Origin of the sequence: Stenotrophomonas sp. MMGLT7 (assembly GCF_021168555.1) — a bacterium.
GTDB lineage: Bacteria > Pseudomonadota > Gammaproteobacteria > Xanthomonadales > Xanthomonadaceae > MMGLT7.
Genome location: NZ_JAJOZS010000011.1, coordinates 57,139 through 113,410, shown reverse-complemented (window position 1 = coordinate 113,410; position 56,272 = coordinate 57,139). Strand labels below are relative to the sequence as shown.

At 70.2% G+C, this 56,272-nt stretch carries 51 protein-coding genes, 4 tRNA genes and 1 pseudogene (2 of these 56 running past the window's edge); 37 read left to right on the top strand and 19 right to left on the bottom strand.

The features are described from left to right. Positions 1–3,805 carry the 3' portion of a hypothetical protein gene (locus LRX76_RS13965; protein WP_231806224.1) on the top strand. It extends 1,820 nt beyond the left edge of the window, so 3,805 of the gene's 5,625 nt are visible here — the last part of the coding sequence; its start codon lies beyond the left edge, outside the window; the stop codon is at positions 3,803–3,805. A gap of 161 nt (positions 3,806–3,966) precedes the next feature. Here the strand turns inward: LRX76_RS13965 and LRX76_RS13960 are convergent. Then, positions 3,967–4,040: transfer RNA gene (locus LRX76_RS13960), tRNA-Cys, on the bottom strand. An 80-nt stretch (positions 4,041–4,120) separates the two neighbouring features. Further along, positions 4,121–4,196: transfer RNA gene (locus tag LRX76_RS13955), tRNA-Gly, on the bottom strand. Positions 4,197–4,432: 236 nt separating this feature from the next. Here LRX76_RS13955 and LRX76_RS13950 point away from each other — a divergent pair. Further along, entirely contained in the window at positions 4,433–5,416 is a 984-nt protein-coding gene (locus tag LRX76_RS13950; RefSeq protein ID WP_231806222.1) for a hypothetical protein, read from the top strand. 212 nt (positions 5,417–5,628) lie between these two features. On the opposite strand, the gene LRX76_RS13945 is transcribed toward LRX76_RS13950, so the two are convergent. Then, positions 5,629–6,342: an LrgB family protein gene (locus LRX76_RS13945; protein ID WP_231806220.1), complete on the bottom strand. Its 714-nt coding sequence runs from the start codon at positions 6,340–6,342 to the stop codon at positions 5,629–5,631. Continuing rightward, a complete protein-coding gene (locus LRX76_RS13940; protein ID WP_231806218.1) occupies positions 6,332–6,754 on the bottom strand; it encodes a CidA/LrgA family protein in 423 nt (140 codons plus the stop codon). The genes LRX76_RS13945 and LRX76_RS13940 overlap by 11 nt, the downstream gene beginning before the upstream one ends. A gap of 71 nt (positions 6,755–6,825) precedes the next feature. Here LRX76_RS13940 and LRX76_RS13935 point away from each other — a divergent pair, with 71 nt between their 5' ends. Then, complete coding sequence (locus LRX76_RS13935; protein ID WP_231806216.1) at positions 6,826–7,704, top strand: LysR family transcriptional regulator; 879 nt, start codon at positions 6,826–6,828, stop codon at positions 7,702–7,704. Between the two features lie 93 nt (positions 7,705–7,797). Here the strand turns inward: LRX76_RS13935 and LRX76_RS13930 are convergent, their stop codons facing one another. Further along, positions 7,798–9,141 (bottom strand): Nramp family divalent metal transporter, encoded by a 1,344-nt coding sequence (locus tag LRX76_RS13930; RefSeq protein WP_269450891.1) that lies wholly within the window; start codon positions 9,139–9,141, stop codon positions 7,798–7,800. A gap of 130 nt (positions 9,142–9,271) precedes the next feature. Between LRX76_RS13930 and mntR the strand changes: the two genes are divergently transcribed. From mntR to orn, 3 genes are all read left to right on the top strand, one after another. Then, entirely contained in the window at positions 9,272–9,730 is a 459-nt protein-coding gene (mntR, locus tag LRX76_RS13925; protein ID WP_231806214.1) for a manganese-binding transcriptional regulator MntR, read from the top strand. Beyond that, entirely contained in the window at positions 9,727–10,242 is a 516-nt protein-coding gene (gene tadA / locus LRX76_RS13920; RefSeq protein WP_269450890.1) for a tRNA adenosine(34) deaminase TadA, read from the top strand. The genes mntR and tadA overlap by 4 nt, the downstream gene beginning before the upstream one ends. Positions 10,243–10,599: 357 nt before the next feature. After that, positions 10,600–11,157, top strand: a complete 558-nt coding sequence (orn, locus tag LRX76_RS13915; protein WP_331716784.1) for an oligoribonuclease — start codon at positions 10,600–10,602, stop codon at positions 11,155–11,157. Positions 11,158–11,599: 442 nt separating this feature from the next. On the opposite strand, the gene LRX76_RS13910 is transcribed toward orn, so the two are convergent. Together LRX76_RS13910 and ppsA are read right to left on the bottom strand one after the other, a co-directional pair. Beyond that, positions 11,600–12,499: a mechanosensitive ion channel domain-containing protein gene (locus tag LRX76_RS13910; RefSeq protein WP_231806212.1), complete on the bottom strand. Its 900-nt coding sequence runs from the start codon at positions 12,497–12,499 to the stop codon at positions 11,600–11,602. Then, a complete protein-coding gene (gene ppsA / locus LRX76_RS13905) occupies positions 12,499–14,877 on the bottom strand; it encodes a phosphoenolpyruvate synthase (RefSeq protein WP_231806210.1) in 2,379 nt (792 codons plus the stop codon). Before ppsA ends, LRX76_RS13910 begins: the two co-directional genes overlap by 1 nt. Before the next feature lie 142 nt (positions 14,878–15,019). Between ppsA and LRX76_RS13900 the strand changes: the two genes are divergently transcribed. From LRX76_RS13900 to LRX76_RS13860, 9 genes and pseudogenes are all read left to right on the top strand, one after another. Next, positions 15,020–15,841, top strand: a complete 822-nt coding sequence (locus LRX76_RS13900; RefSeq protein ID WP_231806208.1) for a pyruvate, water dikinase regulatory protein — start codon at positions 15,020–15,022, stop codon at positions 15,839–15,841. A gap of 194 nt (positions 15,842–16,035) precedes the next feature. Next, positions 16,036–16,584 (top strand): DUF1249 domain-containing protein, encoded by a 549-nt coding sequence (locus tag LRX76_RS13895; protein WP_231806206.1) that lies wholly within the window; start codon positions 16,036–16,038, stop codon positions 16,582–16,584. A gap of 302 nt (positions 16,585–16,886) precedes the next feature. Next, on the top strand, positions 16,887–17,375 hold the full coding sequence (locus LRX76_RS13890; RefSeq protein WP_231806205.1) for an 8-oxo-dGTP diphosphatase: 489 nt from the start codon (positions 16,887–16,889) through the stop codon (positions 17,373–17,375). Between the two features lie 368 nt (positions 17,376–17,743). Continuing rightward, a complete protein-coding gene (locus tag LRX76_RS13885) occupies positions 17,744–18,358 on the top strand; it encodes a phosphatidylcholine/phosphatidylserine synthase (RefSeq protein WP_231806204.1) in 615 nt (204 codons plus the stop codon). A 49-nt stretch (positions 18,359–18,407) separates the two neighbouring features. Then, positions 18,408–19,295, top strand: a pseudogene (phaE, locus tag LRX76_RS13880) (class III poly(R)-hydroxyalkanoic acid synthase subunit PhaE); the annotation flags it as partial. A 179-nt stretch (positions 19,296–19,474) separates the two neighbouring features. Continuing rightward, positions 19,475–20,542 (top strand): class III poly(R)-hydroxyalkanoic acid synthase subunit PhaC, encoded by a 1,068-nt coding sequence (locus tag LRX76_RS13875; RefSeq protein WP_231806203.1) that lies wholly within the window; start codon positions 19,475–19,477, stop codon positions 20,540–20,542. A gap of 64 nt (positions 20,543–20,606) precedes the next feature. Further along, positions 20,607–20,957 carry a DUF5329 domain-containing protein gene (locus LRX76_RS13870; protein WP_231806240.1) on the top strand — a complete coding sequence of 117 codons (351 nt, stop codon included), beginning with the start codon at positions 20,607–20,609 and terminating at the stop codon, positions 20,955–20,957. Positions 20,958–21,006: 49 nt separating this feature from the next. After that, a complete protein-coding gene (locus LRX76_RS13865) occupies positions 21,007–21,210 on the top strand; it encodes a PspC domain-containing protein (RefSeq protein WP_231806202.1) in 204 nt (67 codons plus the stop codon). A gap of 17 nt (positions 21,211–21,227) precedes the next feature. Next, positions 21,228–21,665, top strand: a complete 438-nt coding sequence (locus LRX76_RS13860; RefSeq protein ID WP_231806239.1) for a hypothetical protein — start codon at positions 21,228–21,230, stop codon at positions 21,663–21,665. Positions 21,666–21,976: 311 nt separating this feature from the next. Here LRX76_RS13860 and LRX76_RS13855 read toward each other — a convergent pair whose 3' ends face one another. Continuing rightward, entirely contained in the window at positions 21,977–23,188 is a 1,212-nt protein-coding gene (locus LRX76_RS13855) for an FAD-dependent oxidoreductase (protein WP_231806200.1), read from the bottom strand. 176 nt (positions 23,189–23,364) lie between these two features. Between LRX76_RS13855 and LRX76_RS13850 the strand changes: the two genes are divergently transcribed. After that, positions 23,365–23,583 (top strand): hypothetical protein, encoded by a 219-nt coding sequence (locus LRX76_RS13850; RefSeq protein ID WP_231806198.1) that lies wholly within the window; start codon positions 23,365–23,367, stop codon positions 23,581–23,583. Between the two features lie 122 nt (positions 23,584–23,705). Next, positions 23,706–26,057: a Tex family protein gene (locus LRX76_RS13845; RefSeq protein ID WP_231806196.1), complete on the top strand. Its 2,352-nt coding sequence runs from the start codon at positions 23,706–23,708 to the stop codon at positions 26,055–26,057. Between the two features lie 199 nt (positions 26,058–26,256). Here LRX76_RS13845 and LRX76_RS13840 read toward each other — a convergent pair. Then, positions 26,257–26,333: transfer RNA gene (locus tag LRX76_RS13840), tRNA-Arg, on the bottom strand. Between the two features lie 82 nt (positions 26,334–26,415). Next, positions 26,416–26,502 (bottom strand) — tRNA-Leu (locus tag LRX76_RS13835). 134 nt (positions 26,503–26,636) lie between these two features. Here LRX76_RS13835 and LRX76_RS13830 point away from each other — a divergent pair. The 4 genes from LRX76_RS13830 (at position 26,637) to thrC (ending at position 32,480) form a co-directional block, all read left to right on the top strand. Beyond that, positions 26,637–27,005, top strand: a complete 369-nt coding sequence (locus tag LRX76_RS13830; protein WP_231806194.1) for a response regulator — start codon at positions 26,637–26,639, stop codon at positions 27,003–27,005. Positions 27,006–27,558: 553 nt separating this feature from the next. Further along, positions 27,559–30,060: a bifunctional aspartate kinase/homoserine dehydrogenase I gene (gene thrA, locus LRX76_RS13825; RefSeq protein ID WP_231806192.1), complete on the top strand. Its 2,502-nt coding sequence runs from the start codon at positions 27,559–27,561 to the stop codon at positions 30,058–30,060. Positions 30,061–30,068: 8 nt separating this feature from the next. Next, positions 30,069–31,028, top strand: a complete 960-nt coding sequence (locus LRX76_RS13820) for a homoserine kinase (RefSeq protein ID WP_231806238.1) — start codon at positions 30,069–30,071, stop codon at positions 31,026–31,028. Between the two features lie 159 nt (positions 31,029–31,187). After that, entirely contained in the window at positions 31,188–32,480 is a 1,293-nt protein-coding gene (gene thrC / locus LRX76_RS13815; protein WP_231806190.1) for a threonine synthase, read from the top strand. Between the two features lie 64 nt (positions 32,481–32,544). Here the strand turns inward: thrC and LRX76_RS13810 are convergent, their stop codons facing one another. Beyond that, on the bottom strand, positions 32,545–33,303 hold the full coding sequence (locus LRX76_RS13810) for a helix-turn-helix domain-containing protein (RefSeq protein WP_331716783.1): 759 nt from the start codon (positions 33,301–33,303) through the stop codon (positions 32,545–32,547). A 106-nt stretch (positions 33,304–33,409) separates the two neighbouring features. On the opposite strand from LRX76_RS13810, the gene hisS reads away from it, so the two are divergent. Further along, on the top strand, positions 33,410–34,831 hold the full coding sequence (hisS, locus tag LRX76_RS13805) for a histidine--tRNA ligase (RefSeq protein WP_231806186.1): 1,422 nt from the start codon (positions 33,410–33,412) through the stop codon (positions 34,829–34,831). A 183-nt stretch (positions 34,832–35,014) separates the two neighbouring features. Here hisS and LRX76_RS13800 read toward each other — a convergent pair whose 3' ends face one another. Continuing rightward, positions 35,015–36,238 (bottom strand): hypothetical protein, encoded by a 1,224-nt coding sequence (locus LRX76_RS13800; RefSeq protein WP_231806184.1) that lies wholly within the window; start codon positions 36,236–36,238, stop codon positions 35,015–35,017. A gap of 119 nt (positions 36,239–36,357) precedes the next feature. Here LRX76_RS13800 and LRX76_RS13795 point away from each other — a divergent pair, with 119 nt between their 5' ends. Genes LRX76_RS13795 through hisIE form a run of 9 tightly spaced genes read left to right on the top strand, consistent with a single transcriptional unit; the run spans position 36,358 to position 43,898 of the window. Beyond that, on the top strand, positions 36,358–36,681 hold the full coding sequence (locus LRX76_RS13795; RefSeq protein WP_231806182.1) for a YerC/YecD family TrpR-related protein: 324 nt from the start codon (positions 36,358–36,360) through the stop codon (positions 36,679–36,681). A 9-nt stretch (positions 36,682–36,690) separates the two neighbouring features. Beyond that, the gene (gene hisG / locus LRX76_RS13790; protein WP_231806180.1) at positions 36,691–37,605 is read left to right on the top strand and encodes an ATP phosphoribosyltransferase; all 915 of its coding nucleotides are present in this window, start codon (positions 36,691–36,693) and stop codon (positions 37,603–37,605) included. Then, positions 37,602–38,897, top strand: coding sequence for a histidinol dehydrogenase (hisD, locus tag LRX76_RS13785; protein ID WP_231806178.1), 1,296 nt, complete (start codon positions 37,602–37,604; stop codon positions 38,895–38,897). The genes hisG and hisD overlap by 4 nt, the downstream gene beginning before the upstream one ends. Beyond that, positions 38,894–40,039, top strand: coding sequence for a histidinol-phosphate transaminase (hisC, locus tag LRX76_RS13780; protein ID WP_231806176.1), 1,146 nt, complete (start codon positions 38,894–38,896; stop codon positions 40,037–40,039). Before hisD ends, hisC begins: the two co-directional genes overlap by 4 nt. Continuing rightward, positions 40,036–41,109, top strand: coding sequence for a bifunctional histidinol-phosphatase/imidazoleglycerol-phosphate dehydratase HisB (gene hisB, locus LRX76_RS13775; RefSeq protein ID WP_231806174.1), 1,074 nt, complete (start codon positions 40,036–40,038; stop codon positions 41,107–41,109). The genes hisC and hisB overlap by 4 nt, the downstream gene beginning before the upstream one ends. Beyond that, positions 41,106–41,705, top strand: a complete 600-nt coding sequence (hisH, locus tag LRX76_RS13770; RefSeq protein WP_231806172.1) for an imidazole glycerol phosphate synthase subunit HisH — start codon at positions 41,106–41,108, stop codon at positions 41,703–41,705. The genes hisB and hisH overlap by 4 nt, the downstream gene beginning before the upstream one ends. 12 nt (positions 41,706–41,717) lie before the next feature. Beyond that, positions 41,718–42,455, top strand: coding sequence for a 1-(5-phosphoribosyl)-5-[(5-phosphoribosylamino)methylideneamino]imidazole-4-carboxamide isomerase (gene hisA, locus LRX76_RS13765; protein ID WP_231806170.1), 738 nt, complete (start codon positions 41,718–41,720; stop codon positions 42,453–42,455). Then, positions 42,449–43,222, top strand: a complete 774-nt coding sequence (gene hisF, locus LRX76_RS13760) for an imidazole glycerol phosphate synthase subunit HisF (RefSeq protein WP_231806168.1) — start codon at positions 42,449–42,451, stop codon at positions 43,220–43,222. Before hisA ends, hisF begins: the two co-directional genes overlap by 7 nt. Continuing rightward, complete coding sequence (hisIE, locus tag LRX76_RS13755; protein WP_231806166.1) at positions 43,215–43,898, top strand: bifunctional phosphoribosyl-AMP cyclohydrolase/phosphoribosyl-ATP diphosphatase HisIE; 684 nt, start codon at positions 43,215–43,217, stop codon at positions 43,896–43,898. The genes hisF and hisIE overlap by 8 nt, the downstream gene beginning before the upstream one ends. Positions 43,899–43,948: 50 nt before the next feature. Here the strand turns inward: hisIE and LRX76_RS18780 are convergent, their stop codons facing one another. The 6 genes from LRX76_RS18780 to LRX76_RS13730 form a co-directional block, all read right to left on the bottom strand. Next, a complete protein-coding gene (locus LRX76_RS18780) occupies positions 43,949–44,083 on the bottom strand; it encodes a hypothetical protein (RefSeq protein ID WP_269450889.1) in 135 nt (44 codons plus the stop codon). Between the two features lie 604 nt (positions 44,084–44,687). Further along, complete coding sequence (gene mtnC / locus LRX76_RS13750) at positions 44,688–45,386, bottom strand: acireductone synthase (RefSeq protein WP_231806164.1); 699 nt, start codon at positions 45,384–45,386, stop codon at positions 44,688–44,690. 211 nt (positions 45,387–45,597) lie between these two features. Further along, on the bottom strand, positions 45,598–46,164 hold the full coding sequence (locus LRX76_RS13745; RefSeq protein WP_231806162.1) for an acireductone dioxygenase: 567 nt from the start codon (positions 46,162–46,164) through the stop codon (positions 45,598–45,600). A 248-nt stretch (positions 46,165–46,412) separates the two neighbouring features. Then, positions 46,413–47,066: a methylthioribulose 1-phosphate dehydratase gene (locus tag LRX76_RS13740; RefSeq protein ID WP_231806160.1), complete on the bottom strand. Its 654-nt coding sequence runs from the start codon at positions 47,064–47,066 to the stop codon at positions 46,413–46,415. A 172-nt stretch (positions 47,067–47,238) separates the two neighbouring features. Then, positions 47,239–48,663, bottom strand: coding sequence for an amino acid permease (locus LRX76_RS13735; RefSeq protein ID WP_231806159.1), 1,425 nt, complete (start codon positions 48,661–48,663; stop codon positions 47,239–47,241). Positions 48,664–48,785: 122 nt separating this feature from the next. Further along, the gene (locus tag LRX76_RS13730; RefSeq protein ID WP_231806157.1) at positions 48,786–50,261 is read right to left on the bottom strand and encodes an amino acid permease; all 1,476 of its coding nucleotides are present in this window, start codon (positions 50,259–50,261) and stop codon (positions 48,786–48,788) included. 186 nt (positions 50,262–50,447) lie between these two features. Here LRX76_RS13730 and LRX76_RS13725 point away from each other — a divergent pair, with 186 nt between their 5' ends. The 5 genes from LRX76_RS13725 (at position 50,448) to ggt (ending at position 54,807) form a co-directional block, all read left to right on the top strand. Continuing rightward, positions 50,448–51,005: an NUDIX hydrolase gene (locus LRX76_RS13725; protein WP_231806156.1), complete on the top strand. Its 558-nt coding sequence runs from the start codon at positions 50,448–50,450 to the stop codon at positions 51,003–51,005. A 337-nt stretch (positions 51,006–51,342) separates the two neighbouring features. After that, positions 51,343–51,852 (top strand): pantetheine-phosphate adenylyltransferase, encoded by a 510-nt coding sequence (gene coaD, locus LRX76_RS13720; RefSeq protein WP_231806237.1) that lies wholly within the window; start codon positions 51,343–51,345, stop codon positions 51,850–51,852. Between the two features lie 46 nt (positions 51,853–51,898). Next, entirely contained in the window at positions 51,899–52,396 is a 498-nt protein-coding gene (locus tag LRX76_RS13715; protein WP_231806154.1) for a hypothetical protein, read from the top strand. A gap of 384 nt (positions 52,397–52,780) precedes the next feature. Further along, a complete protein-coding gene (locus LRX76_RS13710) occupies positions 52,781–53,065 on the top strand; it encodes a YfhL family 4Fe-4S dicluster ferredoxin (RefSeq protein WP_231806152.1) in 285 nt (94 codons plus the stop codon). Further along, positions 53,062–54,807: a gamma-glutamyltransferase gene (ggt, locus tag LRX76_RS13705; RefSeq protein ID WP_231806150.1), complete on the top strand. Its 1,746-nt coding sequence runs from the start codon at positions 53,062–53,064 to the stop codon at positions 54,805–54,807. Before LRX76_RS13710 ends, ggt begins: the two co-directional genes overlap by 4 nt. A gap of 199 nt (positions 54,808–55,006) precedes the next feature. On the opposite strand, the gene upp is transcribed toward ggt, so the two are convergent. Beyond that, the gene (gene upp, locus LRX76_RS13700) at positions 55,007–55,639 is read right to left on the bottom strand and encodes a uracil phosphoribosyltransferase (RefSeq protein ID WP_231806148.1); all 633 of its coding nucleotides are present in this window, start codon (positions 55,637–55,639) and stop codon (positions 55,007–55,009) included. 149 nt (positions 55,640–55,788) lie between these two features. Between upp and LRX76_RS13695 the strand changes: the two genes are divergently transcribed. Further along, positions 55,789–56,272 carry the 5' portion of a TonB-dependent receptor gene (locus LRX76_RS13695; RefSeq protein WP_231806146.1) on the top strand. It continues 2,054 nt past the right edge of the window, so 484 of the gene's 2,538 nt are visible here — the first part of the coding sequence; the start codon lies at positions 55,789–55,791; its stop codon lies off the right edge, out of view.

The following is a 56,272-nucleotide window of genomic DNA, read 5'->3' as shown; positions in this document are numbered from 1 at the left end:
GACCCTGCGGCGCCTGGTCCAGGCGGACCCGGAGAACGCCGAGCTGTACCTGCGCAGGCTGGCGCTGAGCACCCTGCGGCAGTCGCCGCGCAGCGCCGTCGACGAACCGGAGTCGGTGCAGGTGCAGCGGGTCGAGCAGCTGCTGGCCGGGCTGCAGCCCGGCGCCGGCCACGACAGTGTCGAGGACAACCGCTTCGCCGCCGGCGTCTACGCGATGGCCGGCCTCGACGACCAGGCCATCGCCGGCTATCGCCGCGCGCTGGCGCTGGCGCCGGACGACGCCGACAGCCTGCTGCAGGTCGCCGACCTGCTCGGCAGGCGCCAGCGCGGCGGCGAGGCCGCGACCATGCTCCAGTACGTCGCCGATTCCGCCGCCGAGCAGAAGACCTTCGCGCTGGCCATCGACGCGCTGGCCGGCGTGTTCGCCGCCGAGCCGGTCAACCCGCGGCGCGGCGACGACCGCGCGCAGTCGGCCGGCCGCGTGCTGGGCTGGGCGCAGCGCAGGGTGATGGAGCGGATCGTGAGCGGCGGCGACGACTATCCGCTGTACGCGCTGCTGGCCGACCTGGGCCAGCAGCAGGCCGATTTCGGGCTGCAGCTGCGCGCCTACGACAACTCGCTGGCACTGGCCGGTGAGCAGCGTCCCCTGATCCTGCGCCAGCTGGTCACCCTGGCCTCGGGCTCGACCGACGCCGGTGCCGGGCCGGCGATCGGCGACAACCGGCGCAAGCTCGTGTACGGGCGCCGGCTGATCGCGCTCAAGCGCCAGTTCCCGCCGGACTTCTACGCCGACCTGGGCCGCTCGCTGCTGGCCGAGGGCGATCAGCTGGGGGCCGAGCGCGCGTTCGCGGCCATGACCGACATCGGCGGCCTGGTCGACATCGCCCAGGTCAAGGGCGATGCCTACGCCGGCGAGGGCTATGTGGACCAGGCGCTGGTCAACTACAGCCAGGCCCTGGCCCGCGACCAGGACAACCTGGGGCTGGTGCTGAAGACATCGATCCTGCTCGAGCAGCGCGGCCAGCCTGCGCAGGCCAATCACTGGTACTGGCATGCGCTGCGCATGCTGGTCCTGCGCCAGCCGCTGCAGGACAACGGCCTGGTCATCGACGGCGGGCTGGATGCGCAGCGCTACTATCCGTCCCTGCTCGAAGGCCTGCTGCTGACCTGGCCGGATTCGGTCGCCGCGCAGCGGCAGGTCCTGGACCCGCTGCAGCAGATGTTCGACCAGGCCATGGCGCAGGCCGGCACCGATGGCGGCGAGCACGACCTGCCTTCGGATGCCGACGCGATATTGGCGCGGCACCTGCGGCTGCAGCTGATCCTGTCGATGAGCCGGCGCATCGCCGAGTACCGCCAGGACTTCGCCCAGGTCGATGCGTTCGAGGCGGCGGTGTCCGCCCGCTTCGGCAACGATCCGCAGCAGCGCGCCGATACCGCCTACTACCGCCAGCTCACCGGTCGCGCCGAGCCGGCGCCAGCGGCCTCGACCGACTGGGTGACGCAGGGGCTGGCGGCGCAGGCCGGCATCGGCGGCCAGGCCAGCAACGTCGGCCTGGCGCTGGCGGTGGCGGCCGCCAGCGAGGACGGCGCCCAGGTCGGCGCCCTGATCGAGGCCGCGCTGGCAGCGGAGGCCGAGTGGAAAAACGCCCACGGCCGCGATCCGCAGGCGGCCGATCCCGGGCCGGACACGCTCTACCTGCTGATCGTGCAGGGCATGAACCGGTTGCCGCGCGGCATGTTCCTCGAACTGCTGTTCAAGCCGCTGGACGCCTCGCCGTTCCGCGACGAGGTGCTGTTCAATCTCTATCGCGGCGCGCCCGGCAGCTACCGGCAGCTGGAGCGCCTGGTCGGTGCGCCGCTGCTGCAGGACGACACCCTGATCCAGCTGCTGGTCGAGCGCGGCAACGACCCGCTGCCGTATCTGGCCGACCGGCACGCCCGCGGCGGTGCGGACGGCGGCGGCCCGGAGGAACTGACCGCGCGCTTCGGCGCCGATCGGCAGATCACCCTGTACGAGCGCTTCGGTGCCCGTGCCGCCGAAGGCAAGGGACGCTCGGCGTTGCAGCACACCCTGGTCCTGCAGCTGCTGAAGCAGCCGCTCGACGCGCGCCAGCAGGCACGGCTGGCGCAGGCCCTGGACCGCGACATGGATTCCCCGTCCGAAGGGCAGGACGGCAGCGCCGCCTTCTTCCTGGACAACCTGCTGGTCCTCGATTGCGACCCGGGGAACCGGCAACTGCTCGTCGCTGCGGCCCGGCGTCTGGGCCGGCGCTACCGCGACGCAGCGCACCTGGAGGACTTCCTCGCAGGCTACTTCGCCGGCGACCGCGAGGCCGCCTACCGGCAACTGCTGGCGCTGTACGCCGACACCGGCGACGCGGGCGGAAACTACGCCGCGCCGATCATCCGCCGCTTCTTCCCGGAGCAGCGCCAGCGCAGGGCCGAGCGCTTCCTCGCCGCCGCCGCGCCCAGCGATGCCGAGATCGCCGAATTCCACCGCGAGTTCGTCGTCGCCAGCGCCGAGGACCCGGGGAAGCCGGACCAGGCCACCCTGGTCCGCTACTACCAGAAGCTGGTCGAGGTCGCGCCGGACAACGCGGCATTCCAGGCCGGGCTGCTCGACCTGCGCCTGCGCCAGCGCGACTACCCGGCGTTCAACCGGCAGCTGCAGGCCTACGTCGCGCGCAACCCGGGAGATCGCGAGGCGGCGACGCTGCTGGCGCTCGGCTACCGCCTGCAGGGACAGCCGCAGCAGGCGCTGGAGGTGCAGCAGGCCAGTGGCGTGGACGTGGACGCGGCGGCGTGGATGGTGCAGATGCTCAACAAGGCCAACGCGCCGCGCCAGGGCGCCGAGCCGGATTTCGGCCGGCTGTTCCTGCAGGTCTATGGCGACTACGAAGCGGCCCGGCCCGATGCCGCGGTGGTGCAGGCGGTGGCCGCACAGCGCCGCATCGATCGCCAGCGCGCCGACGGCGGGATCGAACTGCAGCCGCTGGCCGAATCCTTCGCCGCTGCTCCCGACGGCGCGGCCGCCGTGCTGCGCGGGCTGTGGCGCAACGCCAGCGAGGAGGAACGCCGGAAGCTGCTCGATACCCGCTTCGACCTGCACGGAAGGCCGCAGGCGGATGACGACGGCGGACAGGTGCCACCGCGCGACGAGGCGCGGCCCGCCGGCGGCGAGGACCTGCTGGCGGCCATGGCCGCGTCGCCGGCGGTCGGGCGCGAGTACGAAGCCTACCTGCGCGGGTTGCCGCCGCAGCAGCGGCAACGTCAGCAGCGGCTGTACGCGCTGCTGGCGCAGAGCCTGCAGGACCAGGGCCAGGCCCAACCGCGGATGGCGCAGTTGCTGGGCGAACTGGCGGCCAGGACCATCGGCGGCCACGATCTGCAACTGCTGGCCACCCTCGCGGTACGGTCGCGCACGCCGCTCGATGGCGGCCAGCTGCAGGCACTGGTGGCGCGCCTGCGGCAGATGCCGATGCTGTCGCCGGACCAGCGTGCGCTGTACGCGCAGCTGTTCGCCGCGGCGGGGGACGACGGTACCGCCGCGCAGCTGCTGGACGCGGCGGTGCTGCAGGTGCTCTATCCGGATGCGTCGGGCAGCCCCGGCTACGACCCGGGACTGCGCCCGCAGGCGACCATCGCCGGCATCATCGACAGCCTCGGCCAATGGCGCGATCGCGCCGCCGCCCGCCGCGTCCATGCGCGCCTGCTTCGCCGCATCGACCAGGAGCGCGCAAGCTCGCGGGTGCGCCTGCCGGACCTGCCGGCACCGGCCTGGCTGGACGACAGGCACGGCTGATCGCCCGGCGAGGCCGCACGAGCGCCGTCCATGCCACTACATCGAGGTGGCAGGACCGCGCTTGCGCGCTGGCGGCGGCATCGCTTCGGCGGGCGATAGGTGGCCCTGGATCGCGAAAAAGCAGAAGGCCCGCACTTGGCGGGCCTTCTGTCTGGATCGTTTGGAGGCCTGGGTCGGAATTGAACCGGCGTACGCGGATTTGCAGTCCGCTGCATGACCACTCTGCCACCAGGCCATGGTGGGCAAGTCTATCGGAAAACCTGCCGAAGCGGCTCCGACATAACGAAGCCCCGCGAACGGGGCTTCGTCTGAATCTGGAGCGGGAAACGAGACTCGAACTCGCGACCTCAACCTTGGCAAGGTTGCGCTCTACCAACTGAGCTATTCCCGCATCGGAGGCCGGCATTCTACAGGGGCGTTTGCGTTTGCGCCAGCCTTGCGACGGCGATTGCCGCAGGCCTGTCCGTACAGGCCGCGAACGCAAGGGCGGGCGCTGCGGGAACGCCAAGCCGGACCCCGACTGAACGCCGCGGACCGGATGACACCGGACAACATATTCCCTCCACAGCGGCCGGCGATGATGGCCCATCCCCTGGATCCACCGCCGATCCGCCGAACCCGGTCCCCGTGCATCGAGTCACCTTCGCGCAAGCGCGTCCCCATATCGTCGCCGGCATCGCCACCTGCCTGATCCTGGCGGCGATGCTGCACGTATTGCTGAAGCTGCCGGCGATCCACCAGCCCGGGCGGACGGAGTCGAGGATGCGGCTGGTGCTGCTTGCGCGCGGCCTGCCACCGGAGCGGCCGCAGCTGCCGCGGCCCTCGTCGCCGAGGCCGTCGGCGAACGTCGCTCCAGCGGGCGGCACGAGCCACGCCGTATCGAAGTCGCCGCCGCGCATTCGCGCCGACACCGCCACGCGCGCCGACACGCCTGCCGAAGCACTCACCAACCGGCTTTACACCGCGGACGGCCGGGTGCGGATGGCGCAGGAGGACACCGCGCTGCCGTCCGCGGCGCCCGGGCGTCCGCCGGGATCGGCGGGCGAGGGCACTGCGGATAGTGGCAAGCGGCTGATGGAGCGGCCCAATCCCATCGACTACCGGCAGACGCGTTTCGACAAGGACTGGGCCAGCGACGGCAACCTGATGCAGGTGGCCGACCAGGCGCTGACCGATGCGATGAAGAAACTCCGGCCGAAGTCGGGCGCAGCGCCGGCCGTGGCCAGGCCACCTCCCGACGTCCGCTTCAACCCGGCGCTGCACGAAAGCTCGGCCGAACTCGGCAGCGAAGCCACCGGCGATGCCTACAAGGCCGCGCCGATCGCCTTCGAGAAGGCGCCCGATCTCAAGGGCGGCGCCAGTGGCCGCATCCGCCAGTCGCTGGCGGAGACGGAAAGCCGCTACGCGCGCTGCGGCGGCGAGCGGATCCGCACCCTGCTGGTGCCGGCGCTGGCGCATCTTCGCGCGCTGGAGAGCGTCGAGTACGCGATGGCCAACGGCGCCGACCCGATCCGCGCGGCCAACCTGCTGCCGCGCCAGGCCGACAGCGCCTACGACCTCGCGCGCCGGGCGGTGTGGTACGCGCAATCGAAGCTGGAAGCCTGCAAGTGAGGCCGGCAGTGGATCGCAAGTCCCGCCAGAGGCGGCACCTGCCATCGGAAGAAATCAGCAAACGGCAACCGAGGCTTCCGTCCGCCGTCGTGGCCGGGTCCGCCTTCGCGGGGCAGGAGATCCCTGTCGCGCAGACGTAGGGCAGCCCCAGGCCCGCCCTACGCACGGGACTGCAACCCTCGGTGCCTGGAGAACCTCGAAAAGCATGGCTCTCACAGCAGGCGGATCAGCAGCGGTGCCAGCAGCACGTTGAGCAGGCCGGCCATCACCATCACCAGGCCGGCGATGGCGCCTTCCTCGCTGCCGATCTCGCGGGCCTTGGCCACGCCCATGCCGTGCGCGCCCATGCCCAGCAGCGCGCCGCGCGCCATCGAACTGCGCACCGGCAGGTAGCGCAGCACGATCTGCCCGACCAGCGATCCGCAGATGCCGGTCAGGATCACGAACACCGCGGTCAGCTCGGCCACGCCGCCGACCTGGTCGGAGACCTCCATCGCCAGCGGGGTGGTGATCGAGCGCGGGGTCAGGCTCAGCCGCAGGTCGCTGGAGAGGTGCAGCAGGGTGGAGAGGTACCAGGCACTGAGGATGGCCACCGTGCTGCCGACGGCGACGCCCGCGCCCAGGACCTTCCAGTTGCGGCGGATCAGCTCGCGCTGCTGGTGGATGGGAATGGCGAAGGCGACCGTGACCGGCCCCAGCATGGCCATCAGCCAGTGCGTGCCGCGCATGTAGTCGTGGTAGTTGGCATGCAGCAGCAGCGCCAGCGCCAGCAGCACCAGCGGCGAGAAGATCAGCGGCGAAGTCCAGGCGTTGTGGCAGCGCCGGTACAACGCCTTGGCGAGGTAGTAGATGGCGATGGTCGCCAGGGCCCAGAACACCGGCCAGCCCAGGCCCTGGACGAAGCGCGGGAAGAACTCAGTTGTCATCGCTGCGGCTCCAGCGATAGCACAGGTCCACCGTCAGCGCGGTGCTGGCCATCACCAGCACGGTGCCGGCCAGCACCACCGCCACCAGCTTGATCCCGAGCCAGCCGAGCATCTGCCGGTTGTCGAGCAGGATCATCGCCGCGGGGACGAAGAACAGCAGCATCTCGGCCAGCAGCCAGTCGGCGCCGCGCGTCAGCGCACGCGGCGAAAGCCAGTTGCGCAGCAGCAACACCAGCAGCAGCGCCATGCCGAGGATGCCGGAGGGGATGGGGAGGTCGAATCGGCGCACCAGCCATTCGGCTGCGGCCCATACGGCGACGATCAGGACAATCTGGGCGATACGGCTGCCACGCAGCCGCCTGCGCGCGAGCGGCATCATCGGCCGCAGCACGGAACGATCGGGAATATTCATGAACGACTATATGCGACACTCTGTCGTATTAGTAAAATGAATTCTTTGAATTCACAGGATTCGATAAGGGAATGGATATCCGGCAGCTGAAGGCTCTGGTCGAGGTGGTGCGCCGCGGCGGTTTCTCCGCGGCGGCCGAAAGCCTCAACGCGACCCAGCCGACCGTCAGCAAGACCGTGAAGCTGCTCGAGGACGAGGTCGGCCTGCCGTTGCTGGAGCGCTCGCGGCAGGGCGTACGCCTCACCCAGGCCGGCGAGATCGTCTACCGGCGCGCGCTCACCCTGCTGGCCGAGCGCGACAGCCTGGAAGCCGAGCTGGACGACCTGCGCGGCCTGCGCCGCGGCGAACTGCACGTGGGCCTGCCGCTGCTCGGCAGCGACATCCTGTTCGCACCGTTGTTTGCCGCCTATCGCGAACGCTACCCGGGCGTGCAGCTGCGCTTGCTGGAACTCGGCAGCCAGGCGCTGGAGGACAGCCTGCGCAGCGGCGACGTCGAGCTGGCCGGCAGCCTGCTGCCGGCGGACGACGAATTCGAGTGGCAATCGGTGCGGCGCGAGCCGATGGTGGTGGTGATGCCGCCGGGGCATCCGCTCGCGGGCCGCGACAGCGTCGGCCTCGATGCCCTGAAGGACAGCGCCTTCATCCTGTTCGAGAAGGGGTTCGCACTGAACCGGCGCATCGTCGCCGCCTGCCAGCGCCATGGCTTCACCCCGCGCGAGGCCGCCCGCAGCGGCCAGATCTCCTTCATCGCCGCGCTGGTGGCCGCCGGGATCGGCGTGGCGGTGCTGCCGCGGATGATCGCGCAGCGGCACGTGCACGGCCTGCCGATGGCGTTGCTGGACGAACACGACCTGGTCTGGCACATGGCACTGATCTGGCGCCGCGGCAGCTTCCTCTCCCGGGCCGCGCAGGCATGGCTGCAACTGGCCTCCGAGCACCGGCGCGGATAGCCTGCGCAGCCCGGGCAGGCGCAGCGCATCCGGGAGCCTGGCGCGGCGCGGCCGTCCCCCCAGCGGCGATGCATTTGCCGGGGGCCACGGGCGCTACATGCGGATCGTGTCGATCAGCAGCTTGATGTTCAGCACCACGATGACGGCGGCGATGATCCAGGCCAGCGCCAGCAGCCAGCGCGGCGTCGCCAGCGCGCCCATGCGCTTCCTGTCGGCGACGAAGTGCACCAGCGGGATCACCGCGAACGGCAACTGCATCGACAGCAGTACCTGGCTGAACACCAGCAGCCGCGCCGTGCCGGACTCGCCGTAGATCGCCGTCACCACCACCACCGGCACGATCGCCAGCCCGCGGGTGATCAGGCGCCGCAGCCACGGCGGGATGCGCAGGTGCAGGAAGCCCTCCATCACGATCTGCCCGGCCAGCGTCGCGGTGACGGTGGAATTGACGCCCGAGGCCAGCAGCGCCACCGCGAACAGGGTCGAGGCGATGCCCGCGCCCAGCATCGGCGCCAGCAGTTCGTAGGCCTGCTCGATCTCGGCCACGTCGGTGCGCCCGTGCAGGTGGAACACCGAGGCCGCCAGGATCAGGATGGCCGCGTTGACGAACAGCGCCAGGCTCAGCGCGATGGTGCTGTCGGTGACCGCCCAGCGCAGCGCCGAGCGGCGGCCGGCGTCGGTGCGCGGATAGGCGCGCGTCTGCACGATCGATGAGTGCAGGTACAGGTTGTGCGGCATCACCGTGGCACCGACGATGCCGATCGCCAGGTACAGCGCCTGCGGGTGGGTGACGATCTCGGCGCGCGGGATGAAGCCGGCCAGCACGTCGCCCAGCACCGGCGAGGCCATCGCGATCTGGATCGCGAAGCACAGGAAGATCACCGTCAGCAGCGCGATGACGAACGCCTCCAGCCGGCGGAAGCCACGGTTCATCAGGTACAGCACCAGCAGCACGTCGACCATGGTGATGATCGCGCCGGTGAGCAGGGGGATGCCGAACAGCAGCTTCAGCGCGATCGCGGTGCCGATCACCTCGGCCAGGTCGCAGGCCACGATCGCCGATTCGCACAGCAGCCAAAGCACGATGTTGGTGCGCTTGCCATAGCGCTCGCGGCAGGCCTGGGCCAGGTCCATTCCGGTGGCGATGCCCAGGCGCGCGGCCAAGGACTGCAGCACCACCGCCATCAGGTTCGACAGCAGGATCACCGACAGCAGCAAGTAGCCGAACTGCGAACCGCCGGCCAGGTCGGTGGCCCAGTTGCCCGGGTCCATGTAGCCCACCGACACCATGTAGCCAGGGCCGACGAAGGCCAGCAGCTTGCGCCACCAGGGGCCGCCGGCGGCCGGTACGGCGACGCTGGCGTTCATCTCGCCCAGGCTGCGGTGGCTGTCGCCGGGCGTCGTGCGGCCGGGGGCGGGTGGCGAGGTTTCTGGCATTTCCAATGCGTCCGGATGATCCGGTCAGTATATAGCAATGGCTATTAGAGAAAGCATGAGCAATCAAAGCGCCCGAATGGACCTGCATCGGCCCGATGAACGATCATTCGCGCATGCAGTGAGGAGCGCGATGGTGGGCAAAGAAGAAAACACACAGATTCCGGGCCTGTTGGACGCGCAGCTCCACGTCGAGGGCTTCCGCCAGGTGCGCGAGGCGCACCGGCTGGAACTGGTGGAGGACTACGTCGAACTGATTTCCGACCTGCTGGCCGATGGCGGCGAGGCTCGCCAGGTGGACATTGCCGCGCGCCTGGGCGTGGCCCAGCCGACGGTGGCGAAGATGCTCAAGCGCCTGGCGCAGGGCGGGTGGGTGGTGCAGCGCCCGTACCGCGGCGTGTTCCTGACCGAGGAGGGCGAGGCGCTGGCCGAGGCCTGCCGTCAGCGCCATCGCCTGGTGGAGCAGTTCCTGCTGGCGCTGGGAGTGGACGCGGACACCGCGCGCCGCGACGCGGAGGGCATCGAGCACCATGTCAGCGATGCCACCCTGGCCGCCTTCGCCGAGTTCGTGGCAAGGACGCAGGAGCGTTGAGCGCGCAGCAGTCCAGCCTGGACCCGTCCGACACCGACACCGACGAGCGCTGGATGCGGCAGGCGCTGGCGCTGGCCGACCGCGCGCAGCACGAGTTCGACGAGATCCCGGTGGGCGCATTGGTGGTCGGGCCGGAAGGCCGATTGCTGGGCGAGGGCTGGAACCTCAACATCGCCAGCCACGATCCGAGCGCGCATGCCGAGATCGTGGCGATGCGCGAGGCGGGCAGGGCGCTGGGCAACCATCGCCTGGTCGGCTGCACGCTGTACGTCACCCTGGAACCGTGCGCGATGTGCGCCATGGCGATCGTGCACGCGCGGCTGGCGCGGCTGGTCTATGCCGCCGGCGATCCCAAGACCGGCGCCTGCGGCAGCGTGTTCGACTTGCTGGGCGATCCGCGCCACAACCACCGCGTGCAGGTGACGGCGGGCGTGCTGGCGACGGAGGCCAGTACGCGCCTGAGCAACTATTTCCGCGCCAAGCGCGGACGGCCGCCGATCGCCGGACCCTGAGTGTCGCGTCAAGGCCCAGGTGCCGGCCCGGCACGTGCCTCCGACTCGTAGCGCCGCGTTGCGGACATTGCCAGGAAGGCCAGACTCGGCGGGCGGCCGGCGCCTTGCGCTGCAAGCCGATGGCCGCGCGCAGAAGCGACATCCAAGTCTTGGCGCGACATCGGCAGGGAACTTCGATGGCTTCGCCGCGGTGATGCGCTTTACCGGTTCCACCGTGGTGGAACACGTTTGCCCGGAGTGTTTCTGCCGCCCACGCGCCTGGCGGTGCGCCGCGATCCTGTGGTGGCGGGTGGGCTGGGCTATCATTCGCCGTCATCAATGCTGCCGTGCGCAGCCCCGGAAACAAGGCAAGCAAGCGTGGAAAACCAAGCAGGCAACGACCGGCTGATCTGGATCGATCTGGAAATGACCGGCCTGGACACCGATCGCGATTCGATCATCGAGATCGCAACCGTCGTCACCGATGCCCAGCTCAACGTGCTGGCCGAAGGCCCCGAGTTCGCCATCTCGCATCCATTGCAAGCGCTGGAGGCGATGGACGAGTGGAACCGCAACCAGCACCGCCGCTCGGGCCTGTGGCAGCGGGTGCTGGACAGCCAGGTGAGCATCGAGCAGGCCGAGGCGCAGACCGTCGCGTTCCTGGCGCAGTGGGTGAAGGCTGGCGTATCGCCGATGTGCGGCAACTCGATCTGCCAGGACCGCCGCTTCATGCACCGGCTGATGCCGCGGCTGGAGCGCTATTTCCACTACCGCAACCTCGACGTCAGCACGCTCAAGGAACTGGCCAGGCGCTGGGCGCCGGAGATCGCCGCCGGGGTCGCCAAGCAGTCCTCGCACACCGCGCTCAGCGACGTGCACGACTCGATCGACGAGCTGCGCCACTACCGCAAGCACATGGCGGCGCTGGCGGGCTGAGCCGTCTTCCGCGCCGATCGATCCTGCCCGGCGGCTTCCCGTGGCCGGGCAGCGTCGCCCGGGTGGGCGCAACACCCCCGGGACGCGGATCGTCGGCACGTGACTGCAATCCCGGGCGCGCCATAGGCCTTGCCGGGGCCACGTGCTGGCGCAGCCGTCCACCGTGCGCTTTGTCGCGTGACTCCGTAGGAGCGACTTCAGTCGCGATCGGGCTTTCCCGGGAAAGCCCGATCGCGACTGAAGTCGCTCCTACGGCAGCAGGCGTGGCCGGATAAGTACAGTGCAGCCGTGACGCGCAGCGGATATCCGCCTGGGCACGAACGAAAAGGCCGGCTCCAGGAGCCGGCCTTTTCGTCAGTAGTGGAGCCTCTTCGAGGCCCCCGCAACAGTGCAGCCGAGGGGGCGGCCTTCGGCTTCGAGGCGGCAGGGCCTCGAGGCCGGATCAGCCCTGGCCGGCGTCGTTCTGTGCGGGGCGCTGCACGTCCAGCGCCAGCGGCTTGTTGGCCGCGTTCTGCAGGTGGACCTGCAGGCTGGCCACCGGAGTGGCGATGCCGGCGGCGGTGAGGCGGCTGCGCACGCCTTCCAGAAGCGCACTGCGGGCGTTGCCGTAGTCGGCCGTCGAACTCCACACGAACAAGTCCAGGCGGATGTTGGCCTCGCCGAGATTGCCCACCTGCACCAGTGGCGCCGGGTCCTTCAGCACCAGCGGCACTGACGCCGCCGCTTCCAGCAGCAGCTCGCGCGCCCGGCCCAGGTCGTCGCCCAGTCCCAGCGTGACCGAGACGTCGATGCGCCGCTGCGGCCGTGCGGTGATGTTGATGATCGGCGCGGTGGTGATCGAACTGTTGGGCAGCACGATCAGGCGGTTGTCGGCCGTGCGCAGGCGGGTCTGGAAGATGCGGATCTCCTCGACCGTGCCTTCCTGGCCGGCCACCTGCACGTAGTCGCCGTCGCGGAACGGACGCAGCACGATCAGCATCACCCCCGAGGCGATGTTGGACAGCGAGTCCTTCAGCGACAGGCCGATGGCCAGGCCGGCGGTGCCGAGCACCGCCAGCGCCGAGGTCATCGGCACGCCGATCTTCTCCAGCGCGGCGACGAACACCACCACCAGCAGCACCGCGTAGACCACGTTGGACAGGAACCCGGCCAGGGTCCCGTCCATCTTCGCGCGCTGGTTGACCCGGCGCAGGCCGTTGCTAACGCGCTTGGCCAGCCACATGCCGATCAGCACGATGGCCAGCGCCGCGCCCCAGTCCTGCGCCAGCTGGATCCAGTCGATCTTGCTCAGATCGGTGGGGATCACCGGGGCCGCCGCGGTGGTGGTTGCCGGCGTCGCCATCAGCCTTGCCTGGCCTTGCTCTTGGCCAGCCGCAGCCAGGTATCGACCACGGTGTCGGGATTGAGCGAGACCGACTCGATGCCTTCGTCCATCAGCCACTGCGCCAGGTCGGGATGGTCCGACGGGCCCTGGCCGCAGATGCCGACGTACTTGCCCTTGGCGCGCGCGGTCTTGATCGCCATCGACAGCAGCTTCTTCACCGCCGGATTGCGCTCGTCGAACAGGTGGGCGACGACCGACGAATCGCGGTCCAGGCCCAGGGTCAGCTGGGTCAGGTCGTTGGAGCCGATCGAGAAGCCGTCGAAGATGTCCAGGAACTCGTCGGCCAGCAGCGCGTTGGACGGCACCTCGCACATCATGATGATCTTCAGCCCGTTCTCGCCCTGCTTGAGGCCGTTGGCCTCAAGCACCTCGACGACCTTGCGGCCTTCCTCCAGCGTGCGCACGAACGGGATCATCACCCACAGGTTGGTCAGGCCCATCCCGTTGCGGACCTTGAGCACCGCCTGGCATTCCAGCGCGAAGGCATCGGTGAAGGAGGGATCGACGTAGCGGCTGGCGCCGCGGAAGCCGATCATCGGATTCTCCTCGTGCGGCTCGTACTTGCTGCCGCCGATCAGGTTGGCGTACTCGTTGGACTTGAAGTCCGACAGGCGCACGATCACCGGGTGCGGCGCCACCGAGGCGGTGAGGGTGGCGATGCCCTCGGCCAGGCGGTCGACGTAGAAGCTGACCGGATCGGCGTAGCCGGCGATCTTGGCGTCGATCTTCTGCTTGGTCTCGGCGTCCTGCTTGTCGTACTCCAGCAGCGCCTTCGGGTGCACGCCGATGTGGCTGGCGATGATCATCTCCAGCCGCGCCAGGCCGATGCCGGCATTGGGCAGCTGGCCGAAGTCGAACGCGCGCTCGGGATTGGCGACGTTCATCATGATCTTCAGCGGCGCTTCCGGCATGTGCGACAGGTCGGTGGTGGTGCGCTCGAACGCCAGCTTGCCGTCGTAGATGTAGCCGGTGTCGCCCTCGGCGCAGCTGACCGTGACTTCCTGCCCGTCCTTGATCGCCTGCAGCGCGTTGCCGGTGCCGACCACGGCCGGCACGCCCAGCTCGCGGGCGATGATCGCGGCATGGCAGGTGCGGCCGCCGCGGTTGGTGACGATGGCGCTGGCGCGCTTCATCACCGGCTCCCAGTCCGGGTCGGTCATGTCGGCCACCAGCACGTCGCCGGGCTGGACCTTGTTCATGTCGTCCAGCGAGCGCACCACGCGGGCGACGCCGGCGCCGATCTTCTGGCCGATGGCGCGGCCCTCGGCGACCACCTCGCCGCGCTTCTCCAGGGCGAAGCGCTCGATCTGGGTGGCGTGGCTGCGCGACCTCACCGTCTCCGGGCGCGCCTGCACGATGAACAGCTTGCCGCTGACCCCGTCCTTGGCCCACTCGATGTCCATCGGCCGCTCGTAGTGCTGCTCGATGACCAGCGCCTGCTTGGCCAGTTCCTGCACGTCCTCGTCGGCGATGGAGAAGGTGTTGCGCAGTTCGGCCGGGGTGTCCTCGATGCGCACGCGCTCGCCGGGGACGTCCGAGTACACCATGCGGATGGCCTTGCTGCCGAGCGAGCGGCGCAGGATCGCCGGCTTGCCGGCCTTGAGCGTGGGCTTGTAGACGTAGAACTCGTCCGGGTTGACCGCGCCCTGCACGACCATCTCGCCCAGGCCGAAGCTGGAGGTGATGAACACCACGTCGCGGAAGCCGGACTCGGTGTCCAGGGTGAACAGCACGCCGGAGGAGCCCACGTCCGAGCGCACCATCAGCTGTACGCCGGCGGACAGGAACACGTCCTCGTGCTTGAAGCCGTGGTGCACGCGGTAGGCGATGGCGCGGTCGTTGTAGAGGCTGGCGAAGACCTCCTTGACCTTGTGCACCACGTCGTCGGCGCCGGTCACGTTGAGGAAGGTCTCCTGCTGGCCGGCGAAGCTGGCGTCGGGCAGGTCCTCGGCGGTGGCCGAGGAGCGCACCGCGACCGCCACGTCGCCGCCGCCGTTCTCCTGGCTCAACCTGACGTAGGCCTCGCGGATGTCCTTGTCCAGGTCAGGCTGCAGCGGGGCATCGATGACCCAGGCGCGGATCTCCTTGCCGGCGGCGGTCAGCGCGTCTACGTCCTCGACGTCGAGCGAGGCCAGCCGGTCGAAGATGCGCTTGGACAGGTCGTTGTAGGCGATGAACGCCTTGAACGCCTCAGCGGTGGTGGCGTAGCCGCCCGGTACCGAGACGCCGAGATTGGCAAGGTTGCCGATCATCTCGCCCAGCGAGGAGTTCTTTCCGCCCACGCGGGCCAGATCGGCCAGACGCAGCTCATGCAACCAAAGGATGTTCTCGTTCAAGCGCGATGCTCCATTGGCCATCGCCCGAGGCGGGCTGAGTGGCCGCGTCCGTAGGAATAGGCCACTATGATGCAGCGCACCCCAAGGCCTGCACAAGCTTGTCGTGCCGCGCCTTCGGGAACGAGCAAGGAGAAACAGCACAATGTCGACGATCCGGCCGGTGTTCTATGTGTCCGATGGAACCGGTATCACCGCTGAAACCATTGGCCACAGCCTGCTGACCCAGTTCAACGGCGTCAGCTTCGTCACCGATAGGCTTTCGTTCATCGACGACGCCGAAAAGGCCCGCCAGGCCACCCAGCGCATCCGCGCCGCCGGCGAGCGCTACCAGGTGCGGCCGATCGTGGTCAATTCCTGCGTGAACCCGGAACTGAGCATCATCCTGGCCGAGAGCGGGGCGCTGATGCTGGACGTGTTCGCGCCGTTCATGGAGCCGCTGGAGCGCGAACTCAACGCGCCCCGGCACTCGCGGGTGGGGCAGGCGCACGGCATCGTCGACTTCGATACCTACCACCGCCGCATCAACGCCATGAACTTCGCGCTGACCCACGACGACGGCATCGCGCTGACCTACGACGAGGCCGACGTGGTGCTGGTGGCGGTGTCGCGTGCCGGCAAGACCCCGACCTGCATCTACCTGGCGCTGCATTACGGGGTGAAGGCGGCCAACTATCCGCTGACCGACGAGGACCTGGAGACCGACCGCCTGCCGGCGCGGCTGCGGCCCTATCGCAACAAGCTGTTCGGCCTGACCATCGATCCGGAGCGGCTGCACCAGATCCGCGAGGAGCGCCGGCCCAACTCGCGCTATGCCAACCTGGAAACCTGCCGCCGCGAGGTGGCCGCCGCCGAGACGATGTTCCGGATGGAGCGGATCCCGACGCTGAGCACCACCCACACCTCGATCGAGGAGATTTCCAGCAAGGTGCTGGCGACGCTGGGGCTGCAGCGCGAAATGTTCTAGCCGTGTCGCCGCGATCCGCTAGCCGGGCAAGGCCGGGGACTGCACCCGGGGCGACGATCGCGATGGGGCATCGCCGTCCCCGGTGCGCTGCTGTTGCCCGGACCATGGCGGCGTAGCCGCGACCTCCAAGGTAGGCGCAGTATCGGCGGTCGTCAATGCTGCCGCCGGCGCGGATCAACGTGTAGGATCGGACCATGACGTACGCCACCACGCGCACCGAACGCCTGCCCCGCCTGACCCGTTTCGGCTGGTTGATGGGCCTGTATGCCGAGAACTTCCTGCACCTGAACCGGCTGTTCGCGCCGGCCGACCTGCGGGTGGGCAGCTATGTGTCCGCGGTGGGCGATGGGCTGGACGTGCGCCTGGACGTGATCGAGCAGCACCCGTACACGGTCGAGCTGCGCCTGACCTACGACCTCAGCGATCCGGTGACCGGCGAGCCCGATCCCTCGGCCTACATCCGCCTGTACCGCGACGCCCGCCAGGCCGAGACCACCCACTGCTACGTGGGCCGGCGCTGGCAGGACGTGATGGGCCTGTACCCGCCGCCGGCCGAGCTGATCAGCCACCGCATGCGCATGAACACCTTCCTCGGCAAGTGGCTGGAATACCTGGCCGAGCGCGGCCACGGCGTCGCCACCCTCGGGCGTGTCGTCCAATCCCTAGCAGGTCGCGCCGTTCCTGCGCATGGCCGGGTCGAGGAAGAGGGGGAAAGTGGACGTACGTCCACGCCCGGGCGATGACGCGGCCCCGGCTGCGCGCAGGAGCGGCCGTTCGGGTCGGGCCTGCAGGGTCGCCAGCCGGCGCCGCGCGGCTTGACCCCCGCCTGCGCGGGGGCACGCTCTGACGGCCAGTCAGGCGCTGCGCACGCAGCACCCGGCTGACGGCCCTGCAGGCCCAGCACGGCGGCCTGCTCGGGAATGGATGGCAGGCCTGGTCGCGTACGAGCGCTCGCACGCGCTGCCCGTGGCCGGCCGAGACACGCTCGCGCGCCCCGGTGCGGTCTATCATTCGCCGCTTTCCGGTTTCGCAGGTCCGCTTCCCTATGCCCTACACCCCGATCGTCGCCACGCTCGGCTACGTGATCTCGCCCGATGGCCGCCAGGTGCTGATGATCCATCGCAACACGCGCCCGGAAGACCATCACCTGGGCAAGTACAACGGCCTGGGCGGCAAGGTGGAACCTGACGAGGACGTGCTGGAATGCATGCGCCGCGAGATCCGCGAGGAGGCCGGCATCGAGTGCGGGCCGATGCGCCTGCGCGGCACCATCAGCTGGCCGGGCTTCGGCAAGCACGGCGAGGACTGGCTGGGCTTCGTCTTCGTGATCGATGGCTACAGCGGCACGCCGCTGCGCTCCAATCCCGAGGGGACGCTGGAATGGGTGGAGCGCGAGCGCCTCGAACAGCTGCCGCTGTGGGAAGGCGACCGCCATTTCCTGCCGCTGGTGTTCGACGACGACCCGCGCCCGTTCCACGGCGTCATGCCCTACCGCGATGGCCACATGCTGTCGTGGAGCTATTCGCGCGTGTGAGTTCTCCACAAGCGGTGTGGACCAGCGAGGTACAAAGCTGTGGACAACCGCCGCAAGTGCTTGAAAGCGCTCGCACGCCTCGTTCGCTGGTGAAATAATCGCCACCGTGCCGCGGCGTTTTCCACAGCCCGTGTGGATGGTTCAGGGACAAGCCTGTGGATAGAATCGCGCGCTCCATGCGTGGCGGGCATTCGCGCCGGACTGGTGAAAAAATCGCCAGCCGGTTGCGGCCATCCCGGCGCCGGCGGGCCGGTGGGCGGGTGCCGGGATGGCAGCAACATGCGCCCGGAAGGGACGCGCAGCATGCCAGGGCCCGCTGCGGGGCGGCACGCGTTAACCTGTGCCGGTCAGGTCCCGACCGAGGTTTCATGAAACGCCACTTCTCGATGCTGCGCGATTTCCAGCTGGCCGACTGGTTCACCCTGGCCAACGCCTTCTGCGGCACCGGCGCGATCTTCGCCGCCATGCGCTTCCTGCAGGACGGCCATCGCGGCGACCTGCTGTTCGGCATGGCGCTGATCCCGCTTGCGTTCATCTTCGATGCGCTCGACGGCCGCGTGGCGCGCTGGCGCAAGTCGTCCTCGACGCTGGGACGGGAGCTGGATTCGCTGGCCGACATCATCTCCTTCGGCGTGGCCCCGGCCGCGCTGGCCTATGCCTGCGGCATGCAGGGCGGCTGGGACTGGCTGGTGCTGAGCTACTTCGTCTGCTGCGGCGTCAGCCGACTGGCGCGCTACAACGTCACCGCCGAGCAGATCGCCGGCGACGACGACAAGGTGCCGTACTTCGAGGGCACGCCGATCCCGACCAGCCTGGTGCTGGTGCTGCTGCTGGCGGTGGCGGCGGCCACCGGCAGCGTCGGCGACGCGATCTGGTGGGGGCGGTGGCAGCTGGGTCCATGGCAGCTGCATCCGCTGGTGCTGCTGTTCGCGCTGTCCGGTTCGCTGATGATCAGCAAGACGCTCAAGATCCCCAAGCCTTGAGCCGCAGACGGTTGCTATGATCGCGGCACAGCCGCCTGGGAGGGTGACGATGGCCAGCCAAGGGTCCGACGACCCCCTCGATTTCGAAGCCCTCGCGCGCCAGTACTGGGGGGCGTGGGGCAGCGTGCTGCGCGAAGGCGCCGCGCAGCCGCCCGGTGGGGAAGCGCAGGCCGGTGCCGGCGAGCAGTGGCGCCAGGCGATGGACTGGTGGAACACGCTGCTGCAGGACAAGGTGGACGATGGTGCGCGCGATGCGATGCACCGCTTCCGCGGCCCCGCCGGCGACTGGTTGGCGACCATGCAGAAGGTCGCTGCGCAGTTCGCCGGGCGCGACACCAGCAGTGCCGAGGTCGCCCGGGCCTGGCGCCGGGCGGTGGAGGCGCAGGAGGGCCACTGGCTGCAGTGGATGACCGGTGCGACGGAGCAGGCCGGCTCGCCCGGTTGGGATCCGGCGCTGGAGCAGGTCTCGCAGTGGCTGGAGCGCTGGCGCCGCGACAACGCGCCGTGGCTGGGCATGCCCGGCTTCGGGCTGGGGCGCAACCAGCACGAGCGCTGGCAGCGGCTGGCGCAGGCGCAGCAGCAGTACCAGGCGCAGGCGCAGGAATACGCCCGGCAGCTGCGTTCGGCCATCGAGCAGGCGTTCTCGCTGTTCGAGCAGAAGCTGTCCGAGCACGAAGCGCCGGGCGAGCAGCTCACCAGTGCGCGCGCCATGTTCGACCTGTGGATCGATGCGGCCGAGGAAGCCTATGCCGGCGTGGCGATGTCGGAGGAATTCCAGCGCATCTATGCCGGGTTCGCCGAGGCGCAGATGCGCTTGCGCGGCGCCATCCAGCAGGAGATCGAGCAGCTGAGCGAACGGCTGGGCATGCCCACGCGCTCGGAGATGGACGCGGCGCACCGGCGCATCGCCGAACTCGAACGGCTGTTGCGGCGCATGGCCGCGGCCCAGGATGCCGCAGCGAAGCAGGCGCCGGCAGGTCCGCGCAAGGCGGCGCCATCTGCGCGCAGGCCCGCGAAGAGGACAGCGCCGGCCACGGCCGGACGCAAGGCCGCGGCCGCCGCGCCCAGGACCTCGACGGAGAGGAAGAAGCCGGCAGGACGCGGCCGGAGCCGGCCGTGAAGGGGCCGCTGGGTTTCGGCAGCGAGGACCTGCTGCAGGAGACGCTTTCACTGCAGCGCAAGCTGCTGGAAGGGCTGAAGCTGCTGCCGCAGGTCGACGACGTGCAGTACGGGGCCACCGAGCGCCAGGAAGTCTGGCGCGACGGCAAGGTGGTGCTGTACCGCTTCGTCGGCGATGCGCCGCCCACCGCGAAGGTGCCGCTGCTGATCGTCTACGCACTGGTCAACCGGCCGTACATGGTCGACCTGCAGGCCGACCGCTCGCTGGTGCGGCGCCTGCTGGAACTGGGCGAGGACGTGTACGTGCTGGACTGGGGCTACCCGGACCGCTCCGAGCGCTACCTGACCCTGGAGGACTACCTGCTGCGCTACATCGACGGGGCGATCAACCACCTGCGCGCGGCCAACGCGCTGCCGGCGGTGGACGTGCTCGGCATCTGCCAGGGCGGCACGTTCTCGCTGTGCTATGCCTCGCTGCGGCGCGAGAAGATCCGCAACCTGATCACCATGGTCACGCCGGTGGACTTCCATACCCCGGACAACATGCTCTCGCACTGGGTGCGGCAGGTGGACGTGGACCTGCTGGTCGATACCCTGGGCAACGTCCCGGCCGAGCTGATGAATGCCAGCTACCTGATGCTCAAGCCGTTCCGGCTGAACCTGCAGAAGTACGTCGGGCTGCTCGACATCCTCGACGACAAGGAGGCGCTGGAGGATTTCCTGCGCATGGAGAAGTGGATATTCGACTCGCCCGACCTGGCCGGCGAGGCGTTCCGCGAGTTCGTCAAGCTGTTCTACCAGGACAACGGGCTGATGCAACGCAGCATCAGCATCGGCGGCTCGCCGGTGGACCTGGCCGGGCTGGACATGCCCATCCTCAACGTCTACGCCGAACAGGACCACATGGTGCCGCCGGACGCCTCGCGCGCGCTGGCCGGGCTGGTCGGCAGCGACGACTATTCCGAGCTGAGCTTCCGCGGCGGCCATATCGGCATCTACGTCTCCGGGCGCGCCCAGCGCGAGGTGCCCTCGGCCATCCACGAGTGGCTGCGGCGGCATGGCTGAGCCGGGTCGCCGCGCCGGCGGCCGGGTACGCCGGTTGTGGCCGCTGCCGTGGCTGGCGATGGCGATGGCGCCGCTGCAGGGCCTCGCCGCCGACGGACGGGCCAACACCCAGGCCCAGGTCGAGATCCATGCATTGCTGGACGGGCTGGCCACCTCGTCCTGCCGGTTCCAGCGCAACGGCACCTGGTACGACGGCGAGCGTGCCAGGGCGCACCTGCAACGCAAGTACGCCTACCTGCAGCGGCGCGGGTTGGCGGTCGACGCCGAGGCATTCATCGAGCAGGCGGCCAGCCGCAGCAGCGTCAGTGGACGCGTCTACCGCGTCGCCTGTCCCGGGCAGCCGGAACGCGATGCGTCGCCGTGGTTCCGCGAGCGGCTGCAGCAGCTGCGCGGTGCGCGCGGCGCTGCGCCGTGATCACGGCGTTGCGGCTATCCTCGGGCCATCGCCAATGGAGCCTGCGGCCATGAGCCAGCCCGTGCACACCCTGTCGCGTTCCCTGAACGACCGCATGATCGCCGGCGTGATCGGCGGCATCGCCCGCCGCTTCGGCTGGAACTCGACGATGCTGCGCATCGTCTTCGTCATCGTCTCGATCGCCTCTGCGGCGTTCCCCGGCATCCTGGTCTACCTCATCCTGTGGCTGCTGATTCCCAACGAGGCGGACTGACCGCATCGCGGCCATGGCTGCGCCGCGTGCTGCTGGCGGCCGGGGCAGTGTGGACCTCGCCCAACACCTTGCTGGGGCTGGTGGCCGGCCTCGCGGGCATGGCCGGCGGCTCGCGCCCGCGCTGGCGCGGCGGCGATTGCGCGCTGGTGTTCGAGGCCTGGCCGTGGGGCCCGGGCGGCGCGATGACGCTGGGCAACGTGATCCTGCTGAAGGGCGATTCGCTCGATGCCGCCTGCTGCACCTACGAACACCGGGCCGGGCGCTGCCTGCATCCGCCGGTACGGCTGGGCGACCACGAGCGTGCCCACGTCTACCAGTACGCGGTGCTGGGGCCGCTGTTCCTGCCGCTCTACTTCGCCTGCGGCGGCATCGGCGTGGACAATCGGTTCGAACGCGCCGCCGACCGCTACGCCATGAGCGGCCGCGGCTGGTGGCCGTGGGAGCACGGGCGGTAGAGATGTGTGCGGTGCGATGCCGGCAGGTCCGGGCCGCGGCCTGGACGTGCGTGGGTTTCGGGCGCGCGCGCCGGCCCTGTGGGGCCGGCCTGCCGGAGGCGTCTGACGGGTAGCCCGGGCAAGGCCGAAGGCCGCACCCGCGATCGCGGTCGGCCGCCGGATGCGTGTCCAAGGGGATGCTGCTCCGGCCCGCGCAACCCACTGCACCGGATCGCGGCAGGCCGAGGCTACGTCCTGACGCGCACTAGTCCCGGGCAACCCCGTGCGTCGGTCGCGCAGGGGGCTGGTACCCCCGCCGTTCCGCGGCGGCTTCAGTCGAGCCGGGAGAATCCGAACAGCCGCGCCAGCGGATGGCGCCGTCGCTCGATCGCCGCGCGCAGTATCCCGGCGCCGAGCATGCTGTAGGTGATGCCGTTGCCGCCGTAGGCCATGGCGAACAGCACCCGGCGGCCGTGCTCGGCGTGCGCGCCGAAGAACGGCAGCCCGTCCTCGGTCTCGGCGAAGGTGCCGGCCCAGGCGAATGCCGGCTGCGGCGAGAAGCCGGGCAGGGCGGCGGCGATCTTCTTCTGCAGGCGCCGTGCCTTGGAATCGACGCGGGCGTCGCGCCGCAGCGGGATGTCGATGTCGTCGTCCTCGCCGCCGGCGACGAGGCGGCCGTCGCCGGTGCTGCGCATGTACAGGTACGGACGCGCGGTCTCCCAGATCATGGTGTCGCCGAGCCGGCCCAGGTCCCGCGCGTGCATCGGGTCGGAGACGAAGGCATAGCTGCTGCGGTTGCGGGCCACCGGCCGCGACAGCCAGTGCTGGCTGGCATAGCCGGCGGCGATGACCACGTGGCCGGCGCGGATGCGCGCACCGGCCGCGGTCTCCAGCACCACGCGCCGCGGCCCGGTCTCGATTGCGGTGATGCGCGTGCGGTCGAACACGCCCGCGCCCTGGCGCCGGCAACGCGCCAGCAGGCGGTAGGTCATGCGGTAGGGATCGATGCGCGCCGCCTGCCGGCTGAGCAGCGCCGCGTGGGCCTCCAGCCCGTAGTCCGCCCGCAGCGCGGGGGCATCCAGCCATTCGACCTCCAGGCCGTGGCGTTGCCGCATCCGCAGTTCCTCGCGCAGGCCGCGCACGTGCCGGCGCCGGCTGGCGTAGTAGAGGCTGCGGTTCCAGCCGAAATCCACGCTGCGGACCCCGGCCGACAGCTCGTGCAGCATGTCCAGCGCCCGGCAGCAGGCCAGGTAGGCCTGCGCGGCGGCGTCCTCGCCGTAGCGCCTGGCCAGCTCGGTCATGTGGGTGTCGATCTCGTACTGCAGCAAGGCGGTACTGGCGCAGGTGCTGCCCCAGCCGATGTCGCGCTGCTCCAGCACCGCCACCTGGTGGCCGTGGCGCACCAGCTCGTCGGCGATCAGCGCGGCGGTGATGCCGCCGCCGACGATGGCGACGTCGCACGCCAGGTCCTGCTCCAGCGGCGGGAACGCGCTCATCAGGCCGTTGCTCACCGCCCAGAAGGGATAGCCGCTCTTGAGGTCCATGTCGGATGAATGGGGGAGGAGAGCGCCGATCTAGCACCGGGGCCCGGTGAAGCACGCGTGATCGGCTGAACCGTTCGCCGCGCGTGAACGGGATCTTTCACCTGCGTGCAGGAAAACGTAACAAGCCGGTCCGTATTCTGCGCGTCGCAGTTGAAGTGGCAACAGGAGAAATACGCATGTCGATCATGCTCTACGTTGGCGGCAGCAAGGATGGCGACAAGGGCGTGGTGCCCTACGGTTTCACCAAGTCGATGACACAGACCGATGCGGGCCCGGAGATCTACGTGGAACGCTGCCTGGCGTTGCGTACCGGTTCGCAGGTCCGGGTGATGGCGCTGGAGTCGCTGGACGACGACATCGTCATGCAGCACGTGCAACGGCACTACGCCGGCTGAGTTCGCGCCGGACGGGCCGGGATCAGGCCGGCGGCAGGCCGCCGGCCATCTGTCAACGGGTTACGGCCCGGGCCGGGCGCTGCCAGAATGCGGACTTTCCGCACGCAGTCCCGGCTCCAGCAATGCAAGACAGCAAGCTCGCCCAGAAGATCGCCCAGACCATCGCCGACGAGATCGGCGCCCAGACCGCCCAGGCCCGCGCGGCCATCGCCCTGCTCGACGAGGGCGCCAGCGTCCCGTTCATCGCGCGCTACCGCAAGGAAGTCACCGGCGGCCTGGACGACACCCAGCTTCGCAACCTCGAGACCCGCCTGACCTACCTGCGCGAGCTGGAGGACCGCCGCGCCGCGGTACTGGCCAGCATCGACGAGCAGGGCAAGCTGAGCGACGAACTGCGCGCCGAGATCGAGGCCGCCGACAGCAAGTCGCGCCTGGAGGACCTGTACCTGCCGTACAAGCCCAAGCGCCGCACCCGCGCGCAGATCGCGCGCGAGGCCGGGCTGGAACCGCTGGCCGATGGCCTGCTGGCGGATCCCACGCTGGCGCCGGAAGCGTTCGCCGCCGGCTTCGTCGATGCCGGGAAGGGCGTGGCCGACACCAAGGCCGCGCTGGAAGGCGCCCGCGCGATCCTGATGGAACGCTGGGGCGAGGATGCGGCACTGGTGGGCGAGCTGCGCGGCTGGCTGGCCGACAACGGCGTCATCCGCGCCAGGGTGGCCGAGGGCAAGGAGGAGGCCGGCGCCAAGTACCGCGACTACTTCGACCATGCCGAGCCGCTGGCGAAGATTCCCTCGCACCGGCTGCTGGCGCTGTTCCGCGCTCGCCGCGAGGAGGTGCTCTACCTGGAGCTGGAGCCCGGCAGCGACGCCGAGGCTGGCCATGTCTACGCCGAGGGCCGGGTGGCCCGGAGCGCCGGCGTCGCCGACCGCGGCCGCCCCGCCGATGCCTGGCTGCTGCAGGCCTGCCGCCTGACCTGGCGCGCCAAGCTGCACATGCACCTGCTGCTGGACCTGTTCAACCAGGCCCGCGAGAAGGCCGAGGCCGAGGCCATCGCGGTGTTCGGCGACAACCTCAAGGACCTGCTGCTGGCCGCGCCGGCCGGCCCGCGCGTGGTGCTCGGGCTGGACCCGGGCATCCGCACCGGCTGCAAGGTCGCCGTGGTCGATGCCACCGGCAAGCTGGTGGCCACCGACACCATCTACCCGCACGAGCCGCGGCGGCAGTGGGAGCAGTCGCTGCACGCGCTCAAGGCGCTGTGCCTGAAGCACGGGGTGGAACTGATCGCCATCGGCAACGGCACCGCCAGCCGCGAGACCGACCGGCTGGCGGCGGACGTCATCAAGGCCACCCCGGAGCTGAAGCTGCAGAAGGTGGTGGTCAGCGAGGCCGGCGCCTCGGTGTACTCGGCGTCCGAGTTCGCGGCCAAGGAGTTTCCGAACCTCGACGTGTCGCTGCGCGGCGCGGTGTCCATCGCCCGCCGCCTGCAGGATCCGCTGGCCGAACTGGTCAAGATCGAGCCCAAGGCGATCGGCGTGGGCCAGTACCAGCACGACGTGGACCAGTACCGCATGGCCAAGGCGCTGGACGCGCGGGTCGAGGACTGCGTCAACGCGGTGGGCGTCTACGTCAACACCGCCTCGGCGGCATTGCTCTCGCGCGTGTCCGGGCTGTCCTCCAGCGTGGCCGAGAACATCGTCCGCCATCGCGACGACAACGGCCCGTTCAAGCGCCGCAAGGACCTGCTGAAGGTGCCGCGGCTGGGCGAGAAGACCTTCGAGCAGTGCGCCGGCTTCCTGCGCATCGCCGACGGCGACGAGCCGCTGGACGCCTCGGCGGTGCACCCGGAGGCCTATCCGGTGGTCGAGCGCATCGTCCAGGCCTCGGGCAAGCCGATCAAGGCGCTGATCGGCGACGGCGGCTTCGTGCGCTCGCTCAAGCCGGAGCAGTTCACCGACGAGACGTTCGGCGTGCCGACCGTGCGCGACATCCTCAAGGAACTGGAGAAGCCCGGCCGCGACCCGCGCCCGGAGTTCAAGGCCGCGCGCTTCGCCGACGGCGTGGAGGACATCAAGGACCTGCGGCCCGGCATGGTGCTGGAGGGCGTGGTCAGCAACGTCGCCGCGTTCGGCGCCTTCGTCGACATCGGCGTGCACCAGGACGGACTGGTGCACATCTCGGCGCTGTCGGACAGCTACGTCAAGGACCCGCGCGACGTGGTCAAGGCCGGCGACATCGTCAAGGTCAAGGTGCTGGAGGTGGACGTGGCGCGCAAGCGCATCGCCCTGACCCGGCGGCTGGAGGACGCCCCGGCACCGGCCAGGAGCGGCGACGCGCGTGCCGATGCCGCGCGCGGACCGCGGCGCGACCGCGGCGATGCACGCGGGCAGGGACGCACGGGCGGACGGCCGGCGAATGCCGCTGCACCGGTCAACAGCGCACTGGCCGACGCCTTCGCACGCGCGCGCAAGGGGTGAGAGCCGCCAGGGGCGGCCGCGTCGAGATACCAAGCAGCCCCCTGTAGGAGCGACTTCAGTCGCGATCGGGCCTTGCAGGTGAAGCCCCTCGCGACTGAAGTCGCTCCTACAGGGGGTGGTGCTGCGCCAGGCGCACCGAGGCCGTTCGCATGGACGCGAACCCGGGCTGGTGGAGCGATTCGCTCGCCGGCAGGAACGGTGGTGACCCCGGCCCGATTCGAACGGGCGACCTTCCCCTTAGGAGGGGGACGCTCTATCCAGCTGAGCTACGGGGCCAGAGACTGCGGTTGGATCGCCATCCCGCGCGAAAGGCCGGATGCGCGTCGTGGCCGCCGCAAGGCCAGACCGATGGACCGCTTGGTGCCGAAGGTGGGACTCGAACCCACACGCTTTTAAGGGCGGCGGATTTTGAGTCCGCTGCGTCTACCGATTCCGCCACTTCGGCGCGGTCGCGAAGTATAGCCCACGATCCGGACGGAACAACATCGCTGAACGATTTAGGCGAGGCACTCCCGGCACGGAAGGGGCAATGGGTGCGCAGTTATAATTCGTGTGGTCCACAGCCTGGGAAAAAGCGGTATGCAATTGCAGGGAATGCACGTGCTGGTAGTGGAGAACGACGAGATGAACGCGACGCTGCTGGAGCTGCAGCTCGCCCAGGCCGGCGCGGTGATGCTGGGTCCCGCCGCTTCCGTCGCCGACGCGTTGCGCCTGATCGAGGAGAAGCCGGATCTGGCGATCCTGGACTATCGTCTCGGCGGCAACGAAACCAGCGAGGACGTGGCCCACACGCTTGCCGAACGCGGCGTCCCCTTCGTGCTGGCCACCGGCCTGAGTGCCGACGACCTGCCTCCGGTATTCGCACGCGGCGTGGTGCTGGAGAAGCCCTACGTCACCGAGGAACTGCTTGCCGCATTGGCCGAAGCACCGGGGAAGCTGACCGCATAGCCGTTGTGGCTCCGAGGGGATGGCAGGCGCTTCGGGCTTCCGGCCGATTCCCTTCTCGTCGCTTGCCGGACCCGGTGCGTACGGGCCTTGTCGCAGCCCAGGCGCGGGCGTCGACCTGGCCCCTCGATGCCCGGTTTCCGGCGCCGGTCAAGATCCTTGCGCTGTGTCGCCGGTTGCGGAAACAAGCCCCCGTCGCCGTCGCGAGCGTTTGGTTCGTGCTGAAACCGTCCTTTGGCGGCGCGGCCTGCGCGGGTTCGTGCGGTGCAGCACTTGACAGTTCCCCGGTCGCTGTTGTCTTGTTGGCCGCCATGCCAAGTCGCCACGCCCGCTGCAACGTCCTTGTCCTGTCGGCCATGCGCCCGCAGTCGCACCGCGTTGCCGGCATCGCGACCATCATTACCACCGTCACCACTTGCCCGGTGCGGCCCGTCGTCTTCGCGTAGTTTTCCGAAAACCACGGCCCCGCACCCGGATCAGGATGCGGGGGTACTCCCCGGCCTGAGACGAGCGGGGCCTCCCAGCCCGAGGTCTTGCCATGTCGTCAGCAGCATCGTTGGAATTCCCCGAAGCACAGCCCGAACCCGGCCCGCAGGCGGTGCCGGGGACCGTCGTGCACAAGTTCGGCGGCACCTCCGTGGCCGATGCCGAGCGCTATCGCCACGTCGCGCAGTTGCTGCTGGCGCGCGAGGAGTCGGTGCAGGTCACCGTGGTCTCGGCGATGAAGGGCGTGACCGATGCGCTGATCGCGATGGCCGAGGCCGCCGCCTCCGGCAGCGCCGACTGGCGCGAGCTGTGGCACGAACTGCGCGGCCGCCATCGCGGCGCGGCGGTGGCGCTGCTGGGCGAGGCGGCCGGTCCCACGCTGGAGTGGCTGGACCAGCGCTTCGATCACCTTGCGCAGATCCTGGCCGCGCTGGCGGTGATCGGCGAGCTGCCCAACGAGGTGCTCGAGCGCGTGCAGGGCCTGGGCGAGGTCTACTCGGCGCACCTGTTGGGCCACCACCTGCAGGCGCTGGGCGAGGACTGCGCGGTGCTGGACGCGCGCGACGTGCTGGTGGTCGAGCGCAACGAGCTGGGGGTGGCGGTGGACTGGGCGCTCAGCGCCGCCAGGCTGGCCGAGTGGCGCGGCGGGCACCCGCAGCCGCGGGTGGTGGCCACCGGCTTCGTGGCGCGCAACCACGGCGGCCACATCACCACGCTGGGACGCAACGGCAGCGACTACTCGGGCGCGATCTTCGCCGCGCTGTTCGGCGCCGACGAACTGCATATCTGGACCGACGTGGACGGCGTGCTGTCGGCCGATCCGCGGGTGGTGCCCGAGGCGGTGCAGCTGGAGACGCTCAGCTACGACGAGGCCTGCGAGCTGGCCTACTTCGGCGCCAAGGTGGTGCATCCGCAGACGATGTACCCGGCGATCGAGCGCGGACTGCCGATCATCATCCGCAACACCTTCCAGCCCGACCATCCGGGCACCCGCATCACCGCCAGCAGCGAGGTCAGCGGCCCGATCAAGGGCCTGACGCTCAGTCCCGACCTGGCGGTGCTGAACCTGGAAGGCACCGGCCTGATCGGCGTCCCGGGCACCGCCGAGCGGGTGTTCTCGGCGCTGCGCAACGCGCGCGTGTCGGTGGTGATGATCTCGCAAGGGTCTTCGGAGCACTCGATCTGCTGCGTGGTCAGGCAGGGCGAGTCCGAGCGCGCCCGCGATGCGCTGCTGAGCGCGTTCGCGCACGAACTGGGCCAGGGCCAGGTGCACCGGGTGCAGCTCACCACCGGCATCAGCGTGCTGGCGGCGGTGGGCGACGGCATGGCCGGGCAGCCCGGCGTGGCCGCGCGCCTGTTCGAGTCGCTGGGGCGGGCACAGGTCAACATCCTGGCCATCGCCCAGGGTTCGTCCGAGCGCAACATCTCGGTGGCGATCGACAGCCAGCACGCGGCCAAGGCATTGCGCGCCGCGCATGCCGGCTTCTGGCTGTCGCCGCAGACCTTCGCCGTCGGCGTGATCGGCCCGGGCAACGTCGGCGCCGCGTTCCTGGACCAGTTGCTGGAAGCCCGCCAGCAGCTGCTGGGCAAGGCCAACGTGGACCTGCGGCTGCGCGCCATCGCATCGTCGCGGCGCATGCTGCTGGGCGCGCGTGCGCTGTCCGGCGACTGGCGCGCGGCGCTCGCCGGCAGCCCCGAGGCGGTGGACCTGGAGCGTTTCACCGAGCACCTGCTGTCGGCGCACCTGCCGCACGTGGTGATCGTCGACTGCAGCGGCAGCGCCGCGGTGGCCGACCGCTACGAGGGCTGGCTGGCCGCGGGCATCCACGTGGTGACGCCGAACAAGCAGGCCGGTTCCGGCCCGCTGCCGCGCTTCCGCGCCATCCGCGCCGCCGCGGCCGCCAGCGGCGCGCGCTTCCGCTACGAGGCCACGGTCGGCGCCGGCCTGCCGGTGATCACCACGCTGCGCGACCTGGTCGATACCGGCGACAAGGTGACCTCGATCGAGGGCATCTTCTCCGGCACGCTGGCATGGCTGTTCAACAAGTACGACGGCAGCGTGCCGTTCTCGCAGCTGGTGGCGCAGGCGCGGTCGATGGGCTACACCGAGCCGGACCCGCGCGACGACCTGTCCGGCGTGGACGTGGCGCGCAAGCTGGTGATCCTGGCGCGCGAGGCCGGGCGCGAGATCGGCCTGGAGGACGTGGCGGTGGAAAGCCTGGTGCCCGCTTCCCTGGGCCAGGCCAGCGTCGAGGAGTTCATGGCGCGGCTGCACGAGGTCGACGCGGCGCTTGCCCTGCGCCTGCGCGATGCGCGCGCCCGCGGCTGCGTGCTGCGCTACGTGGCGCGGCTGTCGCGCGACCTGCAGCCCAGCGTCGGCCTGGTGGAGATGCCGGCCGACCATGCCTTCGCCAACCTGCGCCTGACCGACAACGTGGTGCAGTTCACCACCCGCCGCTACAGCGAGAACCCGCTGGTGGTGCAGGGGCCCGGCGCCGGACCGGAGGTGACCGCCGCCGGCGTGTTCTCCGACCTGCTGCGGGTCGCGGCGGGCGAGGGGGCGCGGCTGTGAACGCCGGCATGCAGGCGCCGGCGCGCGCCGATGCGGCCGCTGGCGGCACGCAGCTCGAGGCCAGGGCATGGTCGCCGGCCTCGGTGGCGAACGTGGCGGTGGGCTTCGACCTGCTCGGCTATCCGCTGGCCGGCGTCGGCGACACCGTCAGCGTGCGCCGCATCGACAGCCCGCAGGTGCGCATCGCCGCCATCCGCGGCGCAGAGGTGGCGCTGCCGGGCACGGCCGCCGACAACACCGCCGGCGCCGCGCTGATCTCGCTGCGGCAGGCGCTGCGGCTGCCGTTCGGGTTCGAGATCGAGATCGACAAGGGCATCCCGCTCAGTTCCGGCATGGGCGGCTCGGCCGCCTCGTGCGTGGCGGCGCTGGTGGCCGCCAACGAGCTGCTGCCCGAACCGCTGGAGCGCGAGCGGCTGTACCCGTACGCGCTCGACGGCGAGGCGGTGGCCAGCGGCAGCCGCCATGGCGACAACCTGGGCCCGATGCTCCTGGGCGGGCTGGTGCTGTCCACGCTGGAGCGGCTGGTGCGCATCCCGGTATCCGCGGCCTGGCACAGCCTGCTGGTGCACCCGGACGCGCAGCTGGAAACCCGGCGCGCGCGCGCCGCGCTGCAGGGCGCCTACCAGCTGAAGGAATTCGTCGCCCAGAGCGGCAACCTGGCGCTGTTGCTCGCCGGCTGCCATGCCGGCGATGCCGGCCTGGTGCGCGCGGGATTGCGCGACGTGTTGGTGGAACCGCGGCGGGCGCCCCTGATCGCCGGCTTCGACGCCGCCAAGCAGGCGGCCCTGGCCGCCGGCGCGATGGGCGCGAGCATCTCCGGCGCCGGTCCCAGCCTGTTCGCCTGGTTCGAGTCGCGGGCCGAGGCCGACGCCGCGGCGGCGGCCGTGCGCCAGGCCTTCGGCGACGCCGGCTTCGGCAGCCAAGCGTGGGTGTCGCCGATCGCCAGCCCTGGCGCGGTGGTGCTGTGAGGCGGGATGACCAGCCATTCGGCTGTGGAATGCCGGGAGTGGGGATTCGCAAAAGCGTTTCCTTCCCGCTCCGTGACCCCGCTCGATCTTGCCAATCCCCAATCCCCAATCCCGAATCCCGAATCCCGAATCCCGAATCCCGAATCCCAGACTCCCCCCATGACCTTCATCTCCACCCGTAACACCGCTCCTGCCGCCAGCCTCAGCCAGGCCATCGCCGCCGGGCTGGCACCCGATGGCGGGCTGTACGTTCCCGAACGCATGCCGGCGCCGCGCCGGCTGGCGCCCGGGGCGACCCTGGCCGACACCGCGGCGACGCTGCTGCAGCCGTTCTTCGCCGGCGACGGCCTGGCGCCCGAGTTGGCGACGATCTGCGGCGAGGCGTTCGACTTCCCGGCGCCGCTGCAGCCGTTGGCCACGCCCGGTGACCACGTGCTGGAGCTGTTCCATGGACCGACCGCGGCGTTCAAGGATTTCGGTGCGCGCTTCCTCGCCGCCTGCCTGGCGCGCCTGCGCAGGGGCGCGGAGCGTCCGTTGACCATCCTGGTGGCGACCTCCGGCGATACCGGCGCCGCGGTGGCGGCCGCCTTCCACCGCCAGCCTGGGCTGCGGGTGGTGGTGCTGTATCCGGACGGCAGGGTGTCGCCGCGGCAGGCGCACCAGCTGGGCTGTTTCGGCGACAACGTGAGCGCGCTGCGCGTAGCCGGCTCGTTCGACGACTGCCAGGCCATGGTCAAGCAGGCGCTGGGCGATGCCGGATTGCAGGCACAGGTGCCGCTCAGCTCGGCCAACAGCATCAGCCTGGGCCGGCTGCTGCCGCAGACGAGCTACTACGCCCACGCCGCGCTGGACCACCATGCGCGCCATGGCCGGCCGTTGGATTTCGTCATTCCCACCGGCAACCTCGGCAACGCGCTGGCGGCGATCATCGCCCGCGAACTGGGAGTGCCGATCGGCCGTATCGTGCTGGCGACCAACGCCAACCGGGTGCTGCCGGAATACTTCGACGGTGGCGACTACGCGCCGCGCGCCAGCGTCGCCACCATCGCCAATGCGATGGACGTGGGTGCGCCCAGCAACTTCGAGCGCCTGCGCTGGCTCTACGACGGCGACGACGCCAAGCTCAGGGCCGCATTCCGATCGCATGCGGTGGACGATACGGCCATCCGCCAGACCATTGCCGAGCGCTACCGGCGCTACGGCGAGGTGTTCTGCCCGCACACCGCCGCTGCGGTGCATGTGCTGGGGGATCTGCGCGAGCGTGGCGTGGAGGGCGACTGGTCGGTGGTCGCCACCGCGCATCCGGCCAAGTTCGAGAGCGTGGTCGAGCCGCTGATCGGGCGGGCGCTGGAGGTGCCGCCGGCACTGGCGGCGCTGCTGGCCAGGCCCGCGCACGCCGATCCGCTGCCGCCGGACTACCGGGCCCTGAAGGAGCGCTTGCTGCGGGACTGAATCGCCTGGGCTACTTCGGCGCCGGAGCGAGGGGGGATCGCCGTCTCGGCGGCGGTCGCGCGGGTCAGTCGGCTTCGTTGGATGCCAGCTTGTGCAGGCCGGCGAAGTCGCGGATCTCGACCACGTGCAGCTGCGGCAGGGAGATCAGGCCCTGCAGGCGCAGCTTGGTGAAGGTGCGGCTGACGGTTTCCATGGTCAGGCCGAGGTGGTCGGCGATGTCGCCGCGGCCCATCGGCAGCGCCACCAGGTTGCGGCCATCGCCGTCGCGCGCCAGGCGCGAGGCCAGGGTGAGCAGGAAGTCGGCCAGTTTCTCGGTGGGCTGCATGCGCGCCAGCGCCAGCGCGGCATCCTGGGCGGCGTCCAGCTCCAGGCAGGCGCGCTGCAGCAGCTTGCGCTCCAGCTTCGGGTACTGCGTGCGCAGCTGCTGCATGTCGGTGATCGCCACCCGGCAGACGTGGCTGTCGGTGATGGCCTCCACGTCGTAGCGGTACTTGAGCGACTCGGTCAGGCCGACGTAGTCGCCAGGAAGCACGAAGCCGGCGACCTGCCGCCGCCCGTCGGCCAGCGTGCGCACCAGCCGCAGCGCGCCATCGGTCAGCGTGTAGACGTGGCGGCGGGCATCGCCGGTGCGGGCCAGGGTGGCGCCTTCCTCCAGCGGCATGGTCGTGGTCACCGCCTCCAGCGCCTGCGCTTCCTCGCTACCGAGCGCCGAGCAGATGGACAGATGGCGGACCGCACAATGCATGCAATCCGGGGCGGCGGCCCCTTCATGGCAGACGGGATCCTTGTAGGGCAAGGCAAATCCTGGCAGCGGCCGATTCATAGGCTGACGACGGCGGGAGGTTCCCATGATAAAGCATGCGGCCATCCCTGCGCCCAGCCGCTAGAATTATCGGCGGTCCATACCCCCCGTTTCAGGAGTCTCGCTAGTGATAAAGCCCCGTACGCCGCCCGGCATCATGGAATTGCTGCCGCGCGAGCAGATCGCGTTCCAGCGCATGCTGGACGTCATCCGCCGCAACTACGAGCGCTTCGGCTTCCTGCCGGTCGAGACTCCGGTGTTCGAGCTTTCCGACGTGCTGCTGACCAAGTCCGGCGGCGAGACCGAGCGGCAGGTGTACTTCGTGCAGTCCACCGGCGCGCTGGCCAATGCCGCCGCCGCGGCCGACGAGCGCGACGAAGGCGGCCTGCCGGGGCAGGCCCTCCCGGAGATGGCGCTGCGCTTCGACCTGACCGTGCCGCTGGCGCGCTACGTGGCCGAGCACGAGCACGACCTGACCTTTCCCTTCCGTCGCTACCAGATGCAGCGCGTGTATCGCGGCGAGCGCGCCCAGCGCGGCCGCTTCCGCGAGTTCTACCAGTGCGACATCGACGTGATCGGCAAGGACGCGCTGAGCATCCGCTACGACGCCGAGGTGCTGGCGGTGATCCACGCGGTGTTCTCCGAGCTGGGCATCGGCGATTTCGCCGTGCAGCTCAACAACCGCAAGCTGATGCGCGGCTTCTTCGAGAGCCTGGGCGTGGCCGACGGCGAGCGCCAGATGGACGTGCTGCGCGAGGTGGACAAGCTCGACAAGCGTGGCGCCGACTACGTGCGGCAGACCCTCGCCGGCCCGGATTTCGGCATCGCCTCCGAACAGGTGGAGAAGATCCTGGCGTTCGTCGCGGTGCGCTCGCTGGGGCACGCCGATGCGCTGGCGCGGCTACAGGCGCTGGAGACCGGCGCCGGTGGCAACGACGTGCTGCGCGAGGGCGTGGCCGAGCTGCGCGAGGTGCTGGAGCTGGTCAAGGCACTGGGCGTGCCGGAGTCGGCCTACTGCCTGAACTTCTCCATCGCCCGCGGCCTGGACTACTACACCGGCACCGTCTACGAGACCGTGCTCAGCGGGCATCCGCAGATCGGCTCGATCTGCTCGGGCGGCCGCTACGAGAACCTGGCCAGCCACTACACCAAGTCGAGGCTGCCCGGCGTGGGCATCTCCATCGGCCTGACCCGGCTGTTCTGGCAGTTGCGCGAGGCCGGCCTGATCGAAGGCATCGCCGCCAGCAGCGTGCAGGCGATGGTGGCGCTGATGGACGAGGCCCGGCTCGGCGATGCGCTGGACATTGCCCGTCGCCTGCGCGCCGGCGGCATCAACACCGAAGTGCAGATGGAGCCGAAGAAGATCGGCAAGCAGTTCCAGTACGCCGCGCGCGCGGGCATCCGCTTCGTCGCGCTGGCCGGCGACGACGAGCTGGCCCGCGGCGTGGTGGCGGTGAAGGACCTGGTCCGCGAGCAGCAGTTCGAGGTGCCGCGCGAGGAACTGGCCAGCACCCTGCAGGTGGAACTGGAGCAGGCCAAGGTCATGTGACCGGCTGCGAGCCGGAGCGATGCAGGAGCGCCGTAGGAACGCCGTAGGGGCAATGTAGGAGCGATGTAGGGGCGACCTGTAGGAGCGACTTCAGTCGCGATTGGGCTTTACCGGTAAGGCCTCATCGCGACTGAAGTCGCTCCTACAGGTCGCTCCTACAGGACGCTCCTGCGACGAGCCAGCTCACCGCTGGTCCGCAAGCAGGCCGTTCTCGCGCAGCAGCTCCACCAGCCGCTGGCGGTCGCCGGCATCGCCGCTGCGCCAGCCGCTGCTGCTGGCGACGATCCGGCCCTGGCGCACGACGTGGAAGGTCGGCATCCGCCATTCGCCGAGCAGGCTCCAGGGCTGTCGCGCATGGATCGGCAGCATCGGCGCCTGCGGCTGGCGCAGGTTCCATTCCCTTACCGCCTGCAGGTCCTCGGCGCCCGGGGGCAGCGACAGCCAGCGCGCATGGCGGGCGAAGACCGGCCCCAGCAGCGGGTCGGCGGCGATGTCGCGCGCCGCGTCGGCGGAGAAATGGCAACCGGCGGCGACCACGATCTGCAGCGGCTGCAGGTCCACGGTCTCGCGCACCAGGGTGGTGCCGGCATCGTCCATCCGCCACACGCTCGGGGCCGCCGTCTCCGGCGGCAAGGGATCGAGGAAGCGGATGCGCGCCAGCAGCGGCGGCCCCGGCAGGGCGCGGGCCAGGCGTTGCGCGCCGGCGTAGTCGCGGGCCAGCAGTAGGGTGTCGGCGGTTTGCCGCAGGTCGTGCACGTGCGCCGTGCCGCGCTGCTGCAACAGTGCCATCGCCGCGGCCAGCGCCGGCAGCAGCGAGGCATCCTCGCCGGCCTCGGCGTATTCGATGCGGATGGCGCGGGCGAGCAGGGCGAGATCGGCGTCGGCCAGGCGCGGCAGTTCCGCCGGCTCGTGGATTTCCGGGAACCACTGAGCGAACGGACGCCGGGCCGCGGTCGCCGGCTGGCGCGCGCGGCGCACGCGGTTGTAGGCGTTGTAGCGCAGTTCCAGCTCGCTGGGCGCAGCGGTCGCGGGAGGCGAGGGCGTGGGCGACCAGTCGATGGCGAGCGTCCCGGCCAGCGACTCCGCGCCCAGCAGCGCGAGCAGTGCCCGCGCCTGTCCGGAGGTCAGCAGGTGCAGATCCTGCACGTCCAGACCGACGATACCGCGCTCGCCGAAGTCGATGCCCTCGATGAAGCGGGTGCGGGCAGCGGGCGCAAGCGCATCGAACGGCGTGCTGCCGGACGGGCGTTCGCGCAGGTAGGCCTGCAGCCGGTCGCTGGACGTCAGCGGCGGCCGGGCCCGGGCTTCGGAAGCATCGCTCTTCGATGCCGGTGCGGATGCAGGGGCAGCGGCACAACTGCCGGCTGCGGCCAGGAGCAGGACGAGCGGGAGGGCGTTGCGCGGCATCGGGCGGGCGTCCAGTGCGGTTGCGGATGCCGCCGCAGCGTAGCAGGGGGGGGGCGCACGTGGCTTGACCGGAGAGTCATGTCTGGATTAATGTAACAGCACGTTATTACATTGATGCAATGAAACAGCGCCCGACATCCGCCCAGGACCGCCAAGCCCGCACCTCGATCGAGGCACTGGCGCGTGCGCTTGCCGCACTGGACAAGCCACGCGACGTGGCTGCCTTCCTGCACGACCTGTGCACGCCTGCCGAGCTGGAGGCGATGGCCGACCGCTGGCGCGTCGTGCCGCTGCTGGTCAAGGGCGTGCCGTACCGCGAAATCCACGACCTGACCTCGGTCAGCGTCACCACCATCGGCCGCGTGGCGCGCACGCTGGAGCACGGGACCGGCGGCTATGCCGCGGGCCTGCGCCGGCAGGCGGCAGCGGCCGGAACCGACTGAGATACCGAAATGACTGCTCCCCTGGCGGCACCGGCACGCGACCGGCTGCGTATCGCCATCCAGAAAAGCGGCCGCCTGGCCGAACCTGCGCGCAGCCTGCTCACCGCCTGCGGGCTGAGCTGGCGGCAGAGCCGCGACAAGCTGTTCTGCTACGGCGAATCGCTGCCGGTGGACCTGCTGCTGGTGCGCGACGACGACATCCCCGGGCTGATCGCCGACGGCGTGGCCGACCTGGGCATCGTCGGCCGCAACGAGCTGGACGAGCAGGCCGCCGAGCGCCGCCGCAACGGCCTGCCGGAGGCGTATCGCGCACTGCGCGGGCTCAATTTCGGCCAGTGCCGGCTGATGCTGGCGGTGCCCGAGGAGTGGGACTGGCAGGGCGTGCAGCAACTGCAGGGCAAGCGCATCGCCACCAGCTATCCGGCGATCCTGGCCGGCTGGCTGGCCGAGCGCGGCATCGACGCGCAGGTGGTGGAACTGTCCGGCTCGGTGGAGATCGCGCCGCGGCTGGGCACGGCGGACCTGATCTGCGACCTGGTCTCCAGCGGCGCGACCCTGGCCGCCAACCAGCTCAAGCCGGTGGAACTGGTGATGGAGAGCGAGGCGGTGCTGGCCGGTTCGGTACGCACGCCCGACGATGCGCGTGCCGGGCTGATCGCCATGCTGCTGCGCCGGCTCGACGGCGTGGTGCGGCTGCGCGACAGCAAGCTGCTGATGTTCCGCGCCGCCCGCGACAGCATCGCCGGGCTGGCGCGGCTGTTGCCCGATGCCGATCCGCTGGTGGAACTGCCGAGCTTGGTGGACGGGCCGCTGCAATTGCAGACGATGTGCCACGGCGCGATCACCTGGCAGCGGCTGGAGGAACTGGAGCGCGCCGGTGCGCAGGGGCTGATGGTATTGACGGTGGAGCGATCGCTGGCATGAACACACTCGACTGGGATCGTATCGACGAGGCCGCGCGCGCGCAGGCGCTGACCCGGCCGGTGCAGGCCGTGGCGGTACGGACGCGCGAATCGGTGGCGCAGCTGATCGATGACGTGCGCAGCCGCGGCGACGCCGCGCTGCGCGAGATCACCCTGCGCTTCGACGGCGTGGCGCCGGAGTCGTTCGAGGTCGACGCGGCCGCGTTCGACGCCGCCGAGGCCGAAATCGCGCCGGAACTGCGCCAGGCGATGGAGCAGGCGATCGGCCGCATCGAGGCCTTCCACCGCGCCGGCATGGCCAGGCCCTACTCGGTGGAGACCGCGCCGGGCGTGGTCTGCGAGCGGGTGATCCGGCCGATCGGGCGGGTCGGGCTGTACGTGCCCGCCGGCAGTGCGCCGCTGCCGTCGACCGCGTTGATGCTGGGCGTGCCGGCGCGGCTGGCCGGCTGCCGCGAGGTGGTGCTGTGCACGCCGCCGCGCAAGGACGGCAGCGTCGATCCGACCGTACTGGTGGCAGCGCGGCTGATCGGGGTGACCCGGGTGTTCAAGCTCGGCGGTGCGCAGGCGATCGCGGCGATGGCCTACGGCACCGGTTCGGTGCCCTCGTGCGACAAGCTGTTCGGCCCCGGCAACAGCTTCGTGACCGAGGCCAAGCAGCAGGTGGCGCAGGCCGGTGCGGCGGCGATCGACATGCCGGCCGGGCCGTCGGAAGTGCTGGTGATCGCCGACGACGGCGCCGATCCGGCGTTCGTCGCCGCCGACCTGCTGTCGCAGGCCGAGCACGGGCCGGATTCGCAGGTGCTGCTGGTCTCCGACTCCGCGGCGCTGATAGAACGCGTGCGGGGCGAGATCGATTCGCAACTCGAGCGGCTGCCGCGCGCGCAGATCGCGCGCCAGGCGCTGGCGGCGTCGCGGCTGATCCTGGTGGGCGACCTGGCCGAGGCGTTCGCCATCAGCAACCGCTACGCGCCCGAGCACCTGATCCTGGCGCTGCGCGAGCCGCGCGCCTGGCTGGACCAGGTGGAGGCCGCCGGATCGGTGTTCCTGGGCAACTACACGCCCGAGGCGCTGGGCGACTACTGCAGCGGCACCAACCACGTGCTGCCGACCAGCGGCGCGGCACGCGCCTACAGCGGCGTCAGCGTCGCCAGCTTCCAGAACTTCGTCAGCGTGCAGGCGGCCAGCCGCGAGGGCATCGCCGGCATCGGCGACTGCGCGCTGGTGCTGGCGCGCGCCGAGGGCCTGGATGCGCACGCCAACGCGGTGGCACTGCGCATGGGGGCGGCGGCATGAACGCGGCGCAGGACGACCTGCTGGCGCTGGTGCGCCCGGACCTGCGCGGCTTCGCCGGCTATTCCTCGGCGCGCAGCAGCGCACTGCAGGGCGAGGTCTGGCTCAACGCCAACGAGTCGCCGTGGCCCAACCCGGCCGACGCCGACGCCGCCAGCCGCCGCTATCCCGACCCGCAGCCGCAGGCGCTGCGCGCGGCGCTGGCGCGGCTGTACGGCTGTGAGGCCTCGCAGTTGCTGATCGGCCGCGGCAGCGACGAGGCCATCGACCTGCTGGTGCGGGCGCTGTGCGAGCCGGGCCGCGACGCGGTGGTGACCACGCCGCCGGTGTTCGGCATGTACGCGGTGTCGGCGCGGCTGCAGGCGGCGCGGCTGATCGAGGTGCCGCTGCGCGACGGCGAGGACGGCTTCGCCCCGGACCTTCCGGCGGTGGTCGAGGCGGCGCTGGCGGGCGCGGCCAAGCTGGTGTTCCTGTGCTCGCCGTCCAATCCCACCGGCGGCGCGCTGTCGCCGGACGACATCGCCGGCGTGGCCGAGGCGCTGGCCGGCAGGGCGCTGGTGGTGGTGGACGAGGCCTACGGCGAGTTCTCCGGGCAACCCTCGGCGGTGGCGCTGATGGCGCGGCATCGCAACCTGGCGGTGCTGCGCACGCTGTCCAAGGCGCATGCGCTGGCCGCCGCGCGGATCGGCTGCCTGATCGCGCAGCCGCAACTGATCGCCGTGCTGAGGGCGTGCCAGGCGCCATACCCGGTGCCGACGCCGTGCGCGCAACTGGCACTGGCGGCGCTGGCCCCGGAGGCGCTGGCGATGACCCGCGAGCGCGTCGCCCAGCTGCAGCGCGAGCGCGAACGCATGCAGGCCGCCTTGCAGCGGTTGCCCGGCGTGCGCCGCGTCTACCCCTCGCAGGGCAACTACCTGCTGGTGCGCTTCGACGATGCCGATGCCGCCTTCCAGGCATTGCTCGGCACCGGCGTGGTGGTGCGCGATCAGCGCGCCGCACCGCAGCTGGACGATGCGCTGCGCATCTCGCTGGGCACGCCGCAGCAGAACGACCGCGTGCTGGCTGCGCTGCAAAAGTCCAGTCCCGGCAGCCTGGACGTGCCGCGTTCTTGCGAGGGACGCGCATCCAATGGGGCAGCGGCATGACTCCGATCCTGTTCGTCGATCGCGACGGCACCCTGATCGAGGAGCCGGCCGACTTCCAGATCGACAGCTACGCCAAGCTGCGCTTCGTGCCCGGCGTGATCCCGGCGATGCTGCGCCTGCGCGATGCCGGCTACCAGTTCGTCATCGTCAGCAACCAGGACGGGCTGGGCACGCCGGCCTATCCGCAGGCCAGCTTCGATGGCCCGCACCAGCTGATGCTGCAGGTGTTCGAGAGCCAGGGCATCGTGTTCCGCGACCAGCTGATCGACACCAGCTTCGCCGAGCAGAACCTGCCCACGCGCAAGCCGGGCATCGGCCTGGCGCTGCCGTACCTGCAGGACCGGTCGATCGACTGGGCGCGCTCGGCCATGGTCGGCGACCGCCCTACCGACATCGCCTTCGCCGACAACCTGCGCATCCGCGGCTTCCAGCTGAAGACGCCGCAGTTCGGCGGCGAGTGGGACTGGGACGGCATCGCCCACGAACTGGCCGACGCGCCGCGCCGCGCGCACGTGCAGCGCGACACCAAGGAAACGAGGATCTCGGTCGACATCGACCTGGACCGCGTGGCCGACCCGCGCATCGCCACCGGCCTGCCGTTCTTCGACCACATGCTCGAGCAGATCGGCAAGCACGGCGGCTTCGCGCTGGCCATCGAGGCGCAGGGCGACCTGCACATCGACGAGCACCACACCATCGAGGACACCGGCCTGGCACTGGGGCAGGCGCTGCGCGAAGCCCTGGGCGACAAGCGCGGCATCGGCCGCTACGGCTTCACCCTGCCGATGGACGAGACCCTCGCCAGCGCCGCGCTGGATTTCAGCGGACGCCCGTACCTGGTGTTCGAGGGCGAGTTCAGGCGCGAGCGCGTCGGCGACATGCCCACCGAGCTGGTGCCGCACTTCTTCCGCTCGCTGTGCGATGCTTCCGGCCTGAACCTGCACCTGAGCGTGCGCGGCGACAACGACCACCACAAGGTCGAGGCGTGCTTCAAGTCGCTGGCGCGCGCGCTGCGGCAGGCCGTCCGTCGCGAAGGCAATGCGCTGCCTTCGACCAAGGGAGCGTTATGACCGATGTTGCGTTGATCGATGCCGGCGGCGCCAACCTGGGCTCGGTGCGCTACGCGCTCGAACGCCTGGGCGTGGAGCCGCGGCTGGTGCGCGACGCCGAAGGCCTGCGCGGTGCCGAGCGGGTGATCCTGCCGGGCGTGGGCGCCGCGCCGTATGCGATGGCGCGCCTGCGCGAGCAGGGCCTGGTCGAGCCGCTCCGGCAGCTGCAGGTGCCGCTGCTGGGGGTGTGCCTGGGCATGCAGCTGCTGTTCGACGATTCGGAGGAGGGCGACGTCGCCTGCCTGGGCCTGATCCCGGGCACCGTGCGCCACCTGCACGCCGACCTCGGCATCCGCGTGCCGCACATGGGCTGGAACGAGCTGCTGCCGCTGCGCGAGTCGCCGCTGACCGCCGGCCTGCCGGCCAAGGCCTATGCCTACTTCGTGCACGGCTATGCCGCGCCGCTGTCGGCCGACACCGTGTCCGCCTGCGATCACGGCGGCCTGTTCGCTGCAGTGGTGCAGCATGGCCGCTACGGCGGCGCGCAATTCCATCCGGAGCGCTCGGGCGAGACCGGCGCGCGCATCCTGCGCAACTTCCTCGAGAGCGAATTCTGAGATGGGTGCCCCATGAGCTTCACCGTCTATCCCGCACTGGATATCCGCGACGGCCGCGTGGTGCGGCTGGCGCAGGGCGACTACGACCGCGAGACCCACTACGGCAGCGATCCGCTGCCGCGCGCGCAGGCCTTTGCCGAGGCCGGTGCGCAGTGGATGCACTTGGTGGACCTGGATGCGGCCAAGGCCGGCGGCTACACGCTGGCGCCGCTGCTGGACGCGATCGCCCGCGCCACCGGCCTTTCGGTGCAGACCGGCGGCGGCGTGCGCTCGCGCGAGGACGTGGCACGCATCCTCGACGCCGGCGCCGAGCGGGTGGTGATCGGTTCGCTGGCGGTGCGCCAGGCGGACCAGGTGCTGGGCTGGCTGGCGGAATTCGGCAGCGGCCGCCTCACCATCGCCCTGGACACGCGCCAAGACCCCGAGACCGGTCGCTGGACGCTGCCGGTGCACGGCTGGACCGAAACCGCCGAGCTGGACCTGGACACGCTGGCCACGCGCTATGCCGAGGCCGGCATGAAGCACCTGCTGTGCACCGACATCGAGCGCGACGGCATGCTCTCCGGTCCCAACCTGGAACTGTACGTGCACCTGCGCAAGCTGCTGCCCGGGGTGGAGGTGCAGGCCTCCGGCGGCGTGCGCGATCTGGCCGACGTGCGTGCCGCGCGCGCGGCCGGCTGCGGCGGCGTGGTGCTGGGGCGCTCGCTGCTGGAAGGGCGGCTGCAACTGAAGGACGCGCTGGCATGCTGACCCGCCGCATCATCCCGTGCCTGGACGTGCGCGACGGCCGCGTGGTCAAGGGCGTGCGCTTCCGCGACCACGTGGACATGGGCGACATCGTCGAGCTGGCGCTGCGCTACCGCGACCAGGGCGCCGACGAGCTGGTGTTCTACGACATCGGCGCCAGTCCCGAAGGGCGCGCGGTGGCCACCGCCTGGGTCGAGCGCGTGGCGCGGATGATCGACATCCCGTTCTGCGTGGCCGGCGGCATCCGCGACGTGGAGACCGCGCGCCAGGTGCTGCATGCCGGCGCCGACAAGATCTCGATCAACTCGCCGGCACTGGAGCGCCCGCAGCTGGTGGCCGAACTGGCCGAGGCATTCGGCGTGCAGTGCGTGGTGGTCGGCGTGGACTCGGTGCGCGAGAGCGACGGCCAGTGGCGCGTGCGCCGCTACTCCGGCGACCCCGACAAGACCCAGGCGTTGCGCGTGCGCACGCTGGACTGGATGGTCGAGGTGCAGCGCCTGGGCGCCGGCGAGATCGTGCTCAACTGCATGGACAGCGACGGCGTGCGCCGCGGCTACGACCTGGCCCAGCTGCGCGAGGCGCGCGCGGTGTGCAAGGTGCCGCTGGTCGCCTCCGGCGGCGCCGGCACGATGCAGGATTTCGCCGACGTGTTCGACAAGGTCGACGTCGACGGCGCCCTGGCGGCGAGCGTGTTCCACAGCGGCGCGATCGCCATTCCCGAACTCAAGCAATTCCTGCGCAGCAGGCAGATCGAGGTACGCGATGTCTGAACCAAGCTCCAGCGGGAAGGATCCCGCCTGGCCCGAAGCGAAGGACCTGGACTGGGCCAAGGGCGGCGGCCTGCTGCCGGTGGTGGTACAGGATGCGGCCACCCTGCGCGTGCTGATGCTCGGCTACATGGACGAGGCGGCGCTGGCCGCCACCCGCGACAGTGGCAAGGTCACCTTCTATAGCCGCAGCAAGCAGCGGTTGTGGACCAAGGGCGAAAGCTCGGGGCATTTCCTCGAGGTGGTGGCCGTGCGCGCCGACTGCGATGCCGACACGCTGCTGGTCACCGCGCATCCGCACGGCCCGACCTGCCATACCGGCCGCGACAGCTGCTTCCCGCAGGCGCCGGGCACGGATGCGAATCCGCCGCAACAGCAGCCCGCGCATCCACGTGCGGACATTTCCTTCCTGGGCACGCTCGACCAGCTGGTGGCCGAGCGCGAGCGGACCCGTCCATTCGGCAGCTACACCACCCAGTTGTTCGAACAGGGCGTGCGCCGGATCGCCCAGAAGGTCGGCGAGGAGGGCGTGGAGACCGCGCTGGCCGGCGTCGCCCAGGACGACCCGGAGCTGCTCGGCGAAGCCGCCGACCTGCTGTACCACCTGATCGTGCTGCTGCGTTCGCGCGAGCTGTCGCTGGGCGATGCGGTCGCGGTGCTGGCATCCCGGCATCGCTGATCAGCCAGCAGGTCCTGCCCCGGGGCACGGCTGGCAGGGCCGCGACCGGATCAGGACGCCATGTTGCAGTTGCCGGCCGGCGCGTCGTACAACAACACCGCCACGCTCTCGGCGGTGACCGCAAGGGCGGGCAGAAGCCAGCGCAGGTCCCTCGGCCTGTACAGCAGCGTGAGCACGAGCGTCACGACCAGGGCAGGAACATTTGCTGCACACATCGCCAGCAGGACCAGCGTGCGCTATAGCGGACCGAGGCAGCCCTGCCAGTCGCCGCCCAGGATGAGCGCCGACAAGAGCGGCAGGACGGTCCCGCTGGCGAGGCAGGTGCCCGCCGCGATGCGTCCGACCGTCGCGCGATTGCCGGACCGGTGCATCGGCGGGGACGGAACTGTGGGGGGTGGCGTCATGATGGTGCGCGGGCGGCCGCGGAAGCGCTGTAATTGAGTAGCGCGCAAGCGGGGACGACGGCGATCCTGCGAAGAAGAGGGGGATTCAGACACCCTGCCGATGGCTGTCCTCCGGGGGAGGAGCTAGCGACCATTTGTCGCAGAGATGCGACTGGTTCTTGTTTCTTCATCGCTTCGGCAAGACCCCTAGACTTGCTCCCGCAGCAAGCCAGCATCCGCAAGCCAGCCGCGCTGATCGAGCCCGCAAGCCCATCGCCTGCCAGCCAGATCGACCATCGACGCCTCCTGCAATGGAGGCGTTTGCATTTGTGCCATCCCGGCGATGGCCTGCGGATACCCGGCGTCACCGCGCAGGCTGCCGCGGGGAACGCGCCTGCGGCCGCTGTCAGTCCTGTAGCGCGACGATCTGCGCGAAGCTTTCCACGCGCAGGTGTCCCCTTGTGGCTTCGCACTGGCGAGGGGCCGGATAGTCCTCGCGGCGATCCACCAGCACCGTCTGCAGGCCGGCATCGCGCGCGGCATCGAGTTCCTCGACGACGTCGGACAGGAACAGGATGCCGGTCGCCGGCAGGCCGATACGCGCGGCGATGCCGGCATAGCTGGCACGCTCGCGCTTGCCGCCGACCTCGGTATCGAACCAGCCGGAGAACAGTCCGGTCAGGTCGCCGGCGTCGCTGTGGCCGAAGAACAGCTTCTGCGCCGGCACCGAGCCGGACGAGTACACGTACAGCGGCAGCCCGGCCTGGTGCCAGTGGCGCAGCGCCGCGGCGGCGTCCGGGTAGATGTGCGCGGTGAAGTCGGCGTCGCGGTAGCCGGCTTCCCAGATCATGCCCTGCAGCGCCTTGAGCGCGGTGTGCTTGCGGTCCTGGTCGATCCAGTCCTGCAGCGTCTCGATGGTCGTCTCGTCCTTCGCGTCGCCGGTCTCGGCGGCCACCGTGTCCAGCCAGTGGCGCACCTGCGGCTCGCCGCCGTGGGTGGCGACGAAACCGGGCAGGGCGCGGCGGGCGTAGGGGAACAGCACGTCCTTGACGAAGGAGATGCTGCTGGTGGTGCCTTCGATGTCGGTCAGGATGGCCTGGGGCATGGGAGCTTCGTTGGAGGTAGAGGTCACCGCCGCCATCCCTGGCGCAAGCATGCGGCTAGCGGAACGTCCGGCCCGGCCATCCATGGCCGGGCGTTCGCCGGCGCAGCAGATGCGCTTGTGGCATCTGCTGAACGTGCCGACTCACCCTTGACGAAGGAGATGCTGCTGGTGGTGCCTTCGATGTCGGTCGGGATCGCCTGCGGGGCGGGCATCAGGCGACCTTGTCCGAGGTTTCCGGCTCGTAGCGCGGGAATTTCTGCGCGATGTCGCTGCCGGTGAAGTGGCCGACCCAGCCGTCCGGCTCGGTGAAGAAGCGGATGGCGACGAAGTGCGGCTCGGCACCCATGTCGAACCAGTGCAGGGCGCCGTCCGGGACCGCGATCAGGTCGTCCTTGACGCACTCGATCTCGTAGACCTTGTCGTCCACGTGCAGGGTGAACAGGCCCGAGCCGGCGACGAAGAAGCGGACCTCGTCCTCCTTGTGGAAGTGCTCGTCCAGGAACTTGGCGCGCATTTCGTCGCGCTTGGGGTTGTCCGGGGCGATGCTGACCACGTCCACCGACTTGAAGCCGCGTTCGGCGACCAGGCGGTCGATGTCGGTGCGATAGGCCTGCAGTACCTGCTCGGGCGTGGCGCCCGGCTCGATCGGCTGGGCGGCCTGCCAGCGTTCGAAGACCACGCCGATCTTCTGCAGCTCGGCGGCGATCTGCGCGCCGTCGCGGCTGTCGAACTGCGGCGTGTCGGGGGCGTTTTCGGCGAAGATGCGGAGTCGGCTCATGGCGTTGGCTGCAAGGGTGGACAGGAGGGCAAGGGTAGCAAGCCGAAGGAGAACCCCGGCTTACGGCATCGGAACGCTGATGTTCCGTCCAGGGCGGCAATCGTGGCCGATTCGGTGCTGGCGAAGAGGCGAACGTCGTGGCGGGAGCCGCGCAGGCTGGGCGCGGTGGCCGCGCGAGGCCGGCCTGCGGCTCCGCCGCGACGGCGGTAGGCCGGGGCCACGCCGGAGGCATGGACCCGGACGGCCGCTCAACGGGCGACGCGCAGCTTGCGCAGTTCCAGGTCGCAGTGCAGCAGGAACTCGAACGCCTCCAGGTGCCGGCGCGCCTCGGCCATGTCGCGGCCCCAGGCATACAGCCCGTGGCCTTCGATCAGGTAGCCCCACAGCGGCTGCCGGTCGAGCAACGCATCGACCTGGGCGGCCAGCACGTCCATGTCCTGGGTGTTGGCGAACACCGGCACGTCCACCGCGGTCTCGTGGGTGCTGTTGCCGCGGAAGGCCTTGAGCAGTTCGTAGCCTTCCAGGTGGACCTTGCCGGCCCCGGCGTACAGGCGCGAGGCCACGGTCTGCACCGGCGAGTGCGTGTGCAGCACGCAGCCGACATCGGCGAAGCGGCGGTACAGCTGCGTGTGCAGCAGGGTCTCGGCCGAGGGCCGCAGGTCGGTGGCGACCGGCCTGCCGTCGAAATCCACCACCATGATGTCGGCCGGGACCAGCCGGCCCTTGTCGCGGCCGGAGACGGTGATCGCGGCATGGCGCGGGTCCAGGCGCATGGAGAAGTTGCTGCTGGTGGCCGGGGTCCAGCCGGCCTGGGCCAGTTCGCGGATGTTGTCGATCAGCAGCTGCGCCAGCTCGTCGAGGCGGCCGCTGTCGTAGGGAACGGGGGCGGGATTGGCGTTCATTTCCGTATTCTACTGTCCCGTCCCGGGTCTCATGCACTGGCCGTATGGGGGATGACCGTAGGAGCGAGTGCAGTCGCGATCGGGCTCTACCGGGTAAAGCCTCTCGCGACTGAAGTCGCTCCTACGGGCCGCTCCTACAGGTGGCGCCTGCAGTCGTCTTGCCGGAGGCGGGTCACCCGCGCAGCCGGCTGTGGCGGTAGCCGTAGCCGAAGTACAGCAGCAGGCCGCCGGCGGTCCACAGCCCCATCAGCATCCAGTTGTGCAGGGTCATCGCCGACAGCAGCGTCATGCAGCTGGCGACGCCGGCCAGGCAGACGAACCAGGCGCCGCGGATGCGGAACGGGCGCGGCAGGTCGGGCTGGGTGCGGCGCAGCACCAGCACCCCGGCGCAGACCGAGGCGAAGGCGATCAGGGTGCCCATCGAGGTCAGCTCGCCGAGCACGTCCAGCGGGAACAGCGCGGCCAGCAGGGCGATGCCGATGCCGGTGATGACGGTGTTGATGTGCGGGGTGCGGTACTTCGGATGGATCCGGGTGAACAGCGGCGGCAGCAGGCCGTCGTTGGCCATGATCATGAAGATGCGCGGCTGCCCGATGATCATCACCAGCACCACCGAGGAAAGGCCGATCAGCGCGCCGATCTCCACCACCACGCGCAGCCAGCCCAGCTGCGGATGCGCCGCCACCGCGGTCACCACCGGCTCGTCGGTGCCCAGCAGCGTGTACGGCACCAGGCCGGTCATCACCGCGGCCATGGCGATGTAGAGCACGGTGCAGATCAGCAGCGAGAACAGCATGCCGGTGGGCAGGTCGCGCTGCGGCCGGCGCGATTCCTGCGCCGCCACCGATACCGCCTCGAAGCCGATGTAGGCGAAGAACACCATCGACGCGCCGCGCAGCACGCCTTCCCAGCCGTACCTGCCGGGGCCCTCGTTGGCCGGGATGAACGGCTGCCAGTTGCCCGGATCGACGTACTTCCAGCCGGCGAAGATCACCAGCAGGATCAGCCCGGTCTTGAGCACCACCATCGCCATGTTCATCGCCGAGGATTTGCGGATGCCGACGTAGCACAGCCAGGTCAGCAGCAGCACGATCGCCGCCGCCGGCAGGTTGGCGATGGCGCCGGTGGGGCGCAGGCGGGCGTCCAGCGGCGCGTTGACCAGCGCCGCCGGCAGGTGGATGTCGAAATGATCGAGCAGGCTCAGGAAGTAGCCGGTCCAGCTCACCGCCACCGCCGATGCGGACACGCCGTACTCCAGCACCAGCATCCAGCCGATGTACCAGGCGGCCAGTTCGCCGAAGGTGGCGTAGGTGTAGGTGTAGGCGCTGCCGGAGACCGGCACCATCGAAGCGAACTCGGCGTAGGCCAGCGCGCAGAAGGCGCAGCAGACCGCGGCCAGCACGAACGACAGCATGATCGCCGGGCCGGCATGGTTGGCCGCGGCCTGGCCGGTGATGACGAAGATGCCGCCGCCGATCACCGCGCCGATGCCCAGCGCGGTCAGGCCCCATGGACCGAGCGTGCGGACCAGTTCCAGCCCCCCTGCGTCGCGATTGACGGCGTGGGGGTGCTTGGTGGCCCAGAGTTGTTTGAGCATGGGGCGGTTCCGGCGAGGGGAATTGGAAGGATCCCGGCACATGGACATGCCGTGATTTTGCTAGGCGCTGGCCCGTTGAGTCTGCGCGCACGGATGCGCGGATTCCTTGCAGGGACTCGCCATCAAGCCTTGCCGGCCAGGCGGCTGTGGCGGATGCCGTAGCCGAAGTAGATCAACAGGCCGAGCACGGTCCAGCCGACGAATACCTTCCAGTGCTCCTGGAAGGCTTGGAAGAACAGGAACATGCAGGTCAGCGCGCCGAGCGGGCAGATCAGCAGGAACGCCGGCACCCGGAACGGACGCGGCAGCTCCGGGCGGGTGAAGCGCAGCACCAGCACGCCGATGCAGACGGTGGCGAAGGCCAGCAGGGTGCCCATCGACACCAGCTCGCCGAGCACGTTCAGCGGCACCAGTCCGGCCAGCGCGGCGGCGAGCACGCCGACGATGACCGTACTGACGTAGGGGGTGCGGTGCTTGGGGTGGACCTTGCCCAGCAATGGCGGGATCAGGCCGTCGCGCGCCATGCTGTAGGACACGCGCGACTGCCCCATCAGCATCACCAGCACCACCGAGGACAGGCCGGCGATCGCGCCGATCTCCACCGCGGTCTTCAGCCAGGCCAGCGAGGGGTAGGATTCGAGCGCGGTGGCGACCGGCTTTGCGGTGCCGAGCAGCGTGTACGAGGTCATGCCGGTGAGCACGGCGCAGACGACGATGTAGACCAGGGTGCACAGGGCCAGCGAGCCGAGGATGCCGATCGGCATGTCGCGCTGCGGGTTCTTGGCCTCGCCGGCGGCGGTGGAGACCGCGTCGAAGCCGATGTAGGCGAAGAACACGATCGAGGCGGCGCGGAATACGCCGCTCCAGCCGAACTCGCCGACGGTGCCGTTGTTCTCCGGGATGAAGGGGGTCCAGTTGGCGACGTCGATGTGCATTGCGCCGAAGGCGATGAACAGGCAGATCACGGTGATCTTGATCGCCACCACGATCGCGTTGGCCAGCGCCGACTGGGTCACGCCGCGGTACAGCAGCGCGCTGACCGCGACGACGATCAGCACCGCCGGCAGGTCGATGATGCCGCCGGACGGGTGGAAGCCGCCGTCCCTCCAGGCCAGCGGCGCCTGCGCCAGCGCCGCCGGGAACGGCAGGTGCAAGGTGGTGGTGATGAAGCTGATCAGGTAGGCCGACCAGCCCACCGCCACGCTCGAGGAGGCGAACAGGTACTCCAGCACCAGGCACCAGCCGATGAACCAGGCCACGCCCTCGCCGAGGGTGGCATAGGAATAGGAGTAGGCGCTGCCGGAGACCGGCAGCATCGCCGCGAACTCGGCATAGCACAGCCCGGCCAGGGCGCAGGCGAAGCCGGCCAGCACGAACGACAGCATCACCGCCGGGCCGGCGTGGTTGGCCGCGGCCTGGCCGGTCAGCACGAAGATGCCGGCGCCGATCACCGCGCCGATGCCGAGCAGGATCAGATGCTTCGCCGTCAGGGTCCTTTTCAGCGAGGCTTCGCCCTCCAGGCTGCCCTCGACCGGTTCGCCGGCATCGACATGTGCGGCCGGTTCGACCGGTTTGACCCTCGACAGAGATTTCAGCATTCGGTATCCCCAAGTGGCATGGCGGTCCGGCGCGGCGGCGCTCCGGCGCTGATGGCACGCGGCGCCGGGAGCGGGCCGCGCAAGCGTCGTACCTTGCCAAACCCGGCCGGCCGCCACAAGCGCGGCCGTGGCGGCGGGCGATAATGGCGGCCGATTCCAGGAGGCCGGGACGGGTACATGCGGGACATGGGGCACGACACGACGGCGAGGCTGCGGCGGCAGTTGCTGGCCTATCGCCGGCACTGGCCGGCAGAGGCGGGCGTGGCCGGGCTGTTCCTGGAACTGCTGGACGATCCGGCCGATCCGTTCGTGCGCGAGCGCCTGGAGGGCCACTTCACCGGTTCGTCGTGGCTGGTCAGCGGCGACGGCGAGCGCGCCCTGTTGACCCACCACCGCAAGCTGCAGCGCTGGCTGCAACTGGGCGGGCATGCCGACGGCGACCGCGACCTGGGGCGGGTCGCGCTGCGCGAGGCGCAGGAGGAGTCGGGTCTGGAGGGGCTGGTGCTGGACGGTGCGGAGATCTTCGATCTCGACCGGCACTGGATTCCCGAACGCGGCGACGTGCCCGGGCACTGGCACTACGACGTGCGCCATGTGGTGCATGCCAAGGGCGGCGAGGACTACGTCGTCGGCGAGGAATCGCTGGACCTGGCGTGGCGGCCGGTCGCCGGGATCGCGACGGACCCGGCGGCGGACGAATCGCTGCGGCGCATGGCCGGCAAGTGGCTCGCCCGACACGGATGAATGGCCGCGGCAGCGTCCGGCAAGCCAGGGCTTCCGCCCGCCGGGCAGGCTGCGAGAGCCTTCGCCACGCAGGGTAGCGGCCCCCGGCCCGCCTTCCCGGGCGCGGCCGGGACACGCGCGATCACGCCTGCCGCCCATTCCCGGACACCTTCGCGTCCCGGTCCCGGCGGGATCGAGGCAGGCTGACTTTGCGGGAACCAGGACGGGTTCGGCCAGCCGGTCCGAGCCGGCTTGCGGCAGGTCAAGGGCAGGGGATGTCGGCTTGGATGGCATGGCCGCGGCCGCCTTCCGGCTTCCCCGCCGCTGTTACAATCCCGGCACTTCGACCAGAGCCGGCATCCGCAACGTGGCCAACAACCGTATCGCCGTCTACCCGGGCACCTTCGACCCGATCACCAACGGTCATATCGACCTGGTCAACCGCGCCGCGCCGCTGTTCGACAAGATCCTGATCGGCGTCGCGCAGAGCCCGTCGAAGGGGCCGACGCTGCCGCTGGAACTGCGCGTGTCGCTGGCGCGCAAGGCGCTGGCGCGGCACGCCAACGTGGAAGTGCACGGCTTCGACACGCTGCTGGCGCATTTCGTGCGCGATGCCGGCGCCGGCGTGCTGCTGCGCGGGCTGCGCGCGGTGTCCGACTTCGAGTACGAATTCCAGATGGCGAGCATGAATCGCCACCTGATCCCGGAGGTCGAGACCCTGTTCCTGACCCCGGCCGAACCCTACAGCTTCATTTCCTCCTCGCTGGTCCGCGAGATCGCGCGCCTGGGCGGCGACGTGTCCGGCTTCGTGCCGCCGCTGGTCGTCGAGGCGCTGCGCCAGGCCCGCGAGTCCAGGCAGCAGCAATGACCCGAGCCCCGTTCCGCATTCACCGCATCCACCAAAGAGAACTCCGATGAAGAACAGCATCCGTTTGATCCTGATCGCCTCGATGGCCGTCCTGTCGCTGGCCGCCTGCAAGAAGCAGGAAGCCGCCGCGCCCGCCGCCGACGCGCAGCCCGCGCTCACCGTTCCTGCCAAGGACGACGACGCCGGCTGGAAGCAGTACCTGCAGGCGGTGGTCGGCCAGAACATGGGCAGCATCACCAACAATCCGTTCCTGTACTACCTGCCGCCGGAATCGGATCCGGAGTTCCAGGCCAAGTACGACCGCCAGGTCGAGAGTGCCACCACCGCCGTCGGTCGCGGCGTCCAGCCGGGCAACCTGCTGGCGTTCGGCTCCTCGGCCTCGGCCAAGATGGCCGACATGATCACCGCGGTGTTCAAGGACGTGCAGCCGGACTCGATGAAGGGCGTGCGCGTGCTGTTCATCGGCGAAGCCGCCGACAACGCGCGCGCGCAGGCGGCGATCCAGCCCACCGGCGCCGAGTACGTGTTCGTCGAGGCCAAGTGACGCAATGGCGCGTGGCCGCACGGCGGTCACGCCTTTGCCATTGCGTCATCCCCGCGCAGGCGGGGATTCAGAGACTTTCCTGAATCCGGCAAGCCGCCGCGGCTGCGGTCACGCCTTCGCCGCCGTGTCATTCCCATCCCCTTCCCGAAGGGGGAGGGAAGGCGATCCGGGCGACCGGATCCGCGTCCCGGCATCGCCCCGCGCAGGCGGGGCGATGCGTTTTCGCGGTAAGCTCGACATACGCCAGTGCCCACGCGTGCGTGCGGACAGCCAGAGCAGGGACCGCATCGGCGATCGCGCCTGCGCGGGTGATCCGTTCCGCGCGAGCGCGGCAGCCGGCGATTCCGAACCCCGCATACCGGCCGAAGGGCCCGAATCACCCCCATGTCCCTGAAAATCAACGAGCTGTGCGTCAACTGCGATGTCTGCGAGCCGGCTTGCCCCAACCATGCCATCTCCATGGGCGAGACGATCTACCTGATCGACCCGGCCCGCTGCACCGAGTGCGTGGGGCACTTCGACGAGCCGCAGTGCGTGGTGGTATGCCCGGTGGAATGCATCGATCCGGATCCGGCCCATCCCGAGGACCAGGGCGCCTTGCTGGCAAAGCTGCGCCGGTTGCAGCACGATCATCCCGAACTGTACGAACAGGAGCCCGCGCTCAAATGAGAACCCCGTCGAGCAAGCCGCTTTCGCGGTTCTTCCTGCTGGCCGCACTGTTGCTGGCACCGCTGGCGCAGGCCGGCGGCGGCGCGCAGGCGCCCGCGGCGCACCCGCCCGGGGCGGCCATCGCCAGCGGGCACGCGCTCGCTACCGAGGCGGGGCTGGAGATCCTGCGCCAGGGCGGCAACGCGTTCGACGCGGCGGTGGCGGTTTCCTCGACGCTGTCGGTGGTCGAGCCGATCAGCTCGGGCCTGGGCGGCGGCGGCTTCTTCCTGCTGCACGACGTCAGCAGCGGCCAGGACCTGTTCCTGGATGCGCGCGAGTACGCGCCGCAGTCGGCCACGCCCGACAAGTTCCTGGACAAGAACGGCGACCTGGACCGCGAGCGTTCGGTGAACGGGCCGTGGTCGGCGGCGATTCCGGGGCTGCCCGCCGCGCTGGTGGAACTGGCGGGCAAGCATGGCCGCCTGCCGCTGAAGGCGTCGCTGGCGCCGGCCATCCGCATCGCCGGCGAAGGGTTCCCGGTGTACGCGCGCATGGCGCGCGGCTACCAGTCGCGGCGCGAGGTGATGGAGCGCTACCCCGGCACCCGCGAGGTCTACCTGCGCAACGGCAAGCCGATCGCCGAGGGCGACATCTTCCGCCAGCCGGAGCTGGCGAACACCCTGAAACTGCTGGCCGACAAGGGCTTCGACGGCTTCTACCGCGGCGAGACCGCGAGGAAGCTGCTGGCCGGGGTGAAGCAGGCCGGCGGCAGCTGGACCGCCCAGGAGCTGGCGAACTACCGGGTCAAGCTGCGCACGCCGATCGCGTTCGACTATCGCGGCTGGAAGATCACCACCGCGCCGCCGACCTCCTCCGGCGGCATCGCCCTGGCCGAGATGCTGCAGATCCTGGAAGGCTACCAGCTGAAGGGCATGGACCCGGTGCAGCGCACCCACCTGGTGGTGGAAGCCATGCGCCGCGCCTATCGCGACCGCACCTTCTTCCTGGGCGATCCGGACTTCACCCAGGTGCCGCAGCGGGTGTTGCTGAGCAAGGACTACGCGCTGGGCCTGCGCTCGACCATCAATCCGGACAAGGCCACCCCCAGCGACCTGCTGTCGGGCAACCCGACGCCGCTGGAGGACGACGAGACCACGCACTTCTCGATCATCGACCGCGAAGGCAACCGGGTGGCGGCCACCCAGACCGTCAACCTGCTGTATGGATCGGGCCTGATCCCCCGTGGCACCGGCGTGCTGCTCAACAACGAGATGGACGACTTCGCGCTCAAGCCCGGAACCCCCAACGCCTTCGGCGTGATGGGCTACGAGGCCAACGCGCCCAAGCCGGGCAAGCGCCCGCTCAGCTCGATGACGCCGACCTTCATGGAGTCGGCCGACAAAGTCGCGGTGCTCGGTACCCCGGGCGGCAGCCGCATCATCACCATGGTGCTGCTGGGCATCCTCGGCTACGACGACGGCCTGAGCGCGCAGCAGGTGGCCGCACTGCCGCGCTACCACCACCAGTGGCTGCCGGACGTGATCGAAGCCGAGAGCGGCACCTTCTCCCCGGAGACCATACGCGGGCTGCAGGCGCTGGGCCATACCCTCAAGCTGCCCGGCGACGAGGCCGCCGGCGGCCGCGGCTCCAGCCATGTCTGGGGCAACCTGCAGACGGTGGAGTGGGACCGCACCACCAACACCCTCAGCGGCGGCAGCGATCCGCGCAACCCGGTGGGGTTGGCGAAGGTCCAGGCCGAGTAGCGCCGGGACCCGGGGAGCCCGGCCGGCGTTGCAGGAATAATGTAGAGAGGCGTAGGAGCGACTTCAGTCGCGAGAGGCTCTACCGGTAAAGCCCATCGCGACTGAAGTCGCTCCTACGTCGTTCCTACGCCGCTCCCGCAGCCGTTTCAGCGAGAGGCCGGTCGCTCCAGCAAGAGGCGGAGCCGCGCCCGGGCGGCGGTCACTCCAGCCGGGTGCCGAAGATTCGGTCGCCGGCGTCGCCCAGGCCGGGCAGGATGTAGCCCTTCTCGTTGAGGCGCTGGTCGATGGCGGCGGTGTAGATCTCCACGTCCGGATGCGCCGCCTCCACCGCCCGCAGCCCCTCGGGCGCGGCGACCAGGAAAATGCCCTTGATGCGCCGCGCGCCGGCGCGCTTGAGCATGCCGATGGTGGCGATCAGGGTGCCACCGGTGGCCAGCATCGGGTCCAGGATCAGCGCCTCGCGCTCTTCCAGGCGGCCGGTGAGGCGTTCGAAGTAGGGCACCGGCTGCAGCGTCTCCTCGTCGCGCTGCAGGCCGACCACGCTCACCCGCGCGGCCGGGATCAGCGCCAGCACGCCGGGCATCATGCCCAGGCCGGCGCGCAGGATCGGCACCAGGGTGATCTTGGCGCCGGCGATGCGCTCGACCCGGACCGGTCCGGCCCAGCCCTGCTGGGTGTAGGTCTCCGTCTCCAGGTCCCTGGTGGCTTCGTAGGCGAGCAGGGTGCCCAGCTCGGTGACCAGTTCGCGGAATCCCTTGGTGCTGAGCGAGGCATCGCGCAGCAGGCCGATCTTGTGGCGGACGAGCGGGTGGGAGACTTCGACGATCTTCATGGGCTGCGCGAGGGAATGGGGGCTTCAGTTTGCCGCAGTCCGGGGGCGTCGCGACAGCCCGGAAGTGCCGCAGGCGGCAGCGGAGTGTCATGCGATTGAAACCGGACCGCCATAGTGTACCCAACCATTCTTCACATCCGGAATGGCCCGTGTCCGCTAGAAAACCGCTCTACATCGCAATGTCGCTGTCGCTGGCATTCCTCTCCGCCGCTGCCGACGCGGAGCAGGCCGGTGGCGCTGTCGCGGCGGCGGGGGCGGTCGCCGCCACCGACCTTGACCGCATCGAGGTGCGTCCGCAGCTGGAGGCGCAGGCACGCGCGGTGGACCTCAAGCGCGAGTCCGACGCCATCCTCGACGCGGTCTCGGCCGACGAGGTGGGCGACTACCCCGACCAGAACGTGGCAGAGTCGCTGCAGCGCCTGCCGGGCGTCAGCGTCACCCGCGACCAGGGCGAGGGCCGCTTCGTGGTGGTGCGCGGCCTGGATGCGGCGCTGAACAGCGTCAGCGTCGACGGCGTCGCGATCGGCACCCCGGAGAGCGACAACCGCGCCGCGCCGATGGACCTGATTCCGTCCGAGTCCACCGAGCGGCTCAAGGTGGTCAAGTCGCCGACCCCGGACATGCCCGGCGACT

Bases quoted from the DNA above. Each gene is read 5' to 3' on its own strand.
- LRX76_RS13945 (WP_231806220.1), bottom strand. From the start codon at position 6,342: ATGACAACTGAGTTCTTCCCGCGCTTCGTCCAGGGCCTGGGCTGGCCG.
- LRX76_RS13940 (WP_231806218.1), bottom strand. From the start codon at position 6,754: ATGAATATTCCCGATCGTTCCGTGCTGCGGCCGATGATGCCGCTCGCG.
- LRX76_RS13935 (WP_231806216.1), top strand. From the start codon at position 6,826: ATGGATATCCGGCAGCTGAAGGCTCTGGTCGAGGTGGTGCGCCGCGGC.
- LRX76_RS13930 (WP_269450891.1), bottom strand. From the start codon at position 9,141: ATGCCAGAAACCTCGCCACCCGCCCCCGGCCGCACGACGCCCGGCGAC.
- mntR (WP_231806214.1), top strand. From the start codon at position 9,272: ATGGTGGGCAAAGAAGAAAACACACAGATTCCGGGCCTGTTGGACGCG.
- LRX76_RS13910 (WP_231806212.1), bottom strand. From the start codon at position 12,499: ATGGCGACGCCGGCAACCACCACCGCGGCGGCCCCGGTGATCCCCACC.
- LRX76_RS13900 (WP_231806208.1), top strand. From the start codon at position 15,020: ATGTCGACGATCCGGCCGGTGTTCTATGTGTCCGATGGAACCGGTATC.
- LRX76_RS13895 (WP_231806206.1), top strand. From the start codon at position 16,036: ATGACGTACGCCACCACGCGCACCGAACGCCTGCCCCGCCTGACCCGT.
- LRX76_RS13890 (WP_231806205.1), top strand. From the start codon at position 16,887: ATGCCCTACACCCCGATCGTCGCCACGCTCGGCTACGTGATCTCGCCC.
- LRX76_RS13885 (WP_231806204.1), top strand. From the start codon at position 17,744: ATGAAACGCCACTTCTCGATGCTGCGCGATTTCCAGCTGGCCGACTGG.
- LRX76_RS13870 (WP_231806240.1), top strand. From the start codon at position 20,607: ATGGCGCCGCTGCAGGGCCTCGCCGCCGACGGACGGGCCAACACCCAG.
- LRX76_RS13865 (WP_231806202.1), top strand. From the start codon at position 21,007: ATGAGCCAGCCCGTGCACACCCTGTCGCGTTCCCTGAACGACCGCATG.
- LRX76_RS13855 (WP_231806200.1), bottom strand. From the start codon at position 23,188: ATGGACCTCAAGAGCGGCTATCCCTTCTGGGCGGTGAGCAACGGCCTG.
- LRX76_RS13850 (WP_231806198.1), top strand. From the start codon at position 23,365: ATGTCGATCATGCTCTACGTTGGCGGCAGCAAGGATGGCGACAAGGGC.
- LRX76_RS13845 (WP_231806196.1), top strand. From the start codon at position 23,706: ATGCAAGACAGCAAGCTCGCCCAGAAGATCGCCCAGACCATCGCCGAC.
- LRX76_RS13830 (WP_231806194.1), top strand. From the start codon at position 26,637: ATGCAATTGCAGGGAATGCACGTGCTGGTAGTGGAGAACGACGAGATG.
- LRX76_RS13820 (WP_231806238.1), top strand. From the start codon at position 30,069: ATGCAGGCGCCGGCGCGCGCCGATGCGGCCGCTGGCGGCACGCAGCTC.
- thrC (WP_231806190.1), top strand. From the start codon at position 31,188: ATGACCTTCATCTCCACCCGTAACACCGCTCCTGCCGCCAGCCTCAGC.
- LRX76_RS13810 (WP_331716783.1), bottom strand. From the start codon at position 33,303: ATGAATCGGCCGCTGCCAGGATTTGCCTTGCCCTACAAGGATCCCGTC.
- LRX76_RS13800 (WP_231806184.1), bottom strand. From the start codon at position 36,238: ATGCCGCGCAACGCCCTCCCGCTCGTCCTGCTCCTGGCCGCAGCCGGC.
- LRX76_RS13795 (WP_231806182.1), top strand. From the start codon at position 36,358: ATGAAACAGCGCCCGACATCCGCCCAGGACCGCCAAGCCCGCACCTCG.
- hisG (WP_231806180.1), top strand. From the start codon at position 36,691: ATGACTGCTCCCCTGGCGGCACCGGCACGCGACCGGCTGCGTATCGCC.
- hisD (WP_231806178.1), top strand. From the start codon at position 37,602: ATGAACACACTCGACTGGGATCGTATCGACGAGGCCGCGCGCGCGCAG.
- hisC (WP_231806176.1), top strand. From the start codon at position 38,894: ATGAACGCGGCGCAGGACGACCTGCTGGCGCTGGTGCGCCCGGACCTG.
- hisB (WP_231806174.1), top strand. From the start codon at position 40,036: ATGACTCCGATCCTGTTCGTCGATCGCGACGGCACCCTGATCGAGGAG.
- hisH (WP_231806172.1), top strand. From the start codon at position 41,106: ATGACCGATGTTGCGTTGATCGATGCCGGCGGCGCCAACCTGGGCTCG.
- hisA (WP_231806170.1), top strand. From the start codon at position 41,718: ATGAGCTTCACCGTCTATCCCGCACTGGATATCCGCGACGGCCGCGTG.
- hisF (WP_231806168.1), top strand. From the start codon at position 42,449: ATGCTGACCCGCCGCATCATCCCGTGCCTGGACGTGCGCGACGGCCGC.
- hisIE (WP_231806166.1), top strand. From the start codon at position 43,215: ATGTCTGAACCAAGCTCCAGCGGGAAGGATCCCGCCTGGCCCGAAGCG.
- mtnC (WP_231806164.1), bottom strand. From the start codon at position 45,386: ATGCCCCAGGCCATCCTGACCGACATCGAAGGCACCACCAGCAGCATC.
- LRX76_RS13745 (WP_231806162.1), bottom strand. From the start codon at position 46,164: ATGAGCCGACTCCGCATCTTCGCCGAAAACGCCCCCGACACGCCGCAG.
- LRX76_RS13740 (WP_231806160.1), bottom strand. From the start codon at position 47,066: ATGAACGCCAATCCCGCCCCCGTTCCCTACGACAGCGGCCGCCTCGAC.
- LRX76_RS13735 (WP_231806159.1), bottom strand. From the start codon at position 48,663: ATGCTCAAACAACTCTGGGCCACCAAGCACCCCCACGCCGTCAATCGC.
- LRX76_RS13730 (WP_231806157.1), bottom strand. From the start codon at position 50,261: ATGCTGAAATCTCTGTCGAGGGTCAAACCGGTCGAACCGGCCGCACAT.
- LRX76_RS13725 (WP_231806156.1), top strand. From the start codon at position 50,448: ATGGGGCACGACACGACGGCGAGGCTGCGGCGGCAGTTGCTGGCCTAT.
- LRX76_RS13715 (WP_231806154.1), top strand. From the start codon at position 51,899: ATGAAGAACAGCATCCGTTTGATCCTGATCGCCTCGATGGCCGTCCTG.
- LRX76_RS13710 (WP_231806152.1), top strand. From the start codon at position 52,781: ATGTCCCTGAAAATCAACGAGCTGTGCGTCAACTGCGATGTCTGCGAG.
- ggt (WP_231806150.1), top strand. From the start codon at position 53,062: ATGAGAACCCCGTCGAGCAAGCCGCTTTCGCGGTTCTTCCTGCTGGCC.
- upp (WP_231806148.1), bottom strand. From the start codon at position 55,639: ATGAAGATCGTCGAAGTCTCCCACCCGCTCGTCCGCCACAAGATCGGC.